This is a genomic window from Geomicrobium sp. JCM 19038, assembly GCF_000698125.1.
GTDB lineage: Bacteria > Bacillota > Bacilli > Bacillales > Marinococcaceae > Geomicrobium_A.
In genome coordinates this window covers 1-42860 of record NZ_BAXA01000023.1, presented here as the reverse complement: position 1 = coordinate 42860, position 42860 = coordinate 1, and the positions used below count along the sequence as shown (strand labels likewise).

42 protein-coding genes, 9 pseudogenes and 1 riboswitch are annotated in these 42860 nt (G+C 42.1%); of the genes and pseudogenes, 36 read left to right on the top strand and 15 right to left on the bottom strand.

Features of this window, described 5'->3' with window-relative positions; genetic code table 11:
- Positions 1-158: 158 nt before the first annotated feature.
- From JCM19038_RS19225 to JCM19038_RS19215, 3 genes and pseudogenes are all read right to left on the bottom strand, one after another.
- Positions 159-919 (bottom strand): annotated as a pseudogene (locus JCM19038_RS19225) (M15 family metallopeptidase).
- Positions 920-978: 59 nt separating this feature from the next.
- The gene (locus JCM19038_RS19220; protein ID WP_042420971.1) at positions 979-1392 is read right to left on the bottom strand and encodes a disulfide oxidoreductase; all 414 of its coding nucleotides are present in this window, start codon (positions 1390-1392) and stop codon (positions 979-981) included.
- A pseudogene (locus JCM19038_RS19215) lies at positions 1389-2002 on the bottom strand (thioredoxin domain-containing protein). Before JCM19038_RS19215 ends, JCM19038_RS19220 begins: the two are co-directional and overlap by 4 nt.
- A gap of 286 nt (positions 2003-2288) precedes the next feature.
- Between JCM19038_RS19215 and JCM19038_RS19205 the strand changes: the two are divergent.
- Positions 2289-3771, top strand: a pseudogene (locus JCM19038_RS19205) (catalase).
- A gap of 60 nt (positions 3772-3831) precedes the next feature.
- Here the strand turns inward: JCM19038_RS19205 and JCM19038_RS19200 are convergent.
- Complete coding sequence (locus tag JCM19038_RS19200; RefSeq protein WP_042420964.1) at positions 3832-4602, bottom strand: hypothetical protein; 771 nt, start codon at positions 4600-4602, stop codon at positions 3832-3834.
- A 121-nt stretch (positions 4603-4723) separates the two neighbouring features.
- Between JCM19038_RS19200 and JCM19038_RS19195 the strand changes: the two genes are divergently transcribed.
- The 14 genes and pseudogenes from JCM19038_RS19195 to JCM19038_RS19130 all read left to right on the top strand — a co-directional run bounded on the left by JCM19038_RS19195 (position 4724) and on the right by JCM19038_RS19130 (position 15933).
- Entirely contained in the window at positions 4724-5179 is a 456-nt protein-coding gene (locus JCM19038_RS19195; protein ID WP_042360339.1) for an acyl-CoA thioesterase, read from the top strand.
- A gap of 159 nt (positions 5180-5338) precedes the next feature.
- On the top strand, positions 5339-6559 hold the full coding sequence (locus JCM19038_RS19190) for a NupC/NupG family nucleoside CNT transporter (protein WP_238554497.1): 1221 nt from the start codon (positions 5339-5341) through the stop codon (positions 6557-6559).
- A gap of 161 nt (positions 6560-6720) precedes the next feature.
- Positions 6721-7461, top strand: a complete 741-nt coding sequence (locus JCM19038_RS19185) for a hypothetical protein (RefSeq protein ID WP_042420961.1) — start codon at positions 6721-6723, stop codon at positions 7459-7461.
- Positions 7458-8150: a hypothetical protein gene (locus JCM19038_RS19180; protein WP_042420959.1), complete on the top strand. Its 693-nt coding sequence runs from the start codon at positions 7458-7460 to the stop codon at positions 8148-8150. Before JCM19038_RS19185 ends, JCM19038_RS19180 begins: the two co-directional genes overlap by 4 nt.
- Positions 8134-8523: a GntR family transcriptional regulator gene (locus tag JCM19038_RS19175; protein WP_042420957.1), complete on the top strand. Its 390-nt coding sequence runs from the start codon at positions 8134-8136 to the stop codon at positions 8521-8523. Before JCM19038_RS19180 ends, JCM19038_RS19175 begins: the two co-directional genes overlap by 17 nt.
- Positions 8516-9376 (top strand): ATP-binding cassette domain-containing protein, encoded by an 861-nt coding sequence (locus JCM19038_RS19170; RefSeq protein ID WP_042420955.1) that lies wholly within the window; start codon positions 8516-8518, stop codon positions 9374-9376. The genes JCM19038_RS19175 and JCM19038_RS19170 overlap by 8 nt, the downstream gene beginning before the upstream one ends.
- Positions 9377-9445: 69 nt before the next feature.
- Positions 9446-10282: pseudogene (locus JCM19038_RS19165) on the top strand (ABC transporter ATP-binding protein); the annotation flags it as partial.
- A complete protein-coding gene (locus JCM19038_RS19160; protein WP_042420953.1) occupies positions 10279-10521 on the top strand; it encodes a hypothetical protein in 243 nt (80 codons plus the stop codon). The pseudogene JCM19038_RS19165 and the gene JCM19038_RS19160, both read left to right, overlap by 4 nt.
- Positions 10467-11510 carry an ABC transporter permease gene (locus tag JCM19038_RS19155; protein ID WP_081831918.1) on the top strand — a complete coding sequence of 348 codons (1044 nt, stop codon included), beginning with the start codon at positions 10467-10469 and terminating at the stop codon, positions 11508-11510. The genes JCM19038_RS19160 and JCM19038_RS19155 overlap by 55 nt, the downstream gene beginning before the upstream one ends.
- 263 nt (positions 11511-11773) lie before the next feature.
- A complete protein-coding gene (locus tag JCM19038_RS19150; protein ID WP_042420951.1) occupies positions 11774-12949 on the top strand; it encodes a MalY/PatB family protein in 1176 nt (391 codons plus the stop codon).
- Between the two features lie 158 nt (positions 12950-13107).
- On the top strand, positions 13108-13326 hold the full coding sequence (locus JCM19038_RS23035; RefSeq protein ID WP_042420948.1) for a hypothetical protein: 219 nt from the start codon (positions 13108-13110) through the stop codon (positions 13324-13326).
- The gene (locus tag JCM19038_RS19140) at positions 13274-13762 is read left to right on the top strand and encodes a YwpF family protein (protein ID WP_193745173.1); all 489 of its coding nucleotides are present in this window, start codon (positions 13274-13276) and stop codon (positions 13760-13762) included. The genes JCM19038_RS23035 and JCM19038_RS19140 overlap by 53 nt, the downstream gene beginning before the upstream one ends.
- A 68-nt stretch (positions 13763-13830) precedes the next feature.
- Complete coding sequence (gene ytkD, locus JCM19038_RS19135; RefSeq protein ID WP_042420945.1) at positions 13831-14292, top strand: RNA deprotection pyrophosphohydrolase; 462 nt, start codon at positions 13831-13833, stop codon at positions 14290-14292.
- Between the two features lie 192 nt (positions 14293-14484).
- On the top strand, positions 14485-15933 hold the full coding sequence (locus JCM19038_RS19130) for a DHA2 family efflux MFS transporter permease subunit (protein WP_042420943.1): 1449 nt from the start codon (positions 14485-14487) through the stop codon (positions 15931-15933).
- 10 nt (positions 15934-15943) lie between these two features.
- On the opposite strand, the gene JCM19038_RS19125 is transcribed toward JCM19038_RS19130, so the two are convergent.
- The 4 genes from JCM19038_RS19125 to pckA all read right to left on the bottom strand — a co-directional run bounded on the left by JCM19038_RS19125 (position 15944) and on the right by pckA (position 20287).
- The gene (locus tag JCM19038_RS19125; RefSeq protein WP_042420980.1) at positions 15944-16708 is read right to left on the bottom strand and encodes an ABC transporter permease; all 765 of its coding nucleotides are present in this window, start codon (positions 16706-16708) and stop codon (positions 15944-15946) included.
- Between the two features lie 25 nt (positions 16709-16733).
- The gene (locus tag JCM19038_RS19120; protein ID WP_042420942.1) at positions 16734-17507 is read right to left on the bottom strand and encodes an ABC transporter ATP-binding protein; all 774 of its coding nucleotides are present in this window, start codon (positions 17505-17507) and stop codon (positions 16734-16736) included.
- 75 nt (positions 17508-17582) lie between these two features.
- On the bottom strand, positions 17583-18578 hold the full coding sequence (locus tag JCM19038_RS19115; RefSeq protein ID WP_042420940.1) for an ABC transporter substrate-binding protein: 996 nt from the start codon (positions 18576-18578) through the stop codon (positions 17583-17585).
- A 119-nt stretch (positions 18579-18697) separates the two neighbouring features.
- Positions 18698-20287: a phosphoenolpyruvate carboxykinase (ATP) gene (gene pckA, locus JCM19038_RS19110; protein WP_042420938.1), complete on the bottom strand. Its 1590-nt coding sequence runs from the start codon at positions 20285-20287 to the stop codon at positions 18698-18700.
- Between the two features lie 155 nt (positions 20288-20442).
- On the opposite strand from pckA, the gene JCM19038_RS19105 reads away from it, so the two are divergent.
- The 8 genes from JCM19038_RS19105 (at position 20443) to JCM19038_RS19075 (ending at position 26687) form a co-directional block, all read left to right on the top strand.
- The gene (locus JCM19038_RS19105) at positions 20443-20826 is read left to right on the top strand and encodes a thiol-disulfide oxidoreductase DCC family protein (RefSeq protein ID WP_042420936.1); all 384 of its coding nucleotides are present in this window, start codon (positions 20443-20445) and stop codon (positions 20824-20826) included.
- Between the two features lie 88 nt (positions 20827-20914).
- Positions 20915-21026, top strand: a riboswitch (SAM riboswitch).
- A gap of 171 nt (positions 21027-21197) precedes the next feature.
- Entirely contained in the window at positions 21198-22421 is a 1224-nt protein-coding gene (gene metK / locus JCM19038_RS19100; protein ID WP_042420934.1) for a methionine adenosyltransferase, read from the top strand.
- Between the two features lie 159 nt (positions 22422-22580).
- Positions 22581-23531: an ABC transporter ATP-binding protein gene (locus JCM19038_RS19095; RefSeq protein ID WP_042420932.1), complete on the top strand. Its 951-nt coding sequence runs from the start codon at positions 22581-22583 to the stop codon at positions 23529-23531.
- Positions 23528-24259 carry an ABC transporter permease gene (locus JCM19038_RS19090; protein ID WP_042420930.1) on the top strand — a complete coding sequence of 244 codons (732 nt, stop codon included), beginning with the start codon at positions 23528-23530 and terminating at the stop codon, positions 24257-24259. Before JCM19038_RS19095 ends, JCM19038_RS19090 begins: the two co-directional genes overlap by 4 nt.
- Positions 24256-24549, top strand: coding sequence for a hypothetical protein (locus JCM19038_RS24060; protein ID WP_238554496.1), 294 nt, complete (start codon positions 24256-24258; stop codon positions 24547-24549). The genes JCM19038_RS19090 and JCM19038_RS24060 overlap by 4 nt, the downstream gene beginning before the upstream one ends.
- Positions 24492-24944: an ABC transporter permease gene (locus JCM19038_RS24055; protein WP_373903411.1), complete on the top strand. Its 453-nt coding sequence runs from the start codon at positions 24492-24494 to the stop codon at positions 24942-24944. The genes JCM19038_RS24060 and JCM19038_RS24055 overlap by 58 nt, the downstream gene beginning before the upstream one ends.
- 85 nt (positions 24945-25029) lie before the next feature.
- Positions 25030-26073 (top strand): sensor histidine kinase, encoded by a 1044-nt coding sequence (locus tag JCM19038_RS19080; protein ID WP_052362023.1) that lies wholly within the window; start codon positions 25030-25032, stop codon positions 26071-26073.
- Entirely contained in the window at positions 26070-26687 is a 618-nt protein-coding gene (locus JCM19038_RS19075) for a response regulator transcription factor (protein ID WP_042420928.1), read from the top strand. The genes JCM19038_RS19080 and JCM19038_RS19075 overlap by 4 nt, the downstream gene beginning before the upstream one ends.
- A 278-nt stretch (positions 26688-26965) precedes the next feature.
- Here JCM19038_RS19075 and JCM19038_RS19070 read toward each other — a convergent pair whose 3' ends face one another.
- Positions 26966-28198 carry an aminopeptidase gene (locus tag JCM19038_RS19070; RefSeq protein ID WP_042420925.1) on the bottom strand — a complete coding sequence of 411 codons (1233 nt, stop codon included), beginning with the start codon at positions 28196-28198 and terminating at the stop codon, positions 26966-26968.
- A pseudogene (locus JCM19038_RS19065) lies at positions 28195-28726 on the bottom strand (gamma carbonic anhydrase family protein). Before JCM19038_RS19065 ends, JCM19038_RS19070 begins: the two are co-directional and overlap by 4 nt.
- A 168-nt stretch (positions 28727-28894) precedes the next feature.
- Here JCM19038_RS19065 and JCM19038_RS19060 point away from each other — a divergent pair.
- Both JCM19038_RS19060 and JCM19038_RS19055 read left to right on the top strand, forming a co-directional pair.
- Positions 28895-29679: pseudogene (locus tag JCM19038_RS19060) on the top strand (lysophospholipase).
- A 24-nt stretch (positions 29680-29703) separates the two neighbouring features.
- Complete coding sequence (locus JCM19038_RS19055; protein WP_042420923.1) at positions 29704-30780, top strand: tetraprenyl-beta-curcumene synthase family protein; 1077 nt, start codon at positions 29704-29706, stop codon at positions 30778-30780.
- Positions 30781-30804: 24 nt separating this feature from the next.
- Here the strand turns inward: JCM19038_RS19055 and JCM19038_RS21400 are convergent, their stop codons facing one another.
- The 4 genes and pseudogenes from JCM19038_RS21400 to JCM19038_RS19030 form a co-directional block, all read right to left on the bottom strand.
- Entirely contained in the window at positions 30805-31257 is a 453-nt protein-coding gene (locus JCM19038_RS21400) for a DinB family protein (RefSeq protein ID WP_052362021.1), read from the bottom strand.
- Positions 31258-31268: 11 nt separating this feature from the next.
- Positions 31269-31766 carry a cyclic pyranopterin monophosphate synthase MoaC gene (moaC, locus tag JCM19038_RS19045; protein ID WP_042420920.1) on the bottom strand — a complete coding sequence of 166 codons (498 nt, stop codon included), beginning with the start codon at positions 31764-31766 and terminating at the stop codon, positions 31269-31271.
- Positions 31763-32316 (bottom strand): annotated as a pseudogene (locus tag JCM19038_RS24050) (molybdenum cofactor guanylyltransferase). The gene moaC and the pseudogene JCM19038_RS24050 overlap by 4 nt, the downstream one beginning before the upstream one ends.
- 17 nt (positions 32317-32333) lie before the next feature.
- Entirely contained in the window at positions 32334-32822 is a 489-nt protein-coding gene (locus JCM19038_RS19030; protein WP_042420913.1) for a molybdenum cofactor biosynthesis protein B, read from the bottom strand.
- 95 nt (positions 32823-32917) lie between these two features.
- On the opposite strand from JCM19038_RS19030, the gene moaA reads away from it, so the two are divergent.
- Genes moaA through moaD form a run of 7 tightly spaced genes read left to right on the top strand, consistent with a single transcriptional unit; the run spans position 32918 to position 37420 of the window.
- Entirely contained in the window at positions 32918-33934 is a 1017-nt protein-coding gene (moaA, locus tag JCM19038_RS19025; RefSeq protein ID WP_255343404.1) for a GTP 3',8-cyclase MoaA, read from the top strand.
- A gap of 12 nt (positions 33935-33946) precedes the next feature.
- Positions 33947-34168, top strand: coding sequence for a ThiF family adenylyltransferase (locus JCM19038_RS24655; protein WP_052362019.1), 222 nt, complete (start codon positions 33947-33949; stop codon positions 34166-34168).
- A gap of 5 nt (positions 34169-34173) precedes the next feature.
- Entirely contained in the window at positions 34174-34962 is a 789-nt protein-coding gene (locus JCM19038_RS19020) for a ThiF family adenylyltransferase (protein WP_052362018.1), read from the top strand.
- 12 nt (positions 34963-34974) lie between these two features.
- Positions 34975-36255, top strand: a complete 1281-nt coding sequence (gene glp / locus JCM19038_RS19015; protein ID WP_042420912.1) for a gephyrin-like molybdotransferase Glp — start codon at positions 34975-34977, stop codon at positions 36253-36255.
- Positions 36225-36758 (top strand): molybdopterin-guanine dinucleotide biosynthesis protein B, encoded by a 534-nt coding sequence (gene mobB / locus JCM19038_RS19010; RefSeq protein WP_052362016.1) that lies wholly within the window; start codon positions 36225-36227, stop codon positions 36756-36758. The genes glp and mobB overlap by 31 nt, the downstream gene beginning before the upstream one ends.
- Positions 36739-37188: a molybdenum cofactor biosynthesis protein MoaE gene (locus JCM19038_RS19005; protein WP_042420910.1), complete on the top strand. Its 450-nt coding sequence runs from the start codon at positions 36739-36741 to the stop codon at positions 37186-37188. Before mobB ends, JCM19038_RS19005 begins: the two co-directional genes overlap by 20 nt.
- On the top strand, positions 37181-37420 hold the full coding sequence (gene moaD, locus JCM19038_RS19000) for a molybdopterin converting factor subunit 1 (RefSeq protein ID WP_042420907.1): 240 nt from the start codon (positions 37181-37183) through the stop codon (positions 37418-37420). The genes JCM19038_RS19005 and moaD overlap by 8 nt, the downstream gene beginning before the upstream one ends.
- 52 nt (positions 37421-37472) lie before the next feature.
- Here moaD and JCM19038_RS18995 read toward each other — a convergent pair.
- A pseudogene (locus JCM19038_RS18995) lies at positions 37473-38273 on the bottom strand (formate/nitrite transporter family protein).
- 182 nt (positions 38274-38455) lie between these two features.
- Between JCM19038_RS18995 and fdhF the strand changes: the two are divergent.
- From fdhF to fdhD, 4 genes and pseudogenes are all read left to right on the top strand, one after another.
- Positions 38456-41361, top strand: a pseudogene (fdhF, locus tag JCM19038_RS18990) (formate dehydrogenase subunit alpha).
- A complete protein-coding gene (locus JCM19038_RS18985; protein WP_042420905.1) occupies positions 41361-41762 on the top strand; it encodes a DUF1641 domain-containing protein in 402 nt (133 codons plus the stop codon). The pseudogene fdhF and the gene JCM19038_RS18985 overlap by 1 nt, the downstream one beginning before the upstream one ends.
- 35 nt (positions 41763-41797) lie before the next feature.
- Positions 41798-42013 (top strand): hypothetical protein, encoded by a 216-nt coding sequence (locus JCM19038_RS18980; RefSeq protein ID WP_152549523.1) that lies wholly within the window; start codon positions 41798-41800, stop codon positions 42011-42013.
- An 11-nt stretch (positions 42014-42024) separates the two neighbouring features.
- Positions 42025-42828, top strand: a complete 804-nt coding sequence (fdhD, locus tag JCM19038_RS18975; RefSeq protein WP_042420973.1) for a formate dehydrogenase accessory sulfurtransferase FdhD — start codon at positions 42025-42027, stop codon at positions 42826-42828.
- The last annotated feature ends 32 nt before the right edge of the window (positions 42829-42860 follow it).

Sequence of the window (42860 nt, the reverse complement as noted above, 5' to 3'; positions counted from 1 at the left end):
CAGCGCGCAATACAGCAAGCTGAGTTAAAGAGCCTGTTTCCTAGCTTCTCCATTCAGCAGTAAGATTAGAAAAGCTCACAGTTTCATTACCAATCTCTCTCACCTGTCAACGAAAAAACCCCATCCAAGCCTACTTTGGAGGGGGTTAGCTGTCGATTTTAGATTGCGGTTGCTTTTTCGAAAAACTCTTCTAACGTTAAGTCGTGCTCAACCATCATTGTAGCGATTTCTTCGCCTACATAACGAAGGTGCCACGGTTCATAGCTAATGCCTGTTACATCAACTTTATGTTCTTCGTAGCGGATAATATATCCGTGCTTGTGTGCATTTTCTTCTACCCATTGCCCTTCAGGGGTATCACCAAAAGCTTCGCTGAGTAAGAAATTGTTGCTTTCACTAGACACGTCCATGCTAGGCCGGTTTGATGTTCGCTGTTTCCGGGATAAGCAATCGTTTCACTTGCGATGTCTTCTCCGCGTTCTGCTGCGGCGTTTGAGAAGATGGCATCTTGACGATCGTAAGAACGGTATCCTGACACTGCAAAAAGGTGAATATCGTCTTCAACCGCAGCTTCAAATAAGGATTCAAGTGCGATCGCTGCAGGTTCTCGTAAGTAGCGCTTTTCGACATCTTCGTCAAACGAAAACGTAACATCTGGGACGACAAGATCTTCTGGTTCATATCCTTCGGGTAATGCGTACTCATAGTTAACGAGGACGGCTACGTTATCTGGGTTTTGAATGACTTCTTGTCCATCAACCGTCTCTGTTTGTGTGAAATGTTCAGCGTCGATTGACCACGGGTCAGTTTCGGCACTTGCTTCAGGTGTTGGTTCTTCAACTTCATCAATCTCATCGGTCGAATCAGTTGGGGACGGCTCGTCTTGATCTAGATTTCCGCAACTTGCAAGTACGAACAAGGCGGATGTGGTGACGAATGCCTTTAAAAGTTGTTGAGCCAAATGTGCCCCCTACCTTTCTAGTTGTGTTTCGGTTTTGCTAAAAATAATAATACAGTAATTAAAAGAAATGCAACGAGTGCTTGGAACGGAATTGTAATAAATCCAAGTACGTTCATATATTCAGCGTTACAAGGAACTCCCGATTGACAAGGGGTTACACTCCCAAAACCAGGAATCTTTTGTAAAGCATAATGATACGCAGCCATGATCGCTCCAATAATGCTAAACGGCAATGCGTACCATCGGATGTTAAAGTCTGATCGAAACGTTGCGATACCGAGAATAATCGCTAGCGGATACATTGCGATGCGTTGGTACCAACACATGTCACATGGAACAAACTCTAAGCCGATACTATAAAACAGGCTTCCTCCCGTTGCGATGAGTGAGATCACCCAAGCAACATAAAGGAAAATGGAAGATCTAGTCATGACGCATTCTCTAATTGTTCTTCAATAATTTCTGAGATTGCATCGTAATCAAATGGATCGCTAACTTCAACGTCATTTACAAAGATTGTCGGTGTGCCTGTCACATCAAACTCTTCAATCATCTCATGCTCTCGTTCAATCTCGGACATATATTCTTGTTGTTCAATGGATTCACGGAGTTCATCTTGATCAACGCTAGGCGCTGTTTCTTCCGCTACTGCAAGCACTTCATCGATTCCGATTGTTGAACCTTGTACACCAGCGGTTTGCATGAGTTCATGATGGAAATCCCAAAATTCGTCATCGCTCGCATCATTATGAACTTTGTGGCTAGCTAGAGAAGACACTAATGATTCTTCACGGAAACCTAGGTAATTCACATAAGAATAAGAAACGTCACCAGAGTCGAGATAGTCTGCTTGAAGCTCCGGGAAGACTTCACGGTCCAAGTTCCACATGCCGGACATTTGTAGTCTCCAAACTCAATGACAGATACTGTTGCACTTTCATCACCGTATGTCGGTTGCTCATCAACTGGTGGAGCCCCTTCGTGAACATTTGCCGAATTGCTGCCTCCATCACTATTAACTACGAAAAGTAATGCCCCCATGACAACGACGAGTAATGCTGTAATTGCTACGAGAAATTTCATTGGGGCTTTGTTCGTTTTTGTTTGCTTACGATTTTTAGCCAAAACCTCTCACCTCTTAGGAATAAATCTATTAGTTTTCACCATCATAACACTTTCCGTTTCCTCTTATACAAGGAAGGTGTGACATTTTCAAAAAACAATCCTTAAAACGTTTTATAAAAAAAGATAAAGGGTATCTCGTTCTCTATAGCTGACTATGTGGACACCAATCTGGTGCCTGTAATAAACATAGCATGATAGATGCATGGAGGGGATTCGATTGTCAAAACGTTTAACAACAAATCAAGGTGTACCTGTACCTGACAACCAAAACTCAAGAACGGCTGGTAGCCGAGGTCCTACATTACTCGAAGATTATCACTTAGTAGAGAAGCTCGCCCATTTTGACCGCGAAAAAGTACCCGAGCGTGTCGTCCATGCGCGTGGAGCGGGTGCGCACGGCGTGTTTGTTACTAAGAAAAGCCAAAAGCGCTATACGAAAGCCCACTTTCTACAAGAAGAAGGACAAGAAACGCCCGTATTTGCTAGATTTTCAACAGTAATTCACGGGCATCATTCTCCAGAAACATTACGAGATCCACGTGGATTCTCCATTAAATCTATACAGAAGAAGGAAACTACGATTTCGTAGGAAACAATTTGCCGGTATTCTTTATCCGTGATGCGATTAAGTTTCCAGATGTCATTCACTCGCTAAAACCAGATCCTACGACGAACCTTCAGGATCCGAATCGCTATTGGGATTTATGGCGAATAGCCCTGAGACGACGAACATGCAACTACACCTTTTTAATGATGAAGGAATTCCACGTTCGTATCGACACCTTCGTGGATCGAGTGTCCACGCATTTAAATGGATTAATGCTCACGGGAACACGACGTATGTAAAGTATCGTTGGGTCCCAAAAGCAGGCATTGAAGGCTTGTCACCAGATGAAGTGAAAGAGATACAAGGAGAAGAATTCAACCATGCGACTCGTGATTTATACGAGCATATTGAAAATGGTGATTATCCAGAATGGGATTTATTCATTCAACGCCTTGATCCAGCTGACTTGGATTCGTTTTATTTCGATCCATTAGATGCGACGAAAGATTGGCCAGAAAAAGATTTCCCTTATGAGCACGTCGGTACAATGATCTTGAATAAAAACCCTGAGAACGTATTCTCTGAAACTGAGCAAGTTGGGTTTAACCCGGGAGTTCTCGTTCCTGGCATTCAAGCTTCGGAAGATAAGATGTTGCAAGGTCGAATTTTCTCTTACTCAGATACGCAACGTTACCGTATTGGCGCGAACTATTTACAATTGCCAATTAACTGTCCATTTGCTCAAACGAACAATAACACTCAAGATGGTGTCATGGCAAATCCGAAGTTCCAACCAACTAGCTCAGTGAATTATGAGCCGAGTGAAGAAGGACTTCAAGAGTCAGATGAAGAACTAGAATTTGACCAACCGTTGCCTGACAACGCCGTTGCTGGACGTAATAAAACCGAAAAAGCGGATGATTTCCGTCAACCAGGTGAACTATATCGCGATTTTGATGAAGAGAAGCAAAAGCAAATTATTCGTACGTTAACGGATGAGTGGAGTCAAGTGAAGAACGAACAGGTCGTCTTGAAGCTCATTTGCAACATGTATCGAGCAGATGAACAATTAGGAAAGACCTTAGCGGATAACTTAAATGTAGATATCACACCTTATGTCGGGCAAGAGACACGTTAAATTCCAAGGTGCTAATTGATTGAAAGGGCTGCAATGGAGATTGCAGCCCTTTTTATTACGTTATTCTTCTTGTTGTTCAATGGTGACATTACTTGGCACTTCAAATAACGATTCATCAAATTCTGGATCGACCGTATAGTCAACGACGCGTCTACCATCATTTAAGTTCTGTACTTCGTCATCGGATTCATTTTCAGCATTGTATTCATATTGTGATTGAACTTCGAAAAACGTTTCTTGGTCGAACCAATAATGGGTACGGTGTTGATCTTCAGTGACGATAATGTGGTGCGTGTTATAATCTCCGACTTCCTCTTCTCCACCATACGAAAGCTGCGCATGTTCCAGCGCATGCTCATACATTGGAACGGCCAAGTACGTGTCTCTTGCTTGACGATTAGGGTATGTAAATCCTTCGTTTGTATCGCTCGTATATTCAACGATATAACCATCTTGTTCTAAATTCGTAAAAGTTACTTGGACAGTAGCTTCTTCGTCGTCCTCTTGGTTTAGCTGATCAAAATGATGCACTTCATGGCGGAACTGTTGTGGCTCGTCGTCTTCAAGGGCATACATCCATTCATATTCGAATGCTTGTCGCCCGCCATCTTCTACATCGATGATGTGCTCCCGTTCAACATAAAGTCCACTCAGATCATCGTAAAACGAGATTGCCTCATTTAGAATATCAACAGCTTGCTCGTCATGTTCGACGGTTTCTTCAGCTTCTTCACTTTCATCAGGAATTTCTGTATCTTGTTCTTCACCATCTGTGCATGCAACTAGGATTATAAGGAATGATAATAAGGAAGCATATCGGAAATAGGACATGCATAAAACTCCCTTTCTTCTATAATTAATTATAACTAGTATAACATGTTGGAAGTTTTTACTAGAACTAATAAACCTAACCGAGATATACTAGAGGAAAAAGTAAGGATGAATATGAACGATGAGTAAACCAACATCCAGAGCAATGGGACATTCTCATACGCTACAAACCCACCTCGTTAGTCCGCAAGATACGAACCATTTGAACACGATATTTGGTGGTAATATCTTGGCATATATCGACGAAGCCGCTGCAATCTGTGCGATGCGACATTCTAGTGAAATTGTCGTGACAGCTTCTGTTGATAGTGTTGATTTCCATGCGTCTGTTCAAAAAGGTGAGATTGTTAACGTTGAAGCATGGGTCGCATCTACAGGAAGATCTTCAATGCTCATCTATGTCCATGTAAGTGTCGAGAATCCATTAACGCAAGAAGTGAAAACGACAACAACGTCGTTTTTAACGATGGTTGCCATTGATCAATCGGGCAAATCGACACCTGTTCCAGGCGTGTATCCGGAAACGCAAACGGAGAAGGATATCGTAACGCTTGCTGAAGAGCGGACGTCACGTTAAGTGAAATCGAATGACATTTTTTTAACGTATTCGTACAAAATCTGACATAGTTAATTAAGGAATTGTCCATAATATATTGCGGTCGACAACTTTCGATGATACTGTTAATAGTGGTTTGGGAACGAATCGGATGTAATATAACTATGGGGAGGTACTGCAATGGATATTTTAATTAATATTCTTTGGGGGCTTGGGGCAATTATCGTTTTAATGGGCCTCGCATACTTATTATCTCTTGAAAAGAAAGCGATTAATTTCCGCACAGTACTTGGTGCATTAGCGATCCAAATACTCACTGGTGCGATCTTTTTAAGTTGGACAGGAGGTCAAGAGGCACTCCAATGGATTAGTGGAGTTGTCGTCGGGATGCTTGGCGCAGCCAATGAAGGAATTGCCTTCTTGTTTGGTGGTTTAGAGCAGACTGTCGGTGGACATGTCTTCTTTATTAACGTACTTTCTGTCATCATTTTCTTCGCAGCATTCATGGGAATTCTTTGGTACATCGGTGTCATGCCGTTAGTCGTTAACACGTTAGGACTTGTCGTTTCTAAAGTGCTTGGACTTAGTCGAGCAGAGTCCGTGGCTGCAACAGCGAATATCTTCGTTGGAGTTACAGAGTCACCACTATCGATTAAGCCGTATTTAGCGAATATGACTCGTTCAGAGTTGTTTACGGTCATGACGGTCGGTTTAGGTACTGTAGCAGGGTCCGTTTTAGCGGGGCTCGTTTCAATGGGAACAGATCCAGGGTACTTAATTGTAGCAAGCTTTATGGCAGCGCCTGCTGGAATTGTCATGGCAAAGATCGTTATCCCAGAAACTGAGACGCCTGAAACGAATGAGAAAATCAATCTAGAGCGTGATTCAGACGTCACAAACGTTGTCGACGCAGCAGCGAAGGGAACGACAGACGGTTTGAAACTAGCACTTAACATCGGTGCAATGGTTCTTGCATTCGTCTCTCTCGTCGGTCTCGTCAATATTGGTTTAGGATTGTTTAATGACAGTTTAACTTTAGAATTGATTATGGGATATGTATTTGCCCCATTTGCTTTCTTAATTGGTGTACCTTGGGAACAAGCACCACTTATTGGACAAATGATCGGTGAAAAGACAATCCTCAACGAATTTATTGCTTTTGGAACTCTAAATGAAGCCATTGCAAGCGGTGCAATTACAGATCCGCGTATTATTGCAATCGCAACATTTGCATTGTGTGGTTTCGCCAACATTGGAACCGTTGCCATTCTAATTGGTGGTCTTGGAGCACTCGTTCCTAGCCGTCGCGGTGACATTGCGAAGTACGGTCCTCGTGCCCTCTTGGCAGCAATTCTTGCAAACCTAATGAACGGTGCAATTGCCGGTATGATGATCTTTTAATGAACATGTATTGCCCATTCGACGTTTACGTTGAGTGGGCTTTTTTATCGTTTAAAACCGTTGAATTAAAAAAAAGTTTGAAAGTAGTCTTGTGTAATCAACGATAGTGTTATACTGTATATATAGATATAAACACATGAACAGTATAAATGGGGTAGTCGATGATGAAGCAAGTCTGGCAGCTAGCATGGTTTGAGATTAGGCACATTTCAGTTTTAAGTATCATCTTGTTTATAATTATGATTCCAGTAGTAGGTTTCTCCATTTCTTACGTATTACGAGAGGATTTGCCCTTGGCTTTCGATGTAATCTTTTTACTTATGATCGTTTTTTACTCTGCACTCATGACATTAGCGGACCAAAGCTATACAGCTAACGAAAAAACAGGGCTGATTCACGCGTCTTCGTATCGATATAAAAGACGGCTTCCGATTTTAGAACGAAAGCTCTTTTATAGTCGTGTTGTCGCAAATATTGCCCGGGTAATGATTCTAGCAGTGTTGCTTTTCTCGGTGATCATTTGGTTTGCGAATGATCACCTAATTGAGTTTGGAACGCTTCAGCATGTGGCGTTTGTTCTGATTTGGTTTAGTATTGCGTTAAGTTCGATTGTCATCGTCTTGAATGAAAGCTCCGAAAAAAGTTTTTATAAGTATCAAAAGGGCATGTGGATAAAGAGGTACGTTCAGCATTTTGTGTTTCTAATTGTTTATGTACTTGTTCAATTGATCGTTTATTCCTTGATCGGCACGACTGTTTCATCATTGCAAGCAACAGCGACACTTGCTAGTAGCGAACCGCTGTTAGCCATTGGATTTGCTGTACTCTTCAGCACGTTAGTCGTTGTGATTGTTTTAAAGTACGGAGTTTGGAAATTAAGAAAGCGAGGTGTTGACGAATGAAAACAACACTTTTCTTGACGAAGTCAAGTGTTACGTCGATTTTACCTTGGGGTTGGGTCACGGCAATAATATGGTATTTCTCTTACGGCGTAACCTTTTCAATTCTTTCTGAGGGCAATGCGGAGTCTACTTCACTGCTCGCGTATGCTTTGGAGCTTTTATTCATCATTGCTCCACTCGTCGTGTTTCCTTCATTTACGGTCGGAATGGGGATTACGAGGAAAATGTACATGAGACGACTTCCGGTAAGCGAAAAGCAAATCCTCATCTCGAATATTCTGATTACGTTACTTTTTATGTGGGCAGCACCTTTTATTGGTACGGTCATTCATGTTTTTAAAGAGATTCATTTAATGGATTACTTTCTACCACTTATTCTAACGTGGTTAGCATTAAGTTCAGTAGCGACAATTACAGCAGTATTTCCGCTTTTTGGTCCTCGTTTGCTTGGAGTCGGCTACCTTTATTACTTGTTGCTGATCGCTTTGCTATATGTTGGATTTGGTTCCTTTACGTTTATACAACAAGGTTCTTACTTTTACTTCTTTATCACTGAAGCGGTTGCGACGAATCCACTACTTACGATGTTTGCTAGTCTTTTATTCGGGTCGATTGTCATCGCATTGGTTTTGGTAGTCGGATTTAGAAAGATTCACAAAAAGGAGGGAGCAGATGTCGTTACCGATTGAAATTAATGAAGAACGTCAAGAACCGATCTATCATCAGATTGAAGAGCAGATTATGACGTTAATTGTGTCGGAGCATCTGCTGGCAGAGACTGCTCTGCCGTCCATTCGTGCACTTGCAGCTCAACTGGGCTGTAGTGTGATCACGACGAGACGGGCGTATCAGAATTTAGAACAACGAGGCTACATCAAAACTGTACGAGGGAAGGGAACGTTTGTACAGCAAATTGATACGAAAGAAAAATCCACGCAAAAGTATAAAACGGTACACGATGCTACAAAGCGTGCCATCCACATTGCGAAGCAACATGAGTATTCAGAGTCTGAAGTAAAAGAGCTGTTCTTAACGATCATTAAGGAGGAGTACGATGCTTAAAGTAAGAGGCTTAACGAGACGAATGGGAGAAAATCAGTTAGAAACGATCAATGTAGACATTGAGCGTGGTACCGTACATGCGATCATCGGAAACAACGGTGCCGGAAAGACGACGTTGTTTGAAGCAATGTCAGGTGATTACCCAGGTAAAGGGTCTGTGACGATCAATGGTCATCCGGTTTCGTCAGTAAAGGGAAAAGAGCAGTTCTCGTATATCCCGCAAACGGTGACAGAGTTAGATGGGTTCTCACTAAGAATTCTTCATAAGTTACACAAGACACATGACTCTATGTGGCGCGAAGATCGATTTCAAACGCTTATAAAGCAATTCAACCTTCCGATGAACAAACAACTGCAAATCATGTCAATCGGTATGAAACAAAAATCAATTCTTGCATTGCAGTTATCGAGAGATACTCCGTTGCTCATGTTAGATGAACCGTACACAGGTCTTGATATGGAAGGACAACAGATTCTTGACCGATTACTACTGCAACATATGGATGCAAGTGAGGAGCATGCCATTGTGATTGCCACACATATTGCAGATGAGGTTCAACGTCTTGCAGATTATATTTCTATTTTACATGACGGAACGTTAAGTGAACGTGTGGAAAAAGATGAGTTGCAACGGCGTTGGCAACGCATTTGGATTGAAGAACGTGTGGAAGGCATTAATCAAGCACCAGGCGTTGTATCTGTTAGTAGCACACGCACACAAGAAATTATCACTGAAGATGCAGAAAAAACAAAAGCGTGGCTCTCAGAACGAGGTGTTATGATTATTAAAAGTCAAAGCCTAAAGTTACATGAATCAATTCCGCACATATTAAAAACTGGGGTGAGCGCATGAATGAAGTCGTTGTAGACATCAAAAACGTCAAAAAAAAGTTTTCGCACAAAAAAGGCAGTAAATGATTTATCGCTATCTGTCAGCCGAGGCAAAATCACAGGTATTCTTGGTCCAAACGGAGCAGGAAAGTCGACGATGATTCGAATGTTAATGGGAATAATGATTCCTGATTCTGGTGAAGTGATCTATCATCTTGATAGTCATGAAAAAATTCCACGCTCGCGTATCGGTTTTTTACCTGAAGAGCGTGGGTTGTATAAGAATGAAAAAGTAATGGACGTTATTCTTTATTTGGCTGATCTCAAAGATTATGACAAAGAGAAAGCCAAACAACGGGCGCTTGATTTACTCGTTCGCTTTGGTTTAGAAGGTCATGAAAAGTCAAAGATTGAAGAGCTTTCTAAAGGAATGGCTCAAAAGGTTCAGTTCATCGGTGCAATCATTCATGAGCCTGAGTTTTTGATTTTAGATGAGCCATTTTCAGGGTTAGACCCGGTAAGCCAAGACGTATTCAAAGAGGAAATTCAAGCATTAGCTGACAACGGTACAGCAATTCTGTTATCAGCACATCAAATGAACATCGTTGAACGATTGTGTGATGAGATTTTCCTGATCCATAAAGGTGAGAAAGTTGTCTACGATACAGTCAACCACATCAAAGAGCAATTCTCGAATTATAAATGCGTCCTAGTGAACACAGATACTACGTATCCATTCAACGAAGATGAGCGGGTGGAGAGAGTCGAAATAGAAGGAAACCAGACGACAATTCATTTTCATCAAGACGTTCATCCGTTATCGTACATTCGTAGCTTTCCAGATGATTTACACTGGGACGAACTTCATATCGATCGAAAATCATTGCACGACATTTTCGTCTCCATTGCGAAAGGAGAAGATTCATGAGAAACAAAAAACTAAAAGTCGCCAAATGGGAAATCAAGCGAAACTTGCAAAACAAAACATTTATTATCTCGACATTCGTGACACCAGCAATCTTTCTATTTTTCCTTTTTATAGGGTCACTTGTAGGTGGGAATGACGAACCAGATATGACTGAGATGGGTGAGGCTCATCAGCCGATCATGAAATTCCAGTCTACGTTGCAGGGGATGAAGAAGCTGTTGAGTCATTTCAGAGTATAGCGTCAGCTGAGGCTGAGGTTGCTCACTATGAATTATTTGACGGTTCTGTCTCAGAACTTGAAGAACGCGCGGCAGTAGAAGCGATTGCATACGTACATATTGAGGACCCGACGAATGCAACCCTTGTCGTTTCAGAAGAATACACAAGTCCTACGATGGTGATTCGAACTGAAGTTGAACAGTTATTACAAAGCACTCAACTTGAACAAGTGGGAGTCGAGCAAGCAGAACGTGAACTCGTTCTATCTACCTCAGTTCCTGTTCAAACGATCAGTAGCAGTGGTGATGGGAATGAATGGTTAGAAGATATCATTCCTGCAGCGTTTGCTGGGATCGTTTTATTAAGCATTATCATGACCGGTATGATGACATTAAACAGCTCAATGCAAGAGAAGAAAGACAAAATGGCGGAAACATTACTTTCCTCAGTCAGTGCTAATCAATTAATGCAAGGAAAGATTTTAGGGTACTTTGTCGTTGGGATGGCACAAGTCGCCGTCTGGTTATTGCTTGTCATTCCGTTCGCTGAAATCTTTAGCGACTTTACGATCATTGAACACTTGTTTACGCCAATCACGTTGTTGTATCTGCTTTATGCCATCCTCGGTTATCTGCTGTTTGCATCTATGTATGTCGCACTAGGAGCTACGATGGAAGACGCAAGTACAGCGAGCAACTTAACAGGGATGATGATGATGTTGCCATTTTTACCATTTGCACTCGTGTGGGTGTTCATATCTGATCCAAATGGCATTGTCTCAATCGTTGCAAGTTACTTCCCGTTCAGTGCTTCTGCTGCGATGATCGTTCGAATTGTCATGCTTGATGAACTGCCAGTCTTAGAAATTGTCATTTCATTACTCGTGTTAGTCGTCTTCGTATGGTTCATGATGAACGCCGCGGGTAAGGTTTACCGTACGGCAATGCTCATGTCAGGGAAGAATGTGACACCTGGTGAGATCATCCGTATGATTCGTCATAAAGATTAAATGATGAGAAAACGAGGAGTAACTTCCTCGTTTTTTCTATTGTAAAAGGATTAAGCATGGAGCCCAAACCCCTATCTTAAACTCTTTAATGATGGGGGTTTGGACCCTATTTTAAGAGAGAATCAATGAAAACCCCACATTGATGTGAGCTATCCCCCACTGAATTTTCTATATGGTCGGTTGGCGACTATAATTCTCGTCTTTGCTCAATCATTAAAGGTACAGTACAATGTAGGAAAGTAGGACAAGGAGCTGACAATGCGTTGAACTTTGATGAGATTATTGATCGTAAACAAACGAATTCGATGAAATGGGACGCGCTCAAAGAGCGATATAAATCCGACGACGTATGGCCAATGTGGGTCGCTGATATGGACTTTAAAGTTCCAGAAGTCGTCCAAAAGGCTTTACACAATGTAACGGAACACGGCGTGTTTGGTTATCATTTTCCTCCAGCTTCTTTACGAGAAGCGATTGTTGAATGGATGGACAAACGATTTGCATGGACCATTAATCAAGAAGACATTACATTTACGCCAGGTGTTGTGCCTGCGATTCATCAGCTCATAAGTGTTCTGACAGAAGAAGGTGACGGAATTATCGTTCAGCCACCTGTCTATTATCCGTTTTTTGCGCTCGTCAATACGAACCGTCGCACTTTACTTGAGAATGAACTAGTTGAGCGTAATGGTACGTATGAGATTGACTTTGATGATCTTGAAGAGAAGATGAAGTCAGGCGCGAAGATGCTCATTCTTTGTAACCCTCATAACCCAGGTGGAAGAATGTGGAACAAAGAAGAATTAACGAAAATTGCTGTTCTCGCGAAACAATATGACGTGACTATTGTTTCAGATGAAATTCATAGTGATATTACGTTCCGAGGGAACCATGTACCGTTTGCTTCATTAGAAGCAGCTAAAGGTCTTCAAGTCGCAACGTGTATGGCACCGAGCAAAACGTTTAATTTAGCAGCATTGCAATTGTCCTATGTCATCTCCAATCAACGTGAACTTCAACAGAAGCTAGAACTTAGTATGCGCCAGAACTTCACTGGAATTGGTAATCCTTACTCTTCAGCAGCGGCTGAGGCGGCTTACCGTGAAGGAGAGCAGTGGCTTACGAATATGTTAGCGTACGTTCGTGACAATATTGATTACGCAGAAAAGCGACTGAAAGAAGAAATGCCAAAGATTGACTTTGTTGATCCAGATGCAACGTATTTACTATGGATGGACTTTAGACAATTAGAAATGGATGACCAAGCGTTACAGCAATGGTTGAGAGAAGAAGCGAGACTTGCATTGAACGATGGGCATACGTTTGGAAAACCGGGTTCTGGATTCGCACGAATGAACCTTGCTTGCCCGAGAAGCCATGTTGAAGAAGGATTAAATCGCTTGAAACAAGCGTATGACCGTTTACAACAACCTCAGTAATACTACAAAAGGTTATAAAAAAAAGGAAATCTAGCATATTTATCGAAATAGCTCAATAGACTATAGAGGAAGAACGAATTGATTTGTTATAACGAGAACATGTGAATATGAGGATAAATGGGACTTGCATAGAATTCGGTAAAAGGGGACGATTCTACATGAATGCTCAAAAGTTTGTTCCAACACTGTCCGAAGAGTTTGAAGTCGAATTAAAGCGAGCACTCACTGGAGAAGAAGTACAATTTTTGCAATGGCTTGAACAAAAACGAACAATAAAAGAACCGGCTCATCATGATGACCAATTCAGTAACGGAAGTGATAAATGTGAAGACATTTCGTCTCAAAGGTTTACGACTATTATTAGAAAAAGACGTTGAACCTGAGGAAGAACGGATTAACATGAGAGAAGGACTTGTCATTAACCGCGAAGAGGAAGGTTGGTGGCTCGTTGAAGCTGTTGTAGATGAGACGGCAAAAACGTTGTTTGAAGACTTATTGAACAATGAAACAGACGTCATGATGGAAGTTATCATTTCACATGAAAATAATGACCCTGCAACGATGGTTGGTCGTGTTCGCTCCACTCGCCCGTTAGAAAATGGGTTTGCCATTTTAATTGATAGTAAGATGGCGATGAAGAAAGAAGATGTGTTTAACTACATTTTAGATTCACTCATCGCTGATGGTTATACAGGAGATCAGTTAATCGAAGAATTTCGCAATCGAAAAGCGGATAACGCGAGTTGGTCACAACAAATGGCGCGCTCGTTATATGAACAGTACCGAGAAAAAGGTTCGCCACTTAGCCGTTAACAGAGTAGGTCGAAGTCATTATGACTCGACCTATTTCTCATTAAATATTAAGAAAAGGGACAATCAACATGTATGACTTCCAAGATTACTATGATAACGCTGTGAAGCTATCTTTTGAGCGGGAGCCTTTCTCAATTGAACCAAAACATGTTTGGGTGATTTGTAAGTTCAAAGATCAATGGCTCTTAACGAAGCATTCAGACCGAGGACTAGAGTTTCCAGGTGGAAAAGTCGAAGACGGTGAACTGCCTGAAATGGCTGCTGTACGTGAAGTATGGGAAGAGACAGGGGCTCGTATTCACAACTTGGAATATGTTGGGCAATATGAAGTAAAGGGAAAAACAGAAACTGTCATTAAGAACATTTATTTCGCAGAAGTTGCGACAATCGAGAAAAAAGCCACCTATTTAGAAACTGATGGTCCAGTCTTAAAGCAGCAACTCCCCGATACGATCCGAACCGACCGTTCGTATAGTTTTATCATGAAAGATGATGTACTCCGATATTGCTTACGCAGATTAGACCAGTAAACGTAAAGATGTTTGCTGGTTTTCTTCTTTTCAAATTCCGATTATGTATATGGATAGACATGTAAAAGCACCTAATCTTCAACAAAAGTGACGCAGTAAAAAGCAAATAATTCGATTGCCGAAATAGTAAAAGAGGCGTATAATTTTCAATTAGTCTTACATCATTTCGGATTTTCAGCGAGGAGCCTTACTATGGAGAAGACGGAACCTTATAGTCGTGTTCTCATTGCATCGTTGTTAATTGCGGGTTCTTTTATTGCGGTGCTTAACCAAACGTTGATGATTACAGCCATTCCTCCAATTATGAACGAAATGGATATTACAGCGAATACCGCACAGTGGTTAACGACGATTTTTATGTTAGTAAACGGAATTATGATTCCAATTACTGCTTTTTTAATTGAGAAGTTTACGACAAGGCAATTATTTTTGACAGCGATGATTGTATTTATGTTCGGTACACTTGTAGGGGGACTAGCGACGAGTTTTCCTTCGTTAATGACTGCAAGGGTGATCCAATCCATCGGTGCAGGGGTTATGCTGCCGCTCATGCAGACGGTTTTTTTACTTATTTTCCCTATTGAAAAAAGGGGAGCAGCAATGGGGTATATCGGCCTTGTGATTTCCTTTGCCCCGGCAATTGGTCCAACAGTTTCAGGTTGGGTAACTTCGAATTATGAATGGCGCTTTTTATTCTGGGGTGTGTTGCCACTGACGATCATCATGCTCGTGATGGCCTATTTTACGATGCGTAATGTGACGGAGAAAAAAGATAGAAAAGTTGACCCCATTTCAATCCTGTTATCAACAGTCGGGTTCGGTGGGCTGTTATACGGTTTCACGAGTGCAGGTAATAACGGTTGGGGTAGCCCAATTACGATCGTAGTGTTACTCGTTGGGATTATCACGTTGCTTTTCTTCGTGTTGCGCCAACTACGAATGGAACATCCGATGCTAGAACTGCGCGTACTCAAACTACGTATTTTTACGATTACCTCCATCATCTGTGCAATTGGGTTTTTAGGGCTAATTGGATTAGAGACGATTATTCCACTGTATTTACAAAATATGCGTGGATTTACAGCGATGGAAGCAGGTCTTGTCATCTTACCAGGGGCACTTATTTCAGGTTTTCTAGCGCCGATTACAGGTCGGATTTTCGACAGGATTGGTGCAAGGGCACTTGCGATCCCAGGACTAATACTTATGTCTATATCGACCGCAATGTTAATGTTTATTGATACGACAACCTCTCTCACGTTCATTGCGACGATGTTTGCGATTCGGATGTTTGGATTTTCGATGGTGATGATGCCAGTCAATACAGCGGGCCTAAACCAATTACCACCTAAGCTAATCCCACACGGGGCAGCAGTAACGAATACGATTCGACAGATGACAGCGTCGATTGGTACGGCGTTAATCGTAACGATGATGACAACAACGGCGGCTGTAACTGAGGAACAGCCGATGGTTAATACCATACCACCAGATATTCTCGGTGCGATTGTTGCCATTGGTTTCGTTACACTTCTCACGGTTATTTCATTTTTGCTCGTTTTCCAAGTCAAACATACGTATCCGATGACGAACGAACAATGGGATGAATTAGAACGAAAGAAAAAGGTCGGCACTTTCTAAGTGCGACCTTTTATTGTTTTCGTTGTTTTGTCATCTGTTTTTCGAGAAGTGCGACCCCTTGATACATTAATGTGGCAAGTATGGCGACAACGACTAAGCTTAACATGACCATATTAAAGTTAAAGACTTGGAATCCGTAAATAATCATATAACCAAGACCTTGATTGGAAACGAGATATTCCCCAACGATCACACCGACCCAAGCAAGACCAACGTTAACTTTTAATGCCGAGAGAATGGCAGGGTAGGATGCTGGGAAAATCACGTAGCGAAAACGTTGCGTTTTTGATGCACCAAACGTATCAACCACTTTGACTAAGTTTGCATCGGTTTCCTTAAATGCACTGTAGATGACAAGGGTTGTAACGATAATTGAAATAAGAACACCCATAGCGATGACTGAGCTCATGTTAGGACCAAAGCTTACGATGAGGATCGGACCAAGAGCAACCTTAGGCATGGCATTTAAGATAACAAGGTAAGGGTCTAACACGCGAGAGAGAAAGGGTGACCACCAAAGCATCGCAGCGATTAACACACCGCCAATCGTACCGATGAGGAATCCCATAATCGTTTCGAACAATGTGACTCCCGTATGGGTGAGAAGTGCTCCGCTTTGCATCATAGAAACAAAAACAGAATACACACTCGAAGGTGAACTAAATAATAGTGGATCAATCCAATACATCCGACTCGCAATTTCCCAAAGTGCAAAAAACGCAATCAAAATGGCAAGTTGCGTAAGCCGAATTTGCCAACGCTCTCGTTTTTTCATTCGTAAGTGCTTTGTGAACTGTGAATTAACTTGTTGATTCAAGGGACTCTAACTCCTTCCAGATCCTCTGAAACCATGTTTGATACGTCGGATGATTTCTCGCTTGTAGAGGTTTTAACTCACGTAATTCATCTGGAATTGTAAAAATTTCTTGTACGAAGGAAGGTCGATGTCCGAGCAAGACGACCCGATCGCTCATGGCAATGGCTTCTCCTATATCATGGGTAACGAGTACGGTCGTTTTCTTTTGAGCTTTTAACGTATCGTGAATGAGGTCTTCTAATTTCAGTTTTGTTTGAAAGTCGAGAGCGGAAAAGGGTTCATCTAATAGCAGAAGAGAAGGTTTCGTAGCTAATGTTCGAACGAGTGCGACTCGTTGGCGCATCCCTCCTGACAGTTCATGAGGCATGTCATCGACCCGATCTAAAAGCCCCATTTGCTCTAACAAGTCAAGGGCATACTCTTTGTTTTCAACTGTCTTCATTTTTGTTACATCAAGACCAATCGTCATGTTTTTTCCGATGGTAAGCCACGGAAACAAATAATCTTGCTGCAACATGTAGCCGATCTCAGCGGAAGGTTCTGTCACACTTGAACCGCTTAATTCAATCTGGCCACTTGATGGTGAGGTTAAGCCAGCGATCATTGAAAGAACGGTCGTCTTGCCACAACCACTTGGCCCAATGATCGATACAAATTCACCTTTTTCTACTTGAAAGCTAATCTCGCGGATTGCCTCAACGACATGTTCTTGTGTGAAAAAGTGTTTTTTTACGTGACGTAGATTTAGCAGTGCCATTCGGTACCTCCTTTGTTTTTATCGGTACTCATCGTAAAGGGCTTCTGAGAACGCTCAGAAGCCCCCGTTTTATCATTAACGTTGAAGCGCTTGATCTGTAATGGTTGTATTTACGAGGTCTTCGTAATCAAAATGTGCAGGTAATTCGCCTGAAGCTTCCATAATATCTTGCAAGTGATCCCAGCCATCTTCATCAATATACGGATCGATTGCGTAGGAATCTTGGTCGCGGTAGCGATCGACGACTTGCGCAATTAAATCGTCAGGTGTTTCTTCAAAGTAAGGTTCGATGGAAGAGGCAATGACTTGACTATCTTCCTCTTGGACAAATTGTTGTGCTTTGTATAGTGCACGATTAAACTTTACGAGCGCATCCTCGTTATTCTCAACGGTACTCTCTTTCGTAATAAACCCTGTATATGGTAAGATGCCGGACTCTTCACCAAATGAAGCGACAACATGACCGACGCCTTCGCGTTCAAATTCACTTGCAGTAGGCTCAAATAATTGAACAAAGTCGCCCGTACCAGCTGCAAATGCTGCAGCGATGTTTGCATAGTCGACACTTTGGTCCAACACGACATCTTCCTCTACATCAATGCCGTTTGAGGCAAGCGCAAATTCCCCAGCCATTTGCGGCATTCCCCCGGCACGTTGACCTAAATATGTCGTCCCTTTTAAATCATCCCAACTAAAGTCGTCAATCGGTTCACGTGAGACTAGAAACGTCCCGTCAGTTTGAGTTAAGGCTGCAAAGTTTACGACTGAATCCATCGGATTTTGTGCATGCACGTAAATCGACGTTTCAGCACCTACGAGGGCAATATCCGCACTGTCTGCTAGGAGTGCAGTCATCGTTTTATCTCCACCCCAAGTCGTCGTAATGTCGACGTCTAGCCCTTCCTCTTCAAAAAATCCTTCTTCCACCGCAACGTAAAGTGGTGCATAAAAAATCGAACGTGTAACTTCTGCTACTTCTAACGTTTCTACTGATTGATCATTCCCACAAGCTGAAAGTACTAATGAACCACTAAGTACAGACAGCAAAGCGAATTTCCCCGCACGTTTCATGTACATTCGTCCCCTCTACTTCCATAGATGCAATATCTTATGCGATCGCCTGTATAGAGGTGTGTAAAACAAAAAAAGAACTCCCAATGAATTATTGGAAGTTCTTATACATGTGTAATTTATTTAAAGGTAGGTCCAGCGTTTCGAATTTCATCTGAAACGTGAGAGAAACGCTCAAAGTTCTCTTTGAACTTCTTCGCAAGCTGTGAAGCTTTCTCGTCGTAGGCTTTAGGATCGTCCCAAGTTGATTTCGGTTGAAGCACTTCGTCAGGAACACCTGGCACACGCTTTGGAATATGAAGACCAAAGATCGGGTCTTGATTCGTTTGAACGTTCGTCAATTCACCTTCAAGTGCCGCTTGCACCATTGCACGCGTGTAATTCAATGGAATACGATCACTTGAACCGTAACCACCTGCATTCCAGCCCGTATTGACGAGGAATACATTCACTTCATGCTGGTCAATCTTCTCACCGAGCATCTCTGCATAAACCGATGCATGTCTTGGTAGGAACGGTGCACCAAAGCAGCTTGAGAACGTTGCTTCAGGTTCTGTAACACCACGCTCAGTTCCTGCTAGCTTGCTCGTATATCCACTTAAGAAGTGGTACATTGCTTGTTCTTTTGTTAGACGGCTGATTGGTGGCAATACACCAAATGCATCAGCAGTTAAGAAAATAATTGTATTCGGATGACCGGCAACACCTTGAGGGAGTACATTTTGGATGTGCTCAAGTGGATAAGCTGCACGTGTGTTCTCCGTGTAGTAACCATCATCATAATCTGGTTTACGACTCTCTTCATCAACAACGACATTCTCGAGCACTGCGCCAAAGCGAATGGCATCGTAAATGTCTGGTTCTTTTTCTTTAGAAAGGTTAATGGTTTTAGCGTAGCAACCACCTTCAATGTTAAATACACCGTTATCTGACCAACCGTGCTCATCGTCACCGATTAGAAAACGCGTACGATCTGCAGAAAGTGTTGTTTTCCCTGTTCCAGAAAGACCGAAGAAAAGTGCAACATCGCCTTCTTTGCCTGTGTTAGCAGAACAGTGCATCGGTAAAACGTTTTGAGCAGGTAACAAGTAGTTCATAATAGAGAAGATGGACTTCTTCATTTCGCCGGCATACTCAGTACCACCAATTAATACGATTCGCTCTTCAAACGAAATATGAACAAATGCTTCAGAACGTGTGCCGTCCACTTCAGGATCCGCTTTAAATCCTGGTGCTGAGACAATTGTAAATCCGTTCTCTTCTTCAGCAGGGCGTTCATTCTCTTCAGGACGAATGAATAATTGACGTGCAAAAAGGTTGTGCCAAGCAAATTCATTTACTACGCGAAGAGAAAGACGATAGTCGGTGTCTTTGCCTGCGTATCCATTAGTAACAAAAAGTGCATCCTGTTGACCTAAATAGTGAAGCACTTTACGATATAGTTTAGAGAATACATCTTTATCAACCGCAGCGTTTACGACACCCCAATCAATGGAATCGTGTACAGACGGTTCATCAACGATGAATTTATCTTTAGGTGATCGACCTGTGTACAAACCTGTAGTGGCTGCAAATGCGCCAGATTTTGTTAGTACACCTTCGCCTCGTGAGAGTGCTCTTTCCACTAATCTCGATTCAGGAAGATCAGTTTCAATGTGATCTCCATTCAGTAAGTGTTGCAGTGCAGACTCAAAAGATACGGTACTCATAGTAGCAAAACTCCTTCTCACAATAATCACGGAACGAAAGTGTTGAATTGATTTGAAATTAGTATAACACATTTTGATTTATAGTCTATACTATTTTTCGATTTCACAAAGGTGTCATGTTTAACGTGGATTTTATAAAAAAGGTGTGATCAACTATGGACTCATGTGTCGTCTTTTATGATCAACAATGTACGATTTGTCAAAAAACAAAGCGTGTGATCCAAACCTACGACCAGTTTAACCATGTTAAATGGGTGGATCTGCATGAACCTGAGTTAGAACAACAATATCCGTTTGTTCAATCAACTGATTTAACGAAAGAAATGCATGTTTTAATCAATTCGACGTTCGTGTATCGTGGTTTTGATGGTGTTATTAGGCTACTGGAAGAACACGCATTATTAAAGTACCCGATGCGCATCATAAACATGAGACCATTTAATTTGATTGGCAAAGGATTATATAGGAAGATTGCCGAAAATCGGCCAATCATTGGGCAACATTGCAATCATGATCAATGCAATATCGACAATTCTTAGTCAATAGAACAGAAAATTCTACGATTCGATTAATTCCCTTGTCGAGATTTGCAATTCTTCGCGTTTGCCGTTATATTTACTTGGTAGGCTTTTATCAGGAGAAGGTGGAGGGACAGGCCCTGTGAAACCCAGCAACCATCTGTAGTCATGCAGATAAGGTGCCAACCTGGCAAAACATCATCTGTTTTGCAAGATAAGAGGCGAAAGGTGAAAGGTAATGCCCCTTCCCTCATCGGTGAAGGGCTTTTTTTCATGAAATCATACGATACAACTCGCCCTTATATTCTTTATGGTTCTTGCCATAAAGGGAAATGAAGTGTTTTGAGTCGATACACGCACTCTAGGGCACTTCAAACATATAAAGTAATACAGTGTTTCATAAGGAGGAGAATCATGGAAGCAAATGGGCGTCGCTTTTTACGTCAGAATCTGTAACAGAAGGCCATCCAGACAAGATTTGTGATCAAGTGTCTGATGCAATCTTAGATGAAATTTTACGACATGATCCAAACGCAAGGGTGGCATGTGAAACAGTAGCCAACACCGGAATGATTTTAGTAACTGGAGAAATTACAACTACGACGTACGTTGATATTCAAAAAATCGTACGTGAAACGTTAACTGAAATCGGGTACACGCGAGCGAAGTACGGCTTAGATGCTGAAACGTGCTCAATTCTTACTGCGATTGATGAGCAATCTCCTGATATTGCTCAAGGTGTTAACGCAGCACTCGAAGCTCGCGAAGGCGCAATGACCGACAAAGAAATTGAAGAGATCGGTGCTGGCGATCAAGGGTTAATGTTTGGTTATGCGGACAATGAAACGAAAGAATATATGCCTATGCCAATTTCATTGTCACACCGACTTGCCCGTCAATTAGCAAAGGTCCGTAAAGACGGCACAGTAGATTACTTACGACCTGATGGAAAAACACAAGTGACAATTGAGTATGATGAAGATGACAAACCAGTACGAATCGATACGATTGTTATCTCAACACAGCATCATCCAGAAGCAACACTAAAGCAAATTGAGCGTGATTTGCAAAAGCATGTGATTGAACCGATTGTCCCAGAAAAGTGGGTCGACGAAAAAACGAAGTTCTTTATTAATCCGACAGGACGCTTCGTGATTGGTGGACCTCAAGGGGATGCAGGTTTAACTGGACGAAAGATTATTGTTGATACGTACGGCGGATTTGCTCGCCACGGTGGAGGCGCGTTCTCAGGAAAGGATCCAACAAAAGTTGACCGTTCGGGTTCCTATGCCGCACGCTATGTTGCGAAGAACCTCGTAGCCGCTGAACTTGCAGAGAAATGTGAAGTTCAATTGGCTTATGCGATTGGGGTTGCAAAGCCTGTCTCCATTTCAATTAACACGTTTGGTACGGGTAAAGTAAGTGAAAGTGAACTGCTTACGCTCGTTGAAGGTCATTTTGACTTGAGACCTGCAGGCATCATTAAAATGCTCGACTTACGTACTCCGATTTACAAACAAACCGCAGCTTACGGACATTTCGGCCGTACAGATGTTGATTTACCATGGGAACGTACGGATAAAGCAGACCAACTCAAAAAAGCAGCAAACGTCTAAACGATGTAAAAGCCTTGTCATTATGACAAGGCTTTTTTTGTTGTGGAGTATAGGTTGTCCTTTCATGTTGCCATGACAATAATCTAATGACAGATGTCACTACTTATTGATGCAAGAACGCTACATACTAAAGGTAATCTAATTGGGATGGTGAAAAGAATGACAATTGCATCAATCAAAGGCATCGTAAAGCGGTATAAAGATCAAATTGCTCTTGATTATGTTGATTTGGATATTCATGAGGGAGAAGTTCTCGGTTTGCTCGGACCTAACGGTGCAGGAAAAACGACGCTCATTCAATGCTTAATGGGGATTATTCCTTTTGATAAAGGCGCGATTCACCTATTCGGGGAAGAGGGAGCGGTATTTAACCATGTAAATAAAAAGAAAATGGGTCTCGTTACGCAAGAGATTACGGTGTTTGAAGAATTAACGGCGAAAGAAAACTTAGAGTTTTTTGCAGGCGTATACGGTTTGAAAGGTGAAGAAAAGAAACAGCGTGTCAAAGAAGCGCTTGAGTTCGTTGGATTATCGTCAAAGGCAAAGCAATCGCCAAACAAATTCTCAGGTGGAATGAAGCGGAGGTTGAACATTGCTTGTGCACTTACCCACCGACCAAAGCTTCTAATCATGGATGAGCCGACCGTTGGTATTGATCCGCAATCAAGAAATCATATTCTAGACGCTGTCAGAAAGCTAAAAGAACAAGGCACGACCATTTTGTACACGACGCATTATATGGAAGAGGTTCAATCGATTGCTACACGGGTTGTGATCGTTGATCAAGGTCAAGTGATTTCAGAGGGAACGGTGGATGAATTAATCAAAAACATTCAGCATGAAGAGAAAATCTTCATTGATGTAAACGATGTTTCAACGATTCCAATCGAGCGTTTACAAGGCTTAGAAGGTGTTAAGCAAGTACAAGTGAGCGGATCAGTCGTGCAAATCATTTCAAATGCGGGTGCAGGCAATCTTGATCGAGCGCTTTCAATCGTGAAAGAAACGAGTGGTGTCGTCGGAATTCAAGCAGAAAAGCCGAATTTAGAAGATGTCTTTCTAACACTTACAGGCAAACAACTTCGTGATGGAGAGGATGATCCTTCATGAGGGAACTAGCTACGATTCGGTTCATTGGAATTAGAATGAGTCGTGATTTTATTACGATGCTTTTGTTGCTTGTCGTTCCGATCATTTTAATTACGGTCTTTTCAATTATTCTAGGAGAAGTGGAAGGGCATACTGGTACACCGATTAGAGATGAAACCGTTGTCCTTTTAGTTCTCGGATTTCAACTGTTCGGCGGTGCGATTACCATGAATTACGTTCATCAAGACCTCTTTGCAGAAAGAAAGGATCGCTTACTTTCATTACCGATGAATACGAGGTTATATGGATTTACGATAATGCTTGCAGGCATCGTTTACTCGATTGTGTTAGGAATGATACTAATCGCTTATACGACCATAGTCTTTGATGTGAACTGGGGTAATTTCATTTGGGCTTTGCTCGTCATTACACTCATGTCGTCATTATCAAGCATTGTTTGCCTCGTGTTCACCTTTTCAGTGAAGAACTTTAAAATCGCCGAGCGGTTAAGTGAGGTGTACGGTGTAGGGATGATTTTACTGGCAGGGATGTTCTTTCCGATGCCAGACAATGCTTTGATCAACACGTTCAATGATTATGTGAACCCGCTTATGCTAGCGTATTCGTCCATTGATCAAGTAAGGGATGGAGGGCTTTCTGACGGCTTTTTGTATGCAGTACTGCTTAGTGTGATCATCATCATTGCTTTTGGATTGTTGCTTCTTACCGGACGGAGGCGCATGCCATGACAATATTTCGGTTTGCACTCAAACGAATACTACGAGATAAAACGAACGTTTTGTTTCTAACACTGTTTCCAATCACTGCGATTTTTCTACCTTTAGCTCAAGAAGGTTGGCCACTGCTTCCTCTCGGTTATCAATATTTTGGTGTTCTATTACTCTTTGTTAGCATTCGCCTTACGAGCATTATGATTGAGGATCGTCAAAAAGGGGTTGTGAAACGCTTGCCGCCGCACCTGTGTCACACTTTAACTACTTGTGGCAAAACTTGCTCGCATTTTCGGTCATTATGGTGATCCAAACCGTCTTTGTCATCATAGGTGGGCATGTGTACGGTCATGAATTATATGAGCCTTGGAACTTGACGATTCTTTATATTGTCTTTACGTTCACATCCATTTCAATTAGTCTCGCTTGGAACTCATTATATAGAAGTAAAGAATCATCATTTCTAATATTTATGGCAGTAATCGTTTTGATGGCATTGCTCGGTGGAATTCTTTTTCCTGTGGAGATGATGCCTGAAGCATTTGAAAGAATTGCTGTAATCTTTCCAACGTATTGGCTCTCAGAAGGTATTGAATGGATTGTCTTAGGTGAAGATCGCGGAGATTTCTTGTTCATTAATGGTGTTTTACTGTTGTATGCATTGTTCTTTTTAATCATAGGAAGCATACGAAGAATTAGTTAGAGAGTTACGTATCGCCCTTCAGCTCTTGAGCGGAGGGCCTTTAACACTTATAGTAAGTTTAATGAGGTGATCATTTGGTGAATGTATGGCGATTTATGAACATCGTGTTTTTAATTGCACTATGGATGTACCAAGATCCCCCCTTGTTAGTTTCTTATTTGTAATTTCCCTCGCGATCATCGTCTGCTTATGGTGGCGTTTTCGTCTTCCGAGTTGGACGATCATCATTGATTTACTTTTATGCTTTCTATTTATTCCGATTTGGAGTAGTAGTGCATACGGATTAGCGTTACCTGTATTTGAAATGATGTCTCGTCAAAAATATCGCTTCTTAATTATTGTGATCGTACTTCTTGCTTTATTTGAGCTTTATTCAATCGTTTTATTATGGCTACTTTTCCAAGCAGGTGTTTTTGGTGTTTGGGACGCAAGTACGAGTAAACAACGTGAACGATACATAACTGAAGCGGACCGGGAACGTCACGCCCGCCATGCCCTCGAAAACGTGAAAGAAGAGTTGTTGCAGTCTAGTCGCAAAGCGGCCCAACTGGCAGAAGTGTCTGAACGTAATCGGATTGCGCGAGATCTTCATGATCACGTTGGTCATGATTTAACTGGAGCAAACCTTGCCTTAGAAGCCTACGAGCAATTAGAAGGAAAAGAAGCAGAAGTAATGTTAAATGAAGTGAAACTTCGCGTAGCTCGTAGTACAGCAATGCTTCGTGACACGGTCCATGATATGACGCCAGTTGCAAGAATCGGTGTTGATGTGCTCGAACATATTGCCAAGGAATTTATTCATACGCCAGTTTCTTTTCAGCGTTCAGGAGATATGCAGCTTGTTCCCGTTCATTATTGGGGTCTATTAGAACCTTGTTTAAAAGAAGCGTTAACGAACGTGGCAAGGCATAGTGACGCAACTGAAGTAAACGTTAATCTTGATGTAACGATGTATTTAGTGAGGTTAAGCATTCAAGACAATGGGACTGGATCAAAGCATCTAGGAGAAGGTAGCGGCATTAGGAACTTAAAAGTGCGTGCCCGAGCAAATGGTGGCAGCGTAACTGTCAATACTGTAAATGGTTATCAAGTTGTATGCGTATTACCGCTTGAGGAGGACAAAAGATGAAGTTATTAATCGTTGACGACGATCCCCTTGTAAGGCAAAGCTTAACCTTATTATTGGAAAAGGAAGCAGACTTTACGGTCATAGGTGTAGCTTCAGATGGTGAGGAGGCTCTGCGTTTTTGCGAAACACACCAACCTGATGTCATTCTTATGGATATTCGCATGCCTGTGATGGATGGAATCGAATGCACAAAACGAGTGAGTGAAACGTGGCCACAAATTCGAATTATGATGCTAACAACGTTTAAGGATGAGCATAACATTCGTCTTGCACTAAACGCAGGGGCAAAAGGATACGTCTTAAAATCCTCCTCCATTGATGATATGGCACAACAAATTCGTACGCTTGCAGCAGGAAGTTCAGTTCTCGATGCGGATGTGCTAAAGGAAATTGTGAATCCAACCGAACAGTATCAGCATGTTGATCATTTAACAAAAAGAGAAAATGACATTGTCGAAGCGATTGCAAAAGGGCTGTCCAATCAAGAGATTGCTGATTCGCTCTTTTTAAGTGTTGGTACGGTGAGAAATACACTCTCGGTAATCTTAGATAAATTAGAATTAAGAGACCGCACACAGCTTGCGATTTTTTATTGGAAACAAGTTCGAAAGTAAAATGAGCAACATTGCAGGAGCGGTTTAATGATATGAGCCAACGCTACACCCCGTAGATGTTTCTGACACTTCACACACCCATAATTGCCGCATAAACGTTTGGATTTGACGATTTTCCTTCTTGGTAAAAGAGAAATCATTAAAATCTAACATAAAACTTTAAAATCGCCAGGTAAACATTTGATATAGTGGGATTTCCCCCTTATGAAATAATCAAATGTCCAACATAGAGAAGAAAACCCTAGTTCTCTGAACCAGGGTTTTTTCGATGATCTGTATTAGATTGCCCATTCTCCGTTACGGAACACCGCTTCGCGAGTTCCATCTGCATGGATCCCATCGATGTCCATATCAGCAGCGCCCATCATAAAGTCTACGTGAGTGATGCTTTGGTTAATGCCATTTGCTTCGAGCTCTTCTTTGTTCATTTCTTTGCCACCTTCAATGTTAAAGGCGTATGCACTACCGATGGCTAAGTGGTTTGAAGCATTCTCGTCAAAAAGCGTGTTATAAAAGATTAGATCCATATCAGAAATTGGTGAACGGTGAGGAACTAGTGCTACTTCACCGATGTATTTTGAACCTTCATCGCCTTCTAAAATGCCCTTTAATGTTGCTTCACCTTGAGCGGCTTTGAAGTCGACAATCTTGCCGTCTTTAAACGTTAAAGTAAAGTCCGTAATTAATGTGCCACCGTAGTTGAGTGGCTTTGTACTCGTGACGGTGCCATTCACTCCGTGTTTCTTCGCTGCAGTAAACACTTCTTCAGTAGGGATGTTGGCAACAAAATCAACCCCAGCTTTACTCGTGCTACCACCTGAAGCCCAAATGTGTGTTTCTGGTAGTTCAATTATTAAGTCAGTACCGGTTGCTTTATAGTGTAGGGCGTGGAATTTCTTGTTGTTAAGCTTTTCGCGTTTTTCATCAAGTACGGCTAGGTGATTTTGCCAAGCTTCAACAACATCGTCTTCATGCATGCGTGTCGCTTGGAAGATGTCATTCCAAAGCTTTGAAACTGCTTGTTCATCGCTTTCGTTCGGGTACACTTTCTTTGCCCATGCTGCAGATGGAACAGCAACAATCGACCAACTTACTTTGTCTGACTGAATATAGCTTCTAAACGTTTCATTCGCTTGTCCACCTGCTTTTTGTTGCATGGCAACATGTTCAGGGTTGGCTTCTTTTAATAGGTCGGGATTGCCACCAGTAATTGAAAGAAACGCAGCGTCTTCTTTTGCTGCTTCAACAAGTGGGTCAGCTTTCCATTGTGGATAGGTTTTGAACGCTTCTTCGTCCGCATATTGGAATTTAAGACGAGTTGCTTCTTCATCATTCCATTCAATATGCACGTTGTGTGAGCCAAGTTCGTAAGCTCGTTTTGTGAGAGCGTGAACAAATGGAGCGGCATACGTGGGTGTTCTGACGTAAAGCGTTTGTCCTTTTTGTAAATTCACACCTACTTTAAGTGCTAAATCTGCGTAGTTTTCAAGATTCTGTTGGAATTCGGTCATGATTCATCGCTCCTTTGTTGTTGTTGCTGTTTGTATGTCTTTCCCCGTTCAACATATTCATCTAATTCGTGAGAGTTCGCGTCGATCTTCTTCTGTTAACTCTCGTACGACGCGGGCAGGACTTCCTAGTGCAAGTGTGCGTGGAGGGATTTTCGTTCCAGGAGTTACGAGGGCACAAGCTCCAATGAACGCTTCTTCACCAATTTCAGCGCCATCAAGAACGGTTGCTTTCATACCGATGAGCGCGTTTTTTTTGATCGTACAGCCGTGTAACATCGCTTGGTGTCCTACCGATACATCATCTTCAATGATTACCGGGTTACCTGGACTTTGATGGATCATTGATTGATCTTGGATGTTTACTCGTTTGCCGATGATTGTTCGATCAACATCTCCTCGGATTACGGTGTGGTACCACAATGTTGACTCCTCACCAATAACGACGTCTCCAGTGACGATTGCACCTTCGGCTAGAAAAACGGTTGAATCAATCGTTGGATGTATGTCTTTATAAGGGTAAACGCTCATAGGTGTAAAACTCCTTTCAATTCATTTCCAGTGTACCAAAAAAGCCCAATAAGAACGAAACTTTTAGTTGGATCTGCGTGATTATCCCACAATAGATGAAAAAAATAGCGACATATGGTGTAATAGAAGAATAAATGTTGGCAATGACGACATAGGAGTGAATGAAACATGCGGATTTGGGAAGCAGAACAAGCGATCGGTGTTTTTGTCATTGTACACGGAGCTGGAGAACATTATGGTCGTTATACGTGGCTAATAGAGCGATTAAATCGCGAACATTTCCACGTGATTGCAGGTGACCTTCCAGGGTTTGGGAGAACGCGAGGAAAACGAGGCATATTGATCATTTTGAGCAATACATTGATGCGGTTCACCATTGGTATAAAGAAGCGGTAACGTATGAATTGCCGGTCTTTTTATTTGGTCATAGTATGGGAGGCTTATCAGTCATTCGCACGATGATGGAGAAACAATTACCGGTTCGCGGTGTTGTATTATCGTCGCCGTGTCTCGCACTGTACGATCCTCCGAATAAAGCATTAACAGCGGTGGCAAAAGGAATTCATCGAATCGTTCCAACGTTTAGTGTGAAAAGCGGAATTAAAACCGATCATGCAACGAGGAATGAAGACGTGCGATCTGATTTTCATAAAGATGAGCTTTTCGTACATACGGTATCGGTACGTTGGTATCAAGAGATGCAAAAAGCGATGAAGACAAGCTTGGATCATGCGTATGAATTTCCAAATGTATCGCTATTGCTTTTGCAAGCTGGAGAAGATTATTTAGTTGAAAAGACCGCTTCACATGAATGGTTTAATCGACTTCGAATTGAAGACCGTTCCATGAGGGAATGGCGTGGCTTGTATCATGAGCTATTTAATGAACCAGAACGTGAAGATGTGTTTCGCTTTATGTTGTATTTTATGTGGCAACGATTGGGAAGACTTTAATTGAGAAGTATTTAGGAGGAAGTTATGAATTTTCAGGTGCCAAAAAAGCCGTGGACGATTCTTTTACGGACATACAAAGAGACGATCCCAGAAGTTCATCGTCAACTTGAACATTGGAAAGCACGCGCAACACAAATGCCAGACCAACAACTAAGTAAACAAGCGGTTTGGACGATTGATGATAAAGACTTCCACTGCGAAGGTGGTAGTGTGCTTGCAATGCTTGCAGGAGGAAACAAGGAAGCATTTATTCGCTTCCTTTGCGCGTACCAAACGATCTGTGATTACTTAGATACCCTTTGTGATAAAAGTGAATCACAAGACCCAGAAGACTTTCGCGCATTGCATGATGCACTGTTAGATGGACTCACACCTGGTGCAGAGTTAAAAGACTACTACCGTGTGCGTGGTGGTTATGACGATGGTGGGTACTTACATGAACTCGTAAAAACGTGTCAGGAAACGGTTCAGACGTTCCCGGGGTTTGTGGAAATGCAAGAAGATATGAAAGAAGTCGCTCAGTATTACGTTGACTTCCAAGTATATAAGCATGTGCCTGAACATGAGCGTGAAGGGCTATTAAAGGCATTTTTTGAAGAGCATAAACACAAATTCCCTGAGCTTCGTTGGTATGAATTTTCTACGGCGGTCGCTTCTACATTAGCGCTTTATTGCTTAGCAGCATACGCTGCAGCATTGCCTCGTACGAAGGAAGAGTCAAAGCAAATTAAAGAAGGTTATTTCCCGTGGATGCAAGGTGTTCACATTATGCTTGATTATTTCATTGATCAAGAAGAAGACTTCCAAGAACAAGAAATGAACTTTGCGGCGTATTATGAGAGCGAAGATGAAATGGTGGAGCGCTTCCACTTCTTAGATCGAAAAGCTGAAGAAAATTTACGTGGTCTGCCGGATGAAGAATTTCATCGGATGATTAAGCGTGGGTTATACGCCATCTATTTATCAGACGGTAAAGTTCAAGGCAATATGGAAATGAAGCATGCAGCGAAGCGGTTAATTCAGCTTGGTGGAATGCCGACGAAGATTTTTTATTACAACAGCTGGATTTTTAGAAGTCGTAAAGATCGAGTAAATTCATAGAAGCACACGGAGGCGATTGAGCAATCAATCGCCTTTTGTGTTGTCGATAAATGAGTTCATTTCTTTTAAATGATGTACATCGTGTTCTTCAAATAAAGTTCGGAGCGAGTTGGCAGTCATCGTTCCTCGTTCCTGTTCAATCTTAAATTCAATGGTTTTAGGATACTTTTCATAGGCTGCTAATAATTGTCTTCGTTGTTTAAGAAACGTTTGGAGCATTTCTTTGGCAGCATATCGGTTACTTTTCTCGGTTGCCTTTTCGTTGAACAAATCATGATCTGGAAACGCTTGGATTATTGCTCCATTAGTTATAGATGGAATGATTTCTTTAAGAATGTATTGATCCCAATAGTACATATGACCAACCGTTTGTTTAATCGACCATTTGCCTTGTTGCAAGGGGGTTTCTAATCGTTGTTCAGGTAGCCTACATAGCTTCTTAATTTCATCGTTTACCCATTCATCATGTCGGTGCATCTGAATTCCTCCTAGTCGTGTGATTGTGTTCTCGGGTGATGAAAATCTCCGTTTTTCCCTCCGGTTTTTGTAAGCAATAACGTTTCTTCTATGATCATCCCTTTATCGATCGATTTACACATATCGTAAAACGTCAAAGCGGCTGCACTAACAGCCGTTAACGCTTCCATCTCCACGCCAGTATTCGCTTCTACCGTCACAGTGGCGGTGATGACTAAAAGGTGATCGCCTTCGTCTTCCTCAAAACGAAAATCAATGTCTGTTCCTTGAATCATAATCGGATGACACATTGGAATCCAGTCAGGTGTTTTTTTCGCTGCCATAACACCGGCTACTTGTGCAACAGATAGTGGATCACCCTTTTGAAGAGATTGATCGTGAATGGCTGTGTAGAGAGCGCTTGATAAGCGAATCTTTGATTGAGCTACAGCTTTCCGTACGGTTCTCGGTTTTTCTTGAACGTTCACCATCCGTGCACGTCCGTCTTTATTAAAGTGAGAGAAACTCATCGTCTGACCCCTTTCCAATCGTGTTCGTAATTAATATTGATAAAGTCATGTTTATTTGAAAAATTAATGGTTCTCGTGTTTACACGTTCAATTAACGTCCGCATCGAAGCATCTTTACTTGATTGATGTTGAAGTGCTCGTAAGCAATTACGGTGATAAAGCCCGTGTAATGGTTGCAATTTCCCATTGTTTATTGGAAGTAAACAATCATAATCCGGTTTTGTACGTAAATGGTTTTGTAATTCGATTAGTAGTTGAGGGGTAACCGTAGGCAAATCACCAGCCAACACTTGAAACCATTCGAAATCTGCATGCAGAGCACTCATAGCGCCGTGTAAAGCGTGCATCGGCCAGCATGTGGGGACTGGTCAATGAGTACATGTACACCGTGTGTTAAAAAGTGTTCATTCAAGTTGTTGTTCGTTAGCACGTAAATGTCGTGAATGTTGGCTTTTTGTAGCGCCTGAACACTCTTCATCCAGAGCGCTTCATTTTCATGAAATTCAAACAGTTTTTGTTTCCCATAACGCGTTGAGCGTCCGCCAGCCATAATCAGTCCAGCGATTGTCATTTTATAAGCTCCCTGCTCACATGATTGATTGTTGGTAGAATTAGTTCCGTCATCGCAAGCGTTACGGCGTGAACAGATCCTGGAAGAGAGAAGATGGCGGTTTGGTTGGTTGTCCCTGCGATTGCATTGCTAAGCATGGCTCGTGCTCCAATTTCTTCATAACTTTTAAAGCGAAAGAGTTCACCGAAACCGTGTATCGGTGTCTCGATCAGTTGTTCAACCATTGAATACGTATTATCACGTTCACTTATACCGGTTCCACCTGTCGTAATAATGATCGAAATTCGCTCGTCTTGAATCCAGTCTGTTAAAACAGCTTGTAGATGAAGAGGATCATCTTTTATGAGCTTGCGATCAACGATTGTATGAAGGGGTGAAAGTAGTTGTTCAATTTTTGTGCCGCTTTTGTCTTCAGTCAGATTCCGCGTATCACTTAATGTGAGAATGGCGACAGATGAAGAGTTGTGATCATGTTTATGATGCATATGCTTGTCTTCCCTCGCCTTCTGTATGTTAGAATAATACAAATTGTACATCATTTGCTACTTCTATAGTAAATGAACGTGAAAGGAGTCGTAAAGTGGCAGCCAATCCCGTTAATGATCAGTTTCGTCGACCGTTGAAAGATTTGCGCATCTCGATTATGGATCGGTGCAATTTTCGATGCTCCTATTGCATGCCTAAAGAAATTTTTGGACCAGATTATGTATTTATGAATGAAGAGCAGTTGTTGTCGTTTGATGAAATCGTCAGGATTGCAGATCAATTTGCGCAGCTGGGCGTGACTAAGCTTCGAATTACAGGTGGCGAACCGCTGTTACGTAAAGGGGTTGCATCTCTTATAGAGCGCCTTAAACAAATCGAAGGAATCAATGATCTTGCGTTAACGACAAATGGTGTGATGTTACCGAAGTTAGCATGTGAGTTAAAAGCTGCTGGTTTAGAGCGTGTGAACATTAGCTTTGATGCGCTATCCATTGAGACGTTCCAAGCGATGAGTGGTAGGAAAACGTCACCAGATGCTGTCATTCGTGGTATTAAAGCGGCAAAAGAAGCAGGACTAGGCGTGAAGATTAACATGGTTGTACAACGTGGTGTTAATGAACATGAAGTACTTCCGATGGCACAATTTTGCAAACGAGAACAAGTCACATTACGTTTCATTGAATTTATGGACGTTGGTCAAACGAACGGTTGGAATTTTGATCAAGTCGTCTCAAAAAAAGAATTGCTCGATCAAGTAAAGTCGTTTTCGCCTGTTGTTCCGGTTGATGAGGAATACTATGGAGAGGTAGCAAAACGGTATCGTTATTTGGATCAAGCCAGTGAAGTAGGATTTATCTCGTCAGTCACGGAAACGTTTTGTGGATCGTGTACGAGAGCCCGGATCAGTGCAGATGGAAAGCTTTATACGTGTTTGTTTTCAGAGACAGGAATAGACTTAAAAGAACTCGTTCGAGAAGGTGAAAGTGACGAATTGTTAGGTGACTCAATCAGACAGATTTGGGAGAAGCGACGAGATCGTTATTCCGAAACGAGAACAGAAGAAAGTGCAAGAAGTCGCAAGAAAATAGAAATGTCCTATATTGGTGGATAAGGGGGACGTTACGTGAACCGATACGAAAAGCAAATGTCTTTTTCACCGATTGGCAAGGCCGGACAAGATCGACTTGAACAAGCACATGTTTTACTCATTGGTGTCGGGGCACTTGGAAGTGTAAGTGCAGAAACGCTCGTTCGTGCAGGAGTGAAGACGGTCACCATCGTTGACCGCGATTATGTTGAATTAAGCAATTTGCATCGCCAACAATTGTATTGTGAAGCGATGTAGAGCAAGTGTTACCAAAGGCAATCGCTGCGAAGAGGCGATTAGAAGAAATTAATTCAGATGCTACAATCGAAGCTCACGTCATGGATGCAACAGCACGTAACTTGGAACCACTGCTAAGCGATGTCGACATTTTAATTGATGGAACTGATAATTTTGATATTCGTTTTATTATGAATGATCTGTCTGTGAAGCATAACATTCCGTGGGTGTTTGGTGCCTGTGCAGGGTCATACGGCATGACGAAGTTTTTTGAGCCGAATGAAGATCCTTGTTTAATGTGCGTAATGAAGTTCATTCCAGGTGAGGCAATGACGTGTGACAGCCACGGAGTCATTGCCCCAGTTATTCAACAAACGTCATTAATGCAAACTGTACACGTATTAAAATGGTTAATTGGTAAATCCGATGAAATTGACCGATCAATAAGTATCTATGACATTTGGGAAGGCAACTATCAGAAATTCTCAATGAAAAAAATGAAAAAAGAGTCGTGCAAAACGTGCGGAAGTGAGCGCGCGTTTCCGTATCTTAAATCGCTACAACAGACCGACATCGCGGTGCTCTGTGGCCGCGATACGATTCAAATTCGTATGAAAGATCGGTCATTTGATCTCTCGCATCTAGAAATGAAGTTGACCGCATACGGCAAAACAAAGAAGAATTCGTTTTTACTATCCTTCACTGAGCATCAATCAGGAAAGCGGATGGCGATCTTTAAAGACGGGCGAGTGCTCGTTCACGGTACGAACGATGTTGAAGAAGCAAAGGCATTTTATTATGAAATGATGGAATAAGGAGGGGTTACTTTGGTAGAAGTACGTAGACCCATTTCAATTTCAGATGCGGTGAGCCGTGTGATGAACTATGAATTTAACCAGGCAATCGATTATGTGCCACTATTGGAAAGTGACTTACGGTTTTTAGCAGAAGATTTACTTGCAGACCACGATGTTCCGCCTTTTAATCGCGCACCTTATGACGGATATGCCATTCGCTCTGAAGATACGAGTCAAGCAAGTAGGCAAAATCCAACGCGATTACACGTTGTAGGAGATATTGGTGCAGGAAGTTTATATACAGACGATCTTGAAAATGGTCAAGCAGTTCGCATCATGACGGGCGCACAAATGCCAAGTCAAAGTGATGCAGTTGTGATGTTGGAAGAAATACATACAAATGAAGCAGATATGGTTACAATTATTCGTCCTCACCACCATAACGAGAACATTTCATTTCAAGGTGAAGATACGAAAAAAGATCAAGTGCTCATAGAAAAAGGGGCGATCATTCATCCTGGTACCGTTGCGTTACTGGCAACGTTTGGTTACGATATCGTCCCTGTGTTTCGAAAACCACGAATTGGAATTCTTGCAACGGGTAGCGAGCTATTAGATGTTCACGAACCTTTACAACCTGGGAAAATCCGAAACAGCAATGCGTACATGGCGGCATCTCAAGTAAAACGTGCTGGTGGCATTCCAGTCATGTATGGAAAACTTCCTGACGAATTGGATGCATGTGTGGATGTTGTGACTGATGCGTTACAAGAAGTCGATGCAATGATTACAACAGGCGGTGCTTCTGTTGGTGATTATGATCTCGTGCCACAACTTGTTGAACGTCTTCATGCGACGACACTTTTTAACAAAGTTGCTATGCGTCCAGGTAGTGTCACGACAGTTGCTGAAAAAGATGGACAGTTGATCTATGGTTTATCAGGTAACCCTGGTGCATGTTATGTAGGGTTTGAACTGTTTGTCCGACCGTTAATACGCAAAGCACTCGGTGCACGTGATTTGCATTTAAAACGATCCATTGGTGTGTTAGACAGTGATCACCCTAAACCAAATCCGTACACAAGGTTGATTCGTGGTGTTGCTTTGGAGCGTGAAGGCGTACAATATGTGAAACCATCTGGACTAGACAAATCGAGTTCTGTTATTGCACTCGGAGAAGCTGACGTATTGATCGTTTTACCTGCAGGATCAAAAGGGTACAAGCGTGGGGAAGAAGTGAATCTATTAGATCTACATGATCAAAAAGGTAGTCAATGGCCATGGGACATCCCAATTGTATCGTACAAATAGTCGGGTATAAGAACGCGGGGAAGACAACAACAATCTCCAAGCTCATTTGTGCCCTAGAGCAAAGAAACCTTACATCCACAGTCATTAAACATCACGGTCACTCGCCTGTTCCACCAAAAGCAAGATACGATAGCGAACGCTTTATTACAGCAGGTGCAAAAGCGAGTTTCGTAGAAGGTGGCGGAGAAGTTAGCATTCAATTAAAGAAAGAAATGTCGCTAACTGAATTGCTGCAATTACAATCTCTCGTGATGACGGTGGATGTTGTATTTGTTGAAGGGTTTAAAGATGCGATTTTACCTAATATAGTCTTGTTGCGAGATCAGGGAGATCTTTCGTTAATGAATCGCTCTCAAACAATCGGTATTGTTCAACGTGAATGTTTTGATGTGGATAGCAAAGGGACAGCGGTATTTTTACGTCATGAGGAAGAAGCGTGGGTTTCCTACTTCGTTAGTCAAATTGTAGAAATGAGGAACGAACATGTTCAAAATCACCTATGAACCGATTGCAGTCAACGAACTCATTGAACAAGTTCTACACAATAATGTAGGGGCTATACAGACATTTATCGGTACAGTGAGAGAAATGACACACGAAAAGCAGACCTTGCGATTAGAGTACCATGCATATGAATCGATGGCAGTCAAAATGCTAGAGCGAATTGGCAAAGAGATCGAGGAAAAGTGGCAAGGAACAACCGTCGCAATTACACATCGACTAGGAACGTTAGCAATTCAAGAGATCGCTGTCGTCATTGCTGTAAGCTCACCCCATCGACAAGCGTCCCATGAGGCAACTTCGTATGCGATTGAACGTATTAAAGAGATTGTGCCGATCTGGAAAAAAGAATATTGGGCAGATGGTAGCTTTTGGGTCGGAGATCAGCTTGAACGAAACGCTTACAATGAGAAGGAGGGTCATCATGGTTGATGTATTATTTTTTGCTGGAATGAAAGAAAAAATCGGACAAGCAACCGTACACGCTGACCTTGCAGGGAAAACCGTACGAGAACTTAAACAGTGGGTTGAGCAAACGTACACGCTTCCTAAGGGGAGTTTAGAGCGAACGATGATCGCCATTAATGAAGAATTTGTGGAAGATACGGATTACGTACAGTCAGGAGATACGGTCGCTTTTATTCCGCCGGTAAGTGGTGGGTAAGGAAGCCAGTGAAATTCTGCGCTAAAACTGATGTGTTTTAGCGCAACTAGGCTTAAGCACTTTTTTTCTCGTTTGTTAACGCTTCTTTATGAACACTGATTACAAAATACGTCGTAGCGACAAATACTGCGCCACCGATGATGTTACCGATCGTTACTGGGATGAGGTTGTAAATGAATCCTGCAAACGTCACTGACTCTGGTCCTCCGTGTAGCAATGCAATGCCTAAAATCGACATATTCGCAATGCTATGCTCAAGACCTGCAGCAATGAATGCCATAATTAACACGAATATTAAGAATGATTTCGCGATATCACCATCTGCACGAAGAGATGTCCAAATGGCAAGACAGACAATCCAGTTGCATAGAATGCCTCTAAAGAAAAGTTCCATCATCGGGGCGTTCATTTTCTCTGCAGCAAGTGTAAACATGTAATGGCTATCGTTGGCTCCATGAAATATTCCGGTAAATAGAATGAGAAACGATAAGAGAATGGCCCCGATTAAGTTGCCGAAATAACTCCAGCCCCAAATCGTTAACGTTTGTGACCAACTCGTAATTCTTGAAAGAGAACTTACAGTGAAAATGAGGTTATTACCTGTAAAAAGTTCCGACCCGGCTCATAAAACGAGTGCAAGGGCAACACCGAACGTAGCCCCTGTCAAAACATCTAAGATTGGAGAGCCTGAACTATGTAGTGGTTGTCCGACGGAAAATAAAACGATGGTACCAATGCCAACATAAGCCCCTGCGAGAATCGAGGCGAACAAATAGCGAAGTGGAGATGAAGAAAACAATCTATATTTGGTTTTTGCTTGTTCGTTTAACGTAGAGAGCGTGTCTTTGTACATGCCACTCCTCCTTCAGGCGAATAGTGTTTGTTACCCAAAAAAGATAGACTTAAAACAGCGTCCGATGATTAATGTTTAATGATTTTAAATTAAGGGAAAATAAAGTAAATTAAACTTATGAATAACAAGGAGGAGATCGGGTGACTCAAACGATGACCGTAACGATTAACGGAAAGCAAGAAATGTTCACTAGCGAACAATCCGTACTTGAAAGACTACAAAAAATGGACATGCAAGTGCCAAGTCTTTGTTTTCATCCAAGTCTAGGGGCTATTGAAACGTGTGATAGTTGTATCGTAAAAGTAAACGGCGAGTTCATTCGGGCGTGTTCCACAAAGATTAATGATGGCGATGTTGTTGATTCAATCAGTGCTGAAGTTCATGAAGCGCAGTTGATTGCAATGGATCGCATGCTTGGGAATCATGAGTTGTATTGCACAGTTTGCGATTACAATAACGGGAATTGTGAGATACATAACGCTGTTAAAGAGATGAAGATTAGCCACCAAGAAACCCCTCATTCAACAAAAGAGTCCACGGTTAATCGTAACGCATTTTACCGGTATGACCCCGATCAGTGTATCCTCTGTGGTCGTTGTGTTGAGGCGTGTCAAGATGTCCAAGTCACTGAGACACTATCCATTGACTGGAATCTAAAGCGTCCAAGGGTAATTTGGGACAAAGATACGACAATTGATGATTCTTCGTGTGTTAGTTGTGGTCACTGTTCAACGGTCTGCCCTTGTAATGCCATGCTTGAAGTCGGGATGGAAGGTGAAGCAGGATTTCTTACCGGGATTAAGAAAGAAACGTTCAGACCAATGGTTAATATTACGAAAAATGTAGAAACAGGCTATGAATCACTCATGACGATCTCAGATGTCGAAGCAGCAATGCGTGAAGAGCGAATAAAGAAAACGAAAACTGTTTGTACGTACTGTGGTGTCGGCTGTTCATTTGATGTGTGGACAAAGGACCGGAAGATTTTAAAGATTCAACCTCAACCTGAAGCGCCGGCGAATGGAATTTCGACATGTGTGAAAGGAAAGTTCGGTTGGGATTATGTGAACAGTGAAGAACGCCTAACGAAGCCTTTAATACGTGATGGTGATTCGTTTCGTGAAGCTGAGTGGCAAGAAGCGCTTGATTTAATTGAACGTAAATTTAAGAAAACGTTAAATGAAAAAGGTTCCGATGCTCTCGCTTTTATTTCATCATCCAAGTGTACAAATGAAGAATCGTATTTAATGCAAAAGCTTGCGAGAGGAGTTGTTGGCACGAACAACATTGACAACTGTTCGAGGTATTGCCAGTCTCCGGCTACGATGGGGCTTTGGCGTACAGTTGGGTATGGTGGTGACTCCGGTGGAATCAATGATATTGCCAGCGCTGAACTGATTATTTCAATTGGCTCGAATACGGTCGAGTCACATCCTGTTTTGTCTACGAGAGTGAAGCGTGCGCAAAAGCTAAATGGTCAGAAGGTCATCGTCGCTGACCTAAGAAAGCATGACTTAGCGGAGCGCTCAGATTTATTTGTAAAACCTTCTCCAGGAAGTGATCTCGTTTGGCTCTCTGCTGTCACAAAGTACATTGTCGACCAAGGATGGCACGAGGAGGCATTTTTGGCAGAGCATGTAAATGACGTTGAAGAATATTTGATTAGTTTAGCGCCATATACGCTCGAGTACGCGTCAGAAGTGACCGACTTAACGAGAGAAGAGCTTATCGAAATCGCGACGATGATTCATGAAGCAAAGACAACAGCTGTACTTTGGGCGATGGGTGTGACGCAGCATGGCGGTGGAAGTGATACGAGTACTGCAATTTCTAACTTGTTACTTGTTACCGGCAATTACATGAAGCTGGAGCAGGTTCTTACCCACTTCGTGGTCATAACAACGTTCAAGGGGCAAGCGATTTTGGCAGTATGCCTGATCGTTTACCAGGATATCAGTATGTAACCGATGATGAGGTTCGTTCTCGTTTTGAAGCGAACTGGGGAGTATCGTTATCGAATGTGCCAGGTTTGAACAACCATGAGATGGTTGATGCCATTCACGAAGGCAGCTTAGACGTGTTGTATTTAAAAGGTGAAGATATGGGAATTGTTGATTCTAATATTAATTACGTGCAATCGGCACTCGAGAAGTTATCCTTCTTTGTTGTCCAAGATATTTTCTTTACGAAAACGTGTCAATATGCAGACGTTGTCTTACCTGCAAGTCCAAGCTTAGAGAAAGAAGGGACGTTCGTTAATACAGAGCGACGTTTCCAACGGCTATACCAAGCGCTCGAACCTTTAGGAGATTCAAAGCCAGATTGGCAAATCATTATTGAAATTGCGAATCGAATGGGTGCGGGTTGGGCGTATAATCATCCGAGTGAAGTGATGGCAGAAGCGGCTTCATTAACACCTTTATTTGCTGGTGTTTCGTATGAGCGATTAGAAGGATACGATAGTTTGCAATGGCCAGTTAAAGAAGATGGAACGGACACCCCACTTTTATTTACCGATGGATTTGCGTTACCTGGTGGCAAAGCAAGGTTATGGCCAGTCGAATGGACGAAGCCGTTACAATTTGAAGAGGAGTATGATTTACATGTGAATAACGGTCGCTTGCTTGAGCATTTCCATGAAGGCAATATGACGTACCAAACTGAAGGCATAACGAAGAAGACTCCGAACGTCTTTTTGGAAGTGTCTCATGAATTGGCGAACGAACGAGGGCTTGAAGATGGTACGACTGTGCGCCTAACTTCTCCGTATGGAGCGGTTAAAGTCGATTGTGTTGTCACCGATCGTGTCGTCGGTAAACAAGTGTATTTACCGATGAATTCGAGAGGTGAAGGTGCGATTAATTATTTGACAAGCTCCCATTCTGACAAAGACACAGATACACCAGCATACAAAGAGATCTCAGCGAAGATGGAGATTCTTAAGCAAAAAGGAGAATCGCCTCTACCGAAAACAAATCATCGCTACGGCAACCCACAACCACAAGTTGGCGTTAACGTTGAAGCGAAGTGGGCCAGATCTGATTACACGTTCCCTGGAGATCTTGTGAAGAAGAGGAGGGGGATGTAATGGCGAAAGCTACGACGGTCATTCATAAAATCGAAAAAGATCCAAAGGAGCTTCATGAACAACAAGTTAAGGAGATCGAGTCGCTACTTGTAGAACATAAAGATTCGATTGAAGACGTGCTCACGATTATTCATCAACTTCGGGATCGTGAAGTATTAAATTTGGCTCACGGTGCCCTGGGTCAAAGCGAGCATGTCTTACATCGGATTGTCACCGCGATGGATACGAAAGAAACGACGCAATCGATTAAAAACGCATTGCTTATTTTCCAGTTATTAGGAACGGTTAATATGAATGAACTAGAACCAATTGTATTGAAGTTAAACCATGGAATCAAGATGGCAGCAGAATATGATCATAGTGATCAGAACGCAGGAACCTTAGGCTTATTCGCTCCTTAAATGACAGAGAAGTCATTGAAGGGATGAATGTGCTCATGAAGTTCGTGAAAGGCTTTGGTGTTGATGAAGCTCAAGAAGAAAAGATCGAACCTCAATTGGAACGACTTGAGCATCCGGAAAAGGAAATGGGAACTCAAAATCGAGGATCAACATCCAACACGAAGCCGGCTCGGGGTTATGCGCCTAGATGGTTTGGATTTCTAACTGGAGCACTTGTAATACTCGTTCCACTACTCATTAGGAAGAAGTAAGGATGACACGTATGGACGAAGAACGTGTAGAGTATGAGATTGTCCGCTATACTCACTCAAATGTTGAAACAGTTCAAGACCACATTGTCGTTGAACGACCTGTGACGATTAAAGTAAATGGTGAAGAACTGCTTACGATTGTAAGTTCACCTCAATACGTGAAGGACATGGTGATTGGTTATCTCATATCAGAAGGAATTGTAAATCGAATACAAGACATTGAATCAATTCGGTGGAATGCTAAAGACGGATTTGTTCACGTGCGGTTGACGCGTGCGCTTTATCCACTGTCTCAACAGATGCAGACGAAACGTTATCTTACATCATGTTGTGGGATGAGCCGTCAAGCATTGATCTTTGCAAGTGACGCGAAAACAACTAAGATCATGACGAGTCGAAATGTAATCATCAGTCAAAGGCAATGTTTTCAATTGATGAACGAATTACAAGAACACTCAAGTATTTTTAGAGAAACAGGTGGCGTTCATAATGCAGCGCTTGCTACAAAAGACGGAATCGTCGTAATGCGTGTAGATATTGGTAGACACAACGCGTTAGATAAGATCTATGGCCACTGTTTAAGAAATAAGATTTCATTGGAAGATAAAGTGCTCGTTTTTAGTGGAAGACTATCCTCTGAAATCGTGCTTAAAGCTGCAAAAATTGGCTGTGAAGTGATCTTATCAAAATCAGCCCCGACAGACAGGGCGATTCAAATTGCAAAAGAACAGCAAATTACGATGGTTGGCTTTATAAGAAAACAATCGATGAATGTGTACACCTGCTCTGAACGAATCTACGAAGACAAATCGTGAGCAGCAACTAGCAACTCCATAAAGGAGTTGCT

Coding starts and splice junctions, on each gene's coding strand:
- mobB (WP_052362016.1), top strand. CDS start 36,225: ATGGGACATCCCAATTGTATCGTACAAATAGTCGGGTATAAGAACGCG.
- JCM19038_RS19030 (WP_042420913.1), bottom strand. CDS start 32,822: ATGCATCATAAACATGATCACAACTCTTCATCTGTCGCCATTCTCACA.
- moaC (WP_042420920.1), bottom strand. CDS start 31,766: ATGAGTTTCTCTCACTTTAATAAAGACGGACGTGCACGGATGGTGAAC.
- JCM19038_RS19130 (WP_042420943.1), top strand. CDS start 14,485: ATGGAGAAGACGGAACCTTATAGTCGTGTTCTCATTGCATCGTTGTTA.
- JCM19038_RS18985 (WP_042420905.1), top strand. CDS start 41,361: ATGGCGAAAGCTACGACGGTCATTCATAAAATCGAAAAAGATCCAAAG.
- JCM19038_RS19175 (WP_042420957.1), top strand. CDS start 8,134: ATGTCGTTACCGATTGAAATTAATGAAGAACGTCAAGAACCGATCTAT.
- JCM19038_RS19090 (WP_042420930.1), top strand. CDS start 23,528: ATGAGGGAACTAGCTACGATTCGGTTCATTGGAATTAGAATGAGTCGT.
- JCM19038_RS18980 (WP_152549523.1), top strand. CDS start 41,798: ATGAAGTTCGTGAAAGGCTTTGGTGTTGATGAAGCTCAAGAAGAAAAG.
- JCM19038_RS19170 (WP_042420955.1), top strand. CDS start 8,516: ATGCTTAAAGTAAGAGGCTTAACGAGACGAATGGGAGAAAATCAGTTA.
- JCM19038_RS19080 (WP_052362023.1), top strand. CDS start 25,030: ATGGCGATTTATGAACATCGTGTTTTTAATTGCACTATGGATGTACCA.
- JCM19038_RS19005 (WP_042420910.1), top strand. CDS start 36,739: ATGTTCAAAATCACCTATGAACCGATTGCAGTCAACGAACTCATTGAA.
- JCM19038_RS19115 (WP_042420940.1), bottom strand. CDS start 18,578: ATGAAACGTGCGGGGAAATTCGCTTTGCTGTCTGTACTTAGTGGTTCA.
- JCM19038_RS19195 (WP_042360339.1), top strand. CDS start 4,724: ATGAGTAAACCAACATCCAGAGCAATGGGACATTCTCATACGCTACAA.
- JCM19038_RS19220 (WP_042420971.1), bottom strand. CDS start 1,392: ATGACTAGATCTTCCATTTTCCTTTATGTTGCTTGGGTGATCTCACTC.
- JCM19038_RS19105 (WP_042420936.1), top strand. CDS start 20,443: ATGGACTCATGTGTCGTCTTTTATGATCAACAATGTACGATTTGTCAA.
- JCM19038_RS19180 (WP_042420959.1), top strand. CDS start 7,458: ATGAAAACAACACTTTTCTTGACGAAGTCAAGTGTTACGTCGATTTTA.
- JCM19038_RS21400 (WP_052362021.1), bottom strand. CDS start 31,257: ATGCACCGACATGATGAATGGGTAAACGATGAAATTAAGAAGCTATGT.
- JCM19038_RS19095 (WP_042420932.1), top strand. CDS start 22,581: ATGACAATTGCATCAATCAAAGGCATCGTAAAGCGGTATAAAGATCAA.
- JCM19038_RS19185 (WP_042420961.1), top strand. CDS start 6,721: ATGATGAAGCAAGTCTGGCAGCTAGCATGGTTTGAGATTAGGCACATT.
- moaD (WP_042420907.1), top strand. CDS start 37,181: ATGGTTGATGTATTATTTTTTGCTGGAATGAAAGAAAAAATCGGACAA.
- JCM19038_RS19120 (WP_042420942.1), bottom strand. CDS start 17,507: ATGGCACTGCTAAATCTACGTCACGTAAAAAAACACTTTTTCACACAA.
- JCM19038_RS19200 (WP_042420964.1), bottom strand. CDS start 4,602: ATGTCCTATTTCCGATATGCTTCCTTATTATCATTCCTTATAATCCTA.
- JCM19038_RS19125 (WP_042420980.1), bottom strand. CDS start 16,708: ATGAAAAAACGAGAGCGTTGGCAAATTCGGCTTACGCAACTTGCCATT.
- JCM19038_RS23035 (WP_042420948.1), top strand. CDS start 13,108: ATGAATGCTCAAAAGTTTGTTCCAACACTGTCCGAAGAGTTTGAAGTC.
- fdhD (WP_042420973.1), top strand. CDS start 42,025: ATGGACGAAGAACGTGTAGAGTATGAGATTGTCCGCTATACTCACTCA.
- JCM19038_RS19070 (WP_042420925.1), bottom strand. CDS start 28,198: ATGACCGAATTCCAACAGAATCTTGAAAACTACGCAGATTTAGCACTT.
- JCM19038_RS24060 (WP_238554496.1), top strand. CDS start 24,256: ATGACAATATTTCGGTTTGCACTCAAACGAATACTACGAGATAAAACG.
- JCM19038_RS19190 (WP_238554497.1), top strand. CDS start 5,339: ATGGATATTTTAATTAATATTCTTTGGGGGCTTGGGGCAATTATCGTT.
- JCM19038_RS19160 (WP_042420953.1), top strand. CDS start 10,279: ATGAGAAACAAAAAACTAAAAGTCGCCAAATGGGAAATCAAGCGAAAC.
- JCM19038_RS19075 (WP_042420928.1), top strand. CDS start 26,070: ATGAAGTTATTAATCGTTGACGACGATCCCCTTGTAAGGCAAAGCTTA.
- pckA (WP_042420938.1), bottom strand. CDS start 20,287: ATGAGTACCGTATCTTTTGAGTCTGCACTGCAACACTTACTGAATGGA.
- ytkD (WP_042420945.1), top strand. CDS start 13,831: ATGTATGACTTCCAAGATTACTATGATAACGCTGTGAAGCTATCTTTT.
- JCM19038_RS19055 (WP_042420923.1), top strand. CDS start 29,704: ATGAATTTTCAGGTGCCAAAAAAGCCGTGGACGATTCTTTTACGGACA.